Origin of the sequence: Desulfosporosinus acidiphilus SJ4 (genome assembly GCF_000255115.2) — a bacterium.
GTDB classification, from domain to species: domain Bacteria; phylum Bacillota; class Desulfitobacteriia; order Desulfitobacteriales; family Desulfitobacteriaceae; genus Desulfosporosinus; species Desulfosporosinus acidiphilus.
In genome coordinates this window covers 4263121-4319447 of the sequence record NC_018068.1, presented here as the reverse complement: position 1 = coordinate 4319447, position 56327 = coordinate 4263121, and the positions used below count along the sequence as shown (strand labels likewise).

Here is a 56327-nt window from a genome sequence, read left to right as displayed (position 1 = left end):
CTGGAAGAATATTTGTCATTATTTTTACGACCCTGAAAAACAAGGGAGAGTACACTGGCCGGGAGCGGATGCCGAATGTCAATATTATTTCAACAAAGCTGCTGCTGCGTTTCAACGAAATATATCAAAAGGTATGTTCTATTTAGGTGCCGCTTTACACATCGTGCAAGATATGTGCGTGCCTCATCATGCGTTGGGTGTGATTTTTGACGGGCATCAAGAGTTCGAACGATGGACCATAAATAATCTGGATTGCTTTATTGTTAAGGGAAACGGGATTTATAAATCATTTACTCACCCAACTCAATGGATTAGATATAACGCTGAAATAGCTTCTCGCTTCTTTCAGCTTGTTTCACAAGAAAATGGCTGCAGCGAAGAGAGTTATAATGCAGCTGCCGGAAAACTCCTGCCGCTGACGGTATTGACTACAGCTGGTTTCTTAGATTTTGCTAAACCTTTTCTCCAGCGAGGGTAAAAGTATACGGTGAACTAAACTGAAGACGAGCACAAGGGGCTGTTCTGCGCAAAATGCATAAGCGACCCCCATTAAATAAAACCCTGCATCAATAGTGGTTTAAATCAGCCACTTATGCAGGGTTTTATTTATTAAAACGTATCTGCTTATTATGCAACGGCCCTGTATTTTTTGATTACATCAGGTTAGTTGCTGATTGGGAGCTGTATAGCACTGCTGGTTGTTGAGGTAGGAGGTGTCGTATTCGTATCTCCAGTACCCAAACGTAAATTGACTCGATCGATTACCCAGTCCGGCAGACCAACAGTTCCTCCAAGAACATTGACTTGCGGAGTGGCTCCGGTATTATGCAGGGTTATGAGATAATCCCGTATTGCCGCAGGGAGATGACCCGCTTTAGGATCAACTAATAAGATTGGTGCATTATTTTGAGCAGCTAAGGTACTGCCGGAAAGGGCATCGGCAAAATCGAAACCGTTAGCTAAATAGATCTGAGTCGGATTTGGGTAAAATTTATACAAGATCTGTGATAAAGTCTCAAAGCGATCCTGTCCGCCAAATCTTTGGATTTGGGCGTTAGGTGCGGTGCTCTGAAGTTCCGTTTGAATGGAATTGTGTAAGACAAATGTTCCGCCGACAATGTAAATGTTGGAGGGTTGATCTGAGGTAACGAAATCCTTCACACTCTGAGGTAACTGGTTCGGTCCGCTCAACAGGATAGGCCATCCCTTGCTGGCAGCAATTGAAGCAACACCTAAAGCATCAGGGAAATCATAACCGCTGGCAATGACGATCGGGGAGCCGGTTGTAACATTGAGACTTTTGACAATAAGAGCATCTGTGGCAAAGCGATCGGTTCCGCCCAATCGAGTGACAGTGTAACCAGCATTTAACAACCAGTCTTCGACTTTACGGGGAACAACGGCGGCGCCCCCAACAATAGTGACGGTTCCCCCGGATGTCATATGGCTTTTAATAAAGTTCAAACTGGCTAGTGAATCGTGCATTGTCGTACCCACAAGGATAATGGGGGCTTGCTGCTTTGCCGCCAAGGTACTGGCAGCCAAAGCATCCGGAAAACTATAAGCAGAAGCAAGTATAACATTTTGCACTTGCTGTCCCTGAAATTCTTGACGAGCGATGGCTATAGATGTTTGGAACCGGTCTTGTCCGGCAAAACGATTGTATTTTGGGGCTGCTTGGACACTTCCCGCGAACGAAAAGAGAAGCAGGGCACATGTTGTGATCGCTGTGGCTAACTTTATGTTCTTCTTCATTTTTATCCTCCTCAAATTCAGATTATAAGTAAGATGGCAGGTAAAATTAATAATTCTATAGGCTATCCCTCCTAGTTCGTTTATTAGATTGTTTTTAGAGTTTTAGGGTTTGAGTTGAAAGAAGTTAGGTAACTTAAATTACATGGATAGACTAACAGGCAAAGCTGAGAATTTCCTGAGAATGAACAAATTATTTTTATGCAGGGAATTGCATTGATGTATTTACCTAAATTTAACATTGAGTTTACAGAAAATGAATTGTAACGCCTGTCACATTCAATTATAATCCATGTAACTGGTATTACATTTGTGAAAAACGTAAAAAGAAGGAATGCCTATGTAACTTATAAATGTTTTTTGTGCTTAAAGAATTATTACATAAACTATTTATTTGACAATGACGAAAGATAGATAATATTAGCCACATTATAGTGTAATCATTTCATAATAACTGAAAGGAAGGTTACAACCATGAATCGATATAGTTACAAAAAACTGTCTGTTATACTTATGTCTATTGCGGTCTTAGGCAGCGCACTGACAGGCTGCGGTACTTCCTCCAAGGTATCGGCCGGCCCTTCGTCCACCAATACGGCCTCCGTTTCATCTAAACAACTGGTATTTTACTCAGCCCAAGGTTACGACGATGCTATGGCCAAGGCCTTTCAGGCTAAAACCGGCATTAAAGTTAATCTCGTTGATATGTCCACCGGACCTTTGGCGGCTAAGATTGAAGCGGAGAAGTCCAACTCTCACTGGGATGTGGCCTGGTTCGACGGTGACGCTACCATGCAAGCTTTAGATAACGAAGGTTTGCTTATGCAGGGCTGGGCACCGAAGGATGCCTCTAATTTGACGCAGCTGGGGCAATCATTGGTTCCTGCTGATAAAGCGTACTATCCGACAGGTGTCACAGCTGCGGCGGCCATCGGTGTAAATTCAAAGTTGCTGCCTCGTTCAGAGTATCCAAAAGATTGGAATGATCTCCTTAAGCCAACCTTTAAGAATGCCCTGGCTATGAATAATCCCAGTGTTTCAGGACCTACGTTTCCTTATGTCGCGGGTATACTTAATCTCATGGGCGATGCCCAGGGGAAACAGTTTTTTGCCTCATTAAAAGACAACGGTATGAAGGTGGGGGAAACTAATGATGTAGAAATTAAATCGTTATTGAACGGGCAGGTAAAGGCTGTCACGATTCAAGACTCAGCTTTGGTTGCAGCGAAAGCAGATGGCAATCCCATTGATATTATTTATCCCTCCTCGGGAGTGTTCACGTTACCTGGCGTCATTGCTGTAAACAAAAATGCTCCCAATGCGGAAGCTGCTAAACAATTTGTGGAATTTGTCCTTTCACCCGAAGGACAAAAAGTGATGCTTGATCCTAAGAATGGCGGCGGCGACTCTTATTTTAATCCCATCATAACCGGCGTTGAGGGCAGTTCTGTGCGTCAGAGCGACGGCATCAATTGGCTGAAGGTTGATCCTGTCAAATCCGCGCAGGATGAAAATGATATTAAGAAGTGGTTTAACGATGCAATTATTCACTAAATTTGAGTTAAAAAAGCTGGGAACGTCATTTTACGATATTTTAGGCGTGGCGTTCCTTGCCCTCCTCATTGGTTACCCCTTATCAGCCCTCTTATTACAAATTGTTTTTCCGAATTTATATAGTGTGCATATGAGCTTGGTGCCTTCCCTGGCTTCCTTGAAGGAAGTCTTTACTGACAAGGAAAATCTTAACGCGGTACTTAACTCTATTTTTATTGGGGCTGCGGGAACCCTTGTAGCTTCAATTTTAGGTACCCTTATCGCTTTTGCTGCGCAAGAACAGTCCGGTTTTAAGCGTACCTTAATAGACGCTCTGGTTTGGTTGATCTTCTTCCTCCCTTCCTATATTGTTGCCGAAGGTTGGGTAATGTTTATGCAGGATGGCGGCATTCTTGCCCAGATGCTGAAGCTGCCTAACGGCTGGTCCTTTTGGTTCTTCTCTCGTTGGGGCGTGATCTTGATCATGGGTTTTAGCTATTTTCCCTATGTCTACTTCAGCATGCAGCAGGGTATCAGAAACGTGAATAGTGATTTAATTAAGGCCGGACGTTTGGCAGGCGGAAGCCGTGTTCAAGTCTTTCAAAAAATTGTTTTGCCCCTGCTGACGCCGTCCTTGCTTGCTGGTGCTTCCATAGCCTTTGCCGAGGCTTTCGGTGATTTCGGGCTGCCTGCTGCCCTTATGGACCAGACCCAATTATCGTTGCTTCCTTACCAAATTTATGTTTCCCTTGGTCAGTCTCCGGTTAATTATCCGGCAGCATCCTGTTTGTCCTTTTTAGTTATCTTAATTTCGGCAGGAGCGATTCTGCTTCAGTTTTTTTGGATGCGCAAGAAAGACTACAGTTCGATTTTAGCTCGTAAGGATTCAGTTGTTTTTGTGAAAAGGAAGAGCACGCTGCTGACCATCGGTGCATTCTTTATCTTGGCTGTTAGCTTGCTCGTCCCCCTTGGAAGTACTATTATTGCTTCCCTTTGGAAAGTTTGGGCCAATGGACTAAGCTTAGGCAATTGGACCTTTGAAAATTACAGCAAAGCGCTTAAGATTGGCAGTGCAGGGATAAATGCTCTCGGAAGTTCTCTGGAATACGCCCTTGCAGTAGCCGTCTTGACAATGATTTTAGGTGTAATTTTGGCTTACCAGATGTCCTTTAAAAAGTCTGCTGCCAATTCCTTTCTCAATATTTTAACCATGTCTGTTATTGCAGTTCCCGGTATCGTCCTTGCGGCAGCTTTTGTCTTTGCTTGGAACGGTGTTTGGCTTATTCCTTTAAACCTTGTGCTTTATGGAACTCCTATTTGCCTCGGCTTAGCTTTTATGGCAACCTATTTGCCTTACTCTATCAGACTGCAGTTAGGGGCTATGGGTCAGCTGCCTCTCAATTTGATTAAGGCTGCACGAGTGCAAGGGGCCGGTGAAATCGTTGTCCTGCGCAAAATTATTCTTCCCTTGGTAGCTGGGACCGCCATTTCCACCTTTTTTATGACCTTTACTAAGATTATTTTCGAATTACCGGCATCGATGCTCCTCTATCCGCCGGGGAGTCCAACCTTTTCAGTAACCATTCAGCATTACTTTAGTGAATCTCACTGGTCAAAGGGAAGTGCCTTGTCTGTGATTGGTTTATTCATCTTGCTGGCTGCCTATAGCCTTGGCCGCTATTTGATGGAGCATTTCAGCAAAGGGAAAGGGTTGGAAGAAAACCCGGAATTGGAATTGGCCCAGGAGCCGGTCCTGCTTAGTAATGAGGAGGTAATCATATGAACCTAGTGCTTGAAGATGTAACAAAACATTACGGAAGCAAATTAGTCCTTGACAGGCTTTCGCTGTCAATTTCTGAAGGCAGCTGTGTGGCTTTACTGGGCCCTTCGGGCTGCGGTAAAACTACTCTCTTAAATGCTTTAGCCGGTTTAACAGATATTGACGGCGGCAAAATTCGCTATGATGAGCTGACTTGGTCTGCTAAGGGCTATACTATGGTTCCTGAAGAGCGAAATATCGGCATGGTCTTCCAGGACTTTGCGCTTTGGCCGCATATGAATGTTTTTGAAAATATTGCTTTTAGTCTGCGCTTAAAGAAGTATCCTGTTAAGAAGATCAAAGAGCAGGTGGCTGAAGTTCTTGAGGCCGTGCAGATGAATGGTTTTGAAAAACGATACCCAAATCAATTGTCAGGAGGACAGCGGCAGCGGGTGGCAATAGCCCGAGCCTTGGTTACTCATCCGTCGATCATGCTGATGGATGAGCCCTTGTCCAGTTTAGATGCTCAGTTAAGGGAAAAAATGCGTTGGGAAATCATGAGGATTGTACGAGGGGCTGGGATTACGACGGTTTATGTTACTCATGACCAAGCCGAGGCTTTAAGTCTGGCTGATCATGTGGTTCTCTTGAATCGGGGAAGAATCGAACAAGCCGATAGCCCCACCAGGCTCTATCGTGAACCGGCTACGGTTTTTGCTGCCAATTTCCTGGGATGTTCCAATATACTTCATGGCCGGGTCATTGAACGATGCGGTGACCATTCTTTAATCAACTGTCAGGGACTAGACATTTATACTATGGGAAAGCTATTACCGGGGCAGGAGGCTAAAGTTATGATTCGCTCGGGAGATATATTCATCAACAAGCAAAGTCAGGGCCCAGGGACCCTTCTCGAGGCTAAAGTTCTTCAGAGATCCTTTCAGGGAGTCACATGGCAATACAAAGTGGCATTAGAAAAAGTCCCTGACATACAGCTTGAGGTATGGAGCACTCAAGAAATTGAAGTAACTGATTCTATCCAAATATGGCTTCCGGCGGAAGGATGCCGGGTTCTAAGAGAAATGTCGGACGATAGTGAGCCGGCCGTCGATTATAAAGTTAGTTAACCAAGAAAATAATGTATTGTTACAGTTGATATGATATAGTAAGATGGCAATGTAACGAACGTTACATTGCCATCTTACTGAAAGGAGAATGAGAAATGTACTGGTCTTCAATTTTACCGTCTTTTCTAGCCTCAATGGTCGAATTTGTTGAAGCTCTTACGATTGTATTAGTTGTTGGAGTGACCATTAATTGGAGGAGCAGTCTCCTGGGCGCTGGGGCAGCAGCTTTGACCCTGGCAGTTTTGGTGGCTGTTTTTGGTTCAACCTTAGTAGTGTTTATTCCCATTGAGGTTTTGAGACAAGTCATTGGAATTATCCTGATTCTCTTTGGTATGCAATGGCTTAAAAAAGCTTTGCTTCGTTATAGCGGTTTGAAATCCATGCATGATGAAGCAGCAATTTATGAAGAGCGGATGCGAGAACTTCGGGCCCACGGGAAGGCTGAACCTCGGAAGTTTAATGGCTTTGGTTTTCTTACTTCCTATAAAAGTGTTCTCTTAGAGGGGTTGGAAGTGGCATTCATTGTTATTACCTTCGGTTCTACAGTTTCTGCGGATAAGCTCAGCGGGATTTGGACAGCGGCAGAGGGAGCTTTATTGGCGTTAATCATGGTTGTGATCCTGGGAATGTTAATTCGAGGGCCGTTGACGAAGATTCCGGAAAATACCTTGAAGTTTTCTGTAGGGATTATGCTGGTGACTTTTGGTACTTTCTGGACCGGTGAGGGGTTAGGAATTCGATGGCCATATGCTGATGGGTTCTTGTTCGTTTTGATTATTTTCTATTTGGCCTTAAGTTTCTTCATTATTAAGTGGTTAAAGCCTTATGGAATTGAGCAGAAGACAAAACTTATGGCAGGAGGAAAGAGCTGATGCTTTTTTTCAAGAAGATATTTGATTTTTTCTGTGGTGATTGGAGAATTTTCTGGGGTATTACCCTAACGATTATCATTGTCAAACTGATTGAAAGCTGGGAGGTACCTAACCCGGTTTCGCAGGCTGTTTTTTTACTGGGCATTTCACTTAGCTTGGCATTTTCTCTTAAACGGGAAACATCAGTATAATATTACCGACAGTCCAAAAACCATATTCAAGCGAACCATAATGTTCGAAAACTTACCTCGGCCGTTCTTTTTAAATAATGTTAAATAGGGGTAGGGTCCCCTGTCGAAGTTTCGCGATTCATCGTTAGCTGAACGAATTGACTAAAGAATCAGCCCCGGCGTTCATTCTGCTGGGCTGATTCTTTGATTGCGAGATGTGTGTGTTAAGTTTAGCTGAACTTATAAATACGCTTAATTAGTTTCAGGCCGTGTGCCAGGATGCGCGGATTGATTTTCTGGGTGATGTCGATAAATAGATTGATAAAACTGCCTCGCAGTTCAGTATACAGCTTTTCGTCTCTTTGTTTTATCGAATCCCAAAGCTGGTCTGCCTTGCGGCGGAGCGTCTTGTCCTCTGCAATATACAAATGCGTAACGGTGGTAGCCACCATCATCGAAAGATAGAAAAGCATGTATTGCTTAAGGCTTTTATATTCAATGTCCTCAAAAACATTGTAGGCCTCAATCATCATACGCGTTACTTTAATCTGCTGGTCGATCCGCTTAATCATAACCTGGGTGCTGACGGATTGTCCTGCCCGGCCGATTAAATAGTGATAGGGAGAAAGGTCCAGATAAACTAAGCTTTTAACATAGGGAAGAGGCAAATAAGCAATAAGGTTGTCGACGTAAAACGTGTGTTCCGGCAGTTTAATCCCGCACTGTCTTAATAATTCTGTGCGGTAAAACATGGAATGCATGAGCATCAATTGGTCGAAGCGGAAAGAACCCATATTATCCCAGGAGATAATCTTTCCTTCGGGAAAAACGTTACTGTAGCGCATCACTTTTTGTTTGCCGTTATAGGAATATTCATAAACATAGTTTGCAATCAGCAGATCCACGGAGGGATTGCTGCGCAGCCAGGAAAGCAGCGACAGGAAGTCCGAAGGATCTAACCAGTCGTCGCTGTCAACAACTTTAAAATATTCGCCTGTGGCAACCTCTAGGCCGCGGTTGACTGCCGAACCATGCCCGCCGTTTTCTTTCTGCTCAAGGCGGACGATTGCGGGAAAGCGATCACAGTACTCTTGGGCGACGGCCGCTGTGTTGTCTGTTGAACCATCATCAACGACGATAACTTCTATCTCCGGTCCGCCTTGAATGAGCGTATCCAGACAGTGACCAAGATAGTCCTGTGAATTATAGGACGGTACGACAATTGATAAAAGTTTAATTTTGTTCATCTCCATCTAAGTTTCATTTTTCAGTTGGCGTTTTACTCATTTAGGATCTTTTTGGAGAATTGCCCGTCTCATGTTGCGGAGTGCCCCGCCATATTGTCCGTGCAGGGCGGCAATGTAGAGGAAACCGCCTAAGGGCAGGAGGGCTGCGTACTGGATCAGATGCAATAACAAGCTCGCTGAGAGGGCTGTCGTCTGATCAATGCCCAGACCTCCAAGGCCCAGAATTGTTCCATATTCAAAAAGGCCGATTGCTCCCGGTGTGGCAGGTATGAAATTAATGATATTAGTTGCTGCAAAGACGGCCAAGGACATACGAACGGATGCTGACCAGGAAAAGCCAAAGGCCACAAGTCCGATCCAAGTTGACACGAGCAGCAGAATCCAGGAAAGGATAACCCACCCCATCATTTTTACCGTATCGAAATTCAAGTATTCGCTGAAATAACTGCGAAGCCGCGGAAGAAAAGCGATAAGGACCCCGAAGACTATAAAGGCGCCAATACAGAGAAAGGTCAGAATCCAGAGGGCTTTTAATAGATTTTGATCCGTAAAGCCGGCAAAGGGAACTGCGGGAATTGCCAGCATCATGATGGCCGCAAAATCTGCGAAGGCCGGTATAATTAACAGCTTTGTCCGCCTTAAGGCACTGTAGCTTGCCGGGAAAAAGGCAGCCCGCAGCCCCTCGCCGATATGGAAAGGCAGAACCATATTAGCGGCATGGCCTAACCCCACGATTTGTAACGCCGTCATTCGGTCCATATCCCTGTCAATGCCTCGTGTATAGGCAAGCCCGCGGATGTAGTTGGCATAGATATAAATTACAACTGAACAAATAGTCAAGCCCCAACTGATATTCGAACGAAAAACCTGTTCTGCATGCAGATCCTTGATGGCCCCGATAGAGTAATAAATGACAATAGCTGTGATAAGCAGACCAGAAAAGAGCTTTAGTTTTGTAACATTGGGCATTCATTTGCTCCCTTGATTAAAGATTCTCCAGTTTGACTAAATAGTTAGTTAAACTTATAGACTTTACGTGCTATGTTATATAAACCAATGGTAATTTTATTGCCGGAATTTCCAGGCAGAGTTGTCACCATTCTTAGAAACCTGATCAGCGCATGCCGGTAGAGGCCGTTGTCACAACTGATAAGGAAAGACCAAAGCTCCCTTTCTTTAGTATTCGCTTCCTGTGTACCGGAAATTCTCAGAAACACAGTGCAAATGGTCATCATAATAGCTAAATAGCCGAGCATATAGCTGGACAACCTTTTACTGGAGATGTTTCCAGGAAATTGATGACAGCCTATCATGATGCGGGTTACCAAGAGCTGCTGGTCAATCCTTTTTAACATGACACTTTCATTAACTGACTGATCTTCCCGTCCGATAAAGTAGTGATAGAGATCGACGTCGAGATAATAAATAGTTTTGACAAAAGGCAGTGGTTGATAAGCATAAATATTGTCTACATAGAACGTATGCTTTGGTAAGTTCAAACCGCATTCGTGCAAGAGTTGGGTTTTGTAAATCAGGGAATGCATGAGAAGATACTTCCAGGGCGGGAACTTTCTCATGTCATCCCAAGTAAAGAGCTGATGACGCGGAAAGACATTATTATAGTTAATGACGTGCCTGGTCCCTTCCGCCAACTTTTCATAGATATAGTTGCAGACCATCATATCGGGAGCAGAGTTGTCAGCAATTAACGTTTTGAGGGTTTGCAGAACTTCAGCCAACCCCGGTTCGTCGAGCCAGTCGTCAGAGTCTACGACTTTAAAATAGAGGCCGGCAGCGTTTTTTATACCGGTATTAACAGCTTCACCATGGCCGCCGTTTTCTTGATGAATGACTCGGACAACGTCAGGGTGCTGGGCGGCATACCGATCGGCAATTTTTCCGGTGTCATCGGTAGAACCGTCATCTACAATGATGATCTCCACGTCATTTCCGAAGGGAAGAAGAGCATCAACACAGCGGTTCATGTAGGAAGCTGAATTATAGCATGGAATGGCAAATGAAATTATTCTCAATCTAAAGCTCCGTTCTGCAGTTATTAATCATCAAATAGTTTCGGGATTTTTGCAACAACCTGGAATCTTTAACCTATTAATGTATCTGCTAGGTCTAAGGCTTTCTCAGCGATTGCGTCCATGTTGTAGTATTTGTACTCGGCAAGTCTGCCTAAAACACGAAAGTTAGGAAACTCATCAGTAAGCTTTCGATAGCACTCGTAGAGAGCCGAATTTTCCGGGTTTTGGATCGGGTAATAGGGAGTCTCATCATCGGCACCTGTATAGGCCCGGGGATATTCTTTGACGATCGTTGTTCGTCCGCTCAGTAACTGCCTCGTCAGGTGCTTGAATTCGGTAATACGGGTATAATCTTGATCAACGGGATAATTTACAGTCCCTTTGGGCTGGTACCAAGTGGTATTGTGGGATTCGAAGACAAAATCCAGAGTTCGGTAGGGAAGACGTCCGTAGCGACAGTCGAACAATTCGTCCAGCGGGCCGGTGTAAATGACAGTCCCGTTAAATGGGCGATCGTCGAAGAATACTCTTCCGGACTCCAGCCTAAGTCGCTTGCGCGCATCGGTATTGAGAGTAAGCTCAATTTTAGGATGTTTGAGCATCCCTTCAAAGAGTGACGTGTAGCTCTCGGCAGGGATGCCCTGATAACTATCTTGAAAGTAGCGATTGTCATAGGAGATAAAAACCGGGACACGTGCCGTAACGAAAGAATCGATTTCGTCAGGAGCGAGACCCCATTGTTTTTGGGTGTAGTATAAGAATATGTTGTTGTAGATGAACTCTGCAATTTCAGCAATTTCCGGATCAAGTTGCTGCCGCAGCTCTAATATAGGTACTTTGCTGTTGATTCCATAGGTAGTGATCAGCTTCTGCTCAATTCTCGCTGCTTTGCTTGGTTCATAGGCTGAATGGAGGGAATTAAGATTAAAAGGAATAGGCATTAATTTTCCGTGGATATCGCCAACAACTTCATGGGAATAATTCAGCCAAGATGTGAACCGAGAGAGATAATCAAAGACTCTCTTACTGTTTGTATGAAAGATATGAGGGCCATAACGATGGATAAGGATACCTTTTTCGTCCTTAAAATCGTACATATTTCCGCCAATATTATTGCGCATTTCAAGAATTTGTACGTTTTTACCGGCACGTTCTGCCAGCTCGCGGGCTATAACAGATCCTGCCATACCGCAGCCTATTACAAGGCAATCACTTAGTTCTTTTTTCATAGTAAATTTTTACCTGCATTTCAAAACTTTTTAGTTTAAACATTACATCTTACGTCATTATTTTCTCATTAACATAGTCTAAAATCCGAAATAATTACAAGTCAGAGAATAATTGTTTAGTATTGGCATCTTTAATTTGGTTCTTGTTTATCAATTGACAATAGGAAAGTATAGAGGTTGAAACTTAAATTTACCTTAAAAAATGAGATCTGCCAGCGACAAAGGTTATCTGAAGATCAGCTATTCAATGTAATACTTAATCTATATTTTATTTTCAAAGCGTAATTTAAGCAAGCCTTATGCATATCTAATCTTGGTCTATCAAGTCCATAAAGTTTTGACCGATGTTGATTTGAGCTGTCGCGTCATCAGACCGATCATCTTTTCCCTGTCTTTTTTGATATCTGCTAAACGGATCTAAATCGCTCCGGCGATTGATAAATCGTTCGGCAAAAGAGTAGGGAAAGGTGGTAATTTTATGATTGCTGCTCGTTAGGCCTTCACAGTAAAACTCAGCCGTGACGAGACCTTGCTTGCTTAATAAATCAATTGAAGCAAAAAAACTATGCTTGCTGCCCGAAGGCTGAAGATTTGATATTAAGTAATAGCAATAATCATCGTCAAGCAATATAAATTCTTCAGGGTCCAGTTTTCTATAGTTATTGACTTGAGCAGCTCGACTTAGAGTATTTCTTAAATCCTGTGAATTTTCCTCTTTTTCCCGGGAATTTTGTACTGTTGCTTTCATCCTTAGGTTCTTAAAGGGAATCGGGAAACCAAGATAAAGGTTGGTATCAAGAATTTTTAAGCGTGAAGAAACTGCTGCAAGCGTAACTACATTTAAATTGCTGGCGAGGTCATTGGCATCCAGTAATTCTTCAACGGTAGGCAGTTGCCCCACCTTGCTAACGTTTTTCAGATCGCCTAAGATTTTAATGATGAAATAGAGAAAAAAACAAAGCGTTAAACTGAGGCCCGCAAACAAGATGATTTTGTTTGTCTGAGAAGGATTTCTGCTGACTAGGGTGAGCACTATTGTGGTCCAAATTATACCGGAAAAGGTTAAGACCATTTGCGAAAAGGTTATAATCTTAAATAAGAAGGAGTTTCTCTCTTTAATAATCTGTTCGTACAAAATTAATTTGCGAAAGACTTCTTGGCCAATTGCCCCTTTTTCGAGAAGAAGGTTTTTTTTGTAGGGCAAGGTAAATATGTCCCAGAGAATTTCCCGGCTGCGCTGTACACTATGCTGGCTGTTCATCGATATAAAGATCGTAATAAGCCCAACGACAGACAGTATCCCTGAATTGATTGCCAATAACAGACCTATGGTTTCCCCTGACATAATAACCTCCGATATTGTTGATGTGATTTGTCCATAAGATGATTTATCCATGTCATAGCTAGTTTGCACATGTTTGCCCGCGTTTAGCTATTGATTTTAGAGCTTTGTGAGCTTTACCGCCTCTCCTTGCAATGAGTTCACTCTTGTGGGCAAAGCTACCTTCCTTTGTGGTCTATAGTGTTCGGGGCAGTCTTTTCAGGTTAGTAGACCGCCATGCTGCTGTGCAGCGCCAGCAGATGGTATAATTAAAACATATTGAAATTAACGGAGGTTTTTGTGAAACGTTTGATGAGAGGTTTTGTTAAATTCTTAATCTTGGTGGTTATAGCGATGAGTGCCCTTTGGTTTGGAATGGGATATTATTTTACTCATATCTATAAAATTGCTGATTTGGTGCGTAATGACGTTGCCACACAATTACAAGCTCACCATGTCAGCTTTCTTAAGTACGATGAGATCCCGGTGATGTATCGCAATGCCGTGATAGCCACTGAGGATCGCAGTTTCTTTACCAATCAAGGGATAGACGTTATGGGAACTTTGCGGGCAGTATTTGTGGACATAAGCGGCGGACAACCCCGTCAAGGCGGATCAACCATTACCCAACAATTGATTCATAATACGATCCTGAGCGACGAGGCAAAATCCCTTTCATGGAAGGCAAGAGAGACTTTTTATGCCATTGGACTTTACGATACGATGAGTAAGCCGGAAACCTTTGAGCTCTACGCTAACGTCATTTACTTTGGGCATGGGGCTACTGGCCTGTACCAAGCGTCTCAGACTTATTTCGGAAAAAGCCCTTCCGGCTTAAATGATGGAGAGCTTACAATGCTTGCCGGTCTTCCCAATGCCCCCAGTGTTTATGACCCTTATAAAAATTTGACCCTTGCTCGTGAACGGCAAAGTTTAGTTATTCAAAGTATGGTTGATGACGGAGTTGTTGATAAAGCTCAAGCAGAGAAAATTATGAACCAACCCATCAGGTTAAAATAGCCGGACAGACGCGGTGCGATGACGTTTTGCTGCACAATGGCCCTCCAACGTAAGTTTTGCGTTGAAGGGCCATTGTATTTTGTTCAAAGCCTTAACCATTGCTGGGCAACGGAGAAGTATTTTCTTTGAGACAAAGCTTCTTATAGACTTTAAAATACACCCATAAAGCATTCATCAGCAACAGTGCGCTGGTTACCCAAAAAACATATTGAATGCCGAAATAGGCTGCTACCTGCCCGCCTAAAACAGAGCCGCCAAATACGCCCAGATATCCAGCGGACATGGTAAAACCGAAAACTCTGCCGGTTAGAGCATCCGGTGTAATTTTCTTAATAAGGGTATTAACAGAAGGGTTTAGCCCAGCTATCGCTAATCCTAATAAAAAGCGCAGTCCTATTAGCTGCCATGGATTTTTAACAAATGCTTGGGGTATATAAATGATACCGGCAGCAATGAGTGCAACTAAAACAACTTTATGCGCGCCTATTTTATCGGATAGTCTCCCCAGTCTTGGCGCTGAAATTATATTAGCCAGTCCCGAAGCCGAAAACGCCAATCCGGCTAAAAGGGCGACATGAGCAGCAGCAGTACCTTTGGTTAATTGGGTAACGTAAACGGTTACAATGGGTTCTATGGAATACAACCCTAATGATAAAATAAAAAAGGTTACAAGGAGAACAATTGTTAAACTCTTTTCCGGAACACCTTCCCAGATTTTCTTGATACTGTGGGTCTTTTGATCCTGACGGACAAAGGATTCTTTTACAAATAGAGCAGTCAGAACAAAGGCAATTAGCAGCAATCCCCCTGTGATGAAAAAGACAGGCTGAAAGCCAAGATACTCTTCAATCAAGCCACCGATAATTGGGCCTAACAAGGAACCGGCAATACTGCCGGTGGAGAGAGTCCCCAGCGCATATCCGGCATGTTCTTTATCTGTCTGTGTTGCAATCAAGGCTGTACAAGCTGTGCTATAGCCTGTGATCGCGCCCTGTAATAATCTTAAACCGATCAAAACATACACATTCGGCGCAAACCCCATGCAGCCAATGATTAGAGCCATACCAAGGCTTGCCCGCAGAATCATCGGTTTTCGCCCAATTTTGTCGGCAACATGCCCCCAAATGGGTGAGAATACAGCTGAAATAATATAGGTGATCCCAAAAGCAATGCCGGAAAGTTGAGCGATGGAAGAAGTACTGTGAATCCCCAAATGCTTTATATAAAGCGGCAATACCGGGGCAATTTGACTCATTCCTATACCTGCTACAAACATGCCAAACCAGCAAACAAATAAATTTCTTTTCCAAATTGGCATAATAATAAGCCTCCTTTGAATTGATGAAGTACACCAATCTGAAATATCTTTTGATTCTTTTCAAGGTGAGTCTGCCTCTTGCGTAAATGTGATTGTATTCCGTTCTCTGCTTCGGTGAGGGTAAGGTCCATCCTTCAGCGCGATAGCATTTGTTATAAGCTAGGTGCTTGTGGCAAACGTGTCCACAGGACACGTTTGTCACCAAAGCCCCTGTGTTCAGCGAGTTCACTCAGAAATTTCCCTGTGGAAGATCGTAGTTTCGGAATAGTCTTCCATACAAAATCGTGGAAAGCAGCTGCAGGCTTCCGGCTCTAAAAAGGGAGCGCAAAGCGCCTCTTTGGGGCGAAATCCAAAAAGGCGCTCACTTGTAATTTTTCCAAATAAGTTCCCGGTTTTAATCTAAGGAATGGATCCAATTGTCCACCGTAAGCACATCGGCCTGGCGAGGGAACACTTTTTCTGTAAGAATGCGGTGAACTTCAGGATCTGGATCCAGGCAGGCGTCGGAAAGTACCTGAAGGGCATAGTCTTTATCCGCCGCTTCGCGCAAGGTTGAAAGAACCACTCCGCTTGTTGAAATTCCACTAAGGATTAATGTATCTATTTGGCGGGACCGGAGAATAACTTCAAGATTGCTGCCGGCGAAGGCGCTAACCCGAAATTTTGTAACCACTGGTTCGCTTGGTTCCGGATGAAGGGATTCGTGAATCTGCGTACCTATATCCGAGATGGTCATCCCTTGGGCTTGTGACAATGCAGAAAATGCTTTGTTGTGAGGATTGATTTCGGGATAGCCTTCACTGAAAGCGACCCGTACAAAAATAATAGGGATCGTGTGTATGCGCGCGGCTTCGACAGCTTTTTGGAAGGGAAGGAGGCTTTTCTCGTCTTCTGCAATACGTGATACAATACCATTTTGTACATCCATGACCAACAGGGCGGACTTATGATAATTATTAGGCAATGTGTTTTACAACTCCTTTGCTTTATGTTAACATAAATGGAGAACTCTCCATATAGTATAACAGGAGAATTCTCCGCATGTCAACGGGGTATATTAAAACAGGGAATATTAAATTATCAGGATGGGATGATTAAGTGAGTGGTTTGGATACAACCCCAATTCGTTCGGAACGGCGTGATGCGGCTGAGAATCGTCAGCGCATATTAAATGCAGCGATTAAACTGTTTGAGCAAAATGGTGTCAAACAAGTTAGCATGAATCAGATCGCCAATGAAGCCCAGGTCGGTCCGGGGACGCTTTATCGCCGGTACAGAAACAAAGGTGAATTATGTCTTGATTTAATAAAAGATAACGTTGACCAACTTTTTGCTGATATTGAAACTTACTTGAAACAATGCCAATCTGATTCGCCAAGCCAACGATTAAAAGGACTTCTAGACCGGTTTATCCGTTTTAGAGAAGTAAAAGCACAATTGCTTACGGGGGTGGAGGAATCTTCCTCAACAAATCCGCTTAAATCAAGAATGCAAGGTCCGCTGTTTAACGAATTGCATCAACTTTTTGTGGAACTGTTTGACGAGATGAACGCCACTGAGCAGACCCATTTCAATAGTGTCTTTCGCGCGGATATGCTGCTCACGGCTTTAAGCAGAGATTTCTATTCATTTCAAAGAGATACGCGTGATCATTCGCCAGAAGTAATTTTAGAACAACTCTGTGAATTATTTATTCCGCATAAAATCGAACGGCCGAGAGGATTTTCAATATAAGCTTCTGCTTACAATATTCCTTAATGGTTGGAAATTCGATAAGAATAAGTGGTCTTCCCGCTCTACTGGCTATAACTTAAATGCAGGATATCTTTGATCAAATAATCTATACCTCTCATGGGATTAGGAAGCTTCACCCCAATCGTTTGTAAAAGCGCCACGATAAAAGAAAATGAAAGGAAAGTGGAGAAAACAATAAGTTCGCGCCAATATTTCTTTCTAATCAGGCCTGGAACTTCAACAAGAGCTATGCCAATAAAAACAAGGATTAATATAAATATCATTATTTCCCCCCCCCTCCCTGATGTAATCTGCGGATTTTAATCAAAATTAAGGAAGCCAGAGGAAACAAAAAGTTAAACGGAATAGAAACAATGGGCCAGTCATTGGCGGCACTTAAAGCGTTTTCCATCGTGGAATCAAAAGCCAGCAAAGCAAAGCTAATCATTAAAATGCAAACGGGAAGTACTAGCGGCCGGTAGGTTCGTAATCTAAATAGTTGGGCTAGAGCAAGAACCGTGACATAAAGTAAAAGGCTCGTCTTTATAAATAATGTAATTAATAGGACACTTGCAACAAGTACTTCCATCCTGGTAATAACCCCAGCGATATCAATTAAACGGACCGCTTCAAAGGAGGGAGAAAACATTATAGTTGCAGTGATTCCGAGTACAGCTGTATTTCTCAACGTACTGAAAAGTACGGTAAACCCGCCAATACATAATCCGGATAATGTAGCACTTTTGACTTGGTTAAGCTTGTTTACAGATGGAATAATCATCAGAAAAATCATGATTTCTCCAAAAGGAATGGATGTCATGGTATGTGTACCGTGTATAAAATCCTGAAGAGAAAGATCAAACAAAGGTAAAAAGTTGGTTAACTTCATTTGTTTTATTAAGAGTAAGGAAGTTGTGATGACTTCTATTAAGGTAATTATTACGAAAATCCCACTGAGACGGCCGATTACTTCAATTCCGCTCCGGACAGCCCAGATGCAAATGAAAGCGAACATAACCAGAATTACAATTATTGGCGTTTCCGGAACCAGATAGGTTAAGGAAAAATCGCCGACAAAGCGCAGATTAAAGGAACCTATTGAAAAGAAGAACCAGATATACAGCCCGGAAATCAAATTCCCCAGATATTTACCATAGACGATTTCATTGATTTCAATTAGGTTTTTTTCGGGAAAGTTTTGAGCGAGGGTGACATAGATCAAAGCTAATCCCAGGCTTATCGCGAATCCTAATAAGACCACCAGCCAAGTGTTCTGTTTGGTAATTTTTGTGGCAAACGCCACTAATAGGGAAGATCCCTGGATCAAACCGGCTATTAAAAACATGAGTTGTGAACTGGATATTTTTCCTTGTTCCGGCTTCATTAATCTTTTACTCCTTTGGCGGTGAAACAGGGGGACCAATCCGGCCTGACCGGCGCAGTTTTGCCTGAACGGATACCTCTACCTCAATGTTTGGAAAAATATCATCCCATTTATTCTCTAAGTCTTTCCACAGGGCGGGGGATCTCTGGTGGATTATCTCCCCAAAGCCGAAAATATCGGTGTCAAGTTTTTGGGCTTTAGTTACAGCGGCCATTACTTCACTTTGAATCACTGCTGCTTCCGCCTTCTCCAATGCTTCAATCGCCGGCAGTAAAACCAGATTGTCCGAACCTGATTCGGTGCCGATATTTCCTTCTTCTTTGATACTTACCCGGAAACGGATATTGTCGCCATCGATTTCAGGCGTGATCTTACTCTGAGCCCTGATAATTTCTAATTCTGCGGTACTTTTTTCATCCGGACATTTCACAGTAATAATCCCGCTCTTTATTTCATCGATTACCCATAATAGGCCTCGGGTCTCGGTTCCGTCTAATTGACCTGCCAACTTATCTTTTTTGAAGACCGCCGTCCCGGCAACCCTGACTCTTTTCTTTTCTCCTTCCCCTGTAAGCTCAACCAAAGGGGCTATGGGAGATGTTGTTTTGCTCATTAGGCGGGTAATAAATTGTTCTAAGTTAACGGTGCAAGTTTTGGATGTTGCCTCTTGGGCTTTTATAATTTTCTCAATATCTTCCGCCGGTATTGTTCCCAGGAACGGGGTTTCCTTAAAAATGTCACCAGCCTTGTTTTGGGCAATCAAAACTTTTACCCCCAGACGGGTCTCGGGATCCCGTACAAAAAAATCAATATATTTCTGTAGTCCTTCTTCAGCGAGGGCACGCCCAAAAATTAAAACTTCAATGTGTGGAAAATAGGGCTTGCTGCTTAATTTATGCGTAAATCCTCTCAGGGTGTCAAACAGGGTGCTCCCCGTATTCTGAATATTCTCATAATCCTGAACTCCTCCGCTGCCTCCGCTGCCCTGAGCACCGGGAGATTGAATACTAGCCGGGCGGAAAATTTGCGCTGTCACCAGGATATTTTTGGCAGACTGTCGGGGCTTATCCAATCCCACGCCTAAAACTATGGCTAAGTCTTTTAATTCACGGCTATTCCAACATCCGGTTGTCATGAGAAGCAGCAATAGAGAAGCGGTAAGTTTAATTATTTTCAATTCTTTTTGCATACCTTGTATCACCAAACAGTTTCTTTATTTTTGATGTTCTTCAATTTCTTCCGGTGATTTCTCAGATTCAATCCTTAAGTCCTGGCGCTGGGTATTATGCCAGCCTATAGTTCTTGGACGGGTCAACATAGCCCAAATCGATACTTTAATCAGAGAATCTTTCAAATCGGCGACACTGAGGGGGGCTAGAGGGGACAAATAAGGAGTACCAAAAGATCTCAGTGATGCGAGATGGATTAATGTTCCCACTACCCCGATCATGATGCCAAAACCGCCTATGAATCCAGCCAGGATTGTAAAAATTAAACGCAGTATACTTCCGGAATCAACGTGGACAGGAACCACAAAACTGGAAACAGCCGTTATGCCGACTACAATAACCATCGGGGCTCCAACCAGACCGGCGGAGACGGCCGACTGGCCGATGACTAAAGCTCCCACAATACTGATTGCCTGACCGACAGGACGGGGCAACCGGATACCGGCTTCTCGCAGAATTTCAAAAGTAATTCCCATAATCAGGGCTTCCCCTACAGCCGGGAAAGGGACACCCGATTGGGCCGATACCATTGTCAACAAAAGAGTTGTAGGGATTAGTTCCTGATGAAAGGTTGTTAAGGCGACATAGGTGGCCGGCCCCAGAATGCTGAGAAAGAAAGCTAAAAATCTTAGGAAGCGGATCAGGTTGACTAAATAGGGCCGGGAATAGTAATCTTCGGCACTTTGAAAACCTTCCAGGAAAAGCATAGGAACAGTGAGGACAACCGGAGTACCGTCCACTAGGATTGCTGCCCGTCCCTCCAGAAGTTTCGCCGCTACTGCATCGGGTTTTTCGCTGTTGCCGACCTGAGTGAAAATGGAGAAAGGGTTGTCTTCGATATATTGTTCAATATAACCTGATTCCAGGATGGAATCGGTGGAAATCTTGCTTAAACGGTACCGGATTTCTTCAATTAAGCAAGGATTGGCAATCTCTTTGATATAGGCGGTACAAACTTTGGTCCGGGTTTGCCGGCCGATGCTCATGGTCTCTAGGATCAATCCGGGATTTTTTAGTTTGCGGCGCAACAAAGTAGTGTTTGTCAATAAACTTTCCGTAAAGCCTTCCCGAGGTCCGCGGACAACAGATTCGGTTGTTGGTTCTTCCACGGAACGGGTTTGCCAGCCTGGCGTGCTTAGTACCAAAGCTTTCGCGGCACCATCGATCAATAAAACAGTACTGCCGGACAAACACCCATCAACCACCTCATCAATTGCTATAACTTCATCGACTTCCCCTACGGACAGCATGGACATTTTGACCATTTCCATATTGGCAAATTCTGAATTTTCATTCTTTATGTTAAATCGTCTTTCATGCATTAAGGGCTTTAATATACTTTCGTTTATCATATTTTTGTCAGTCATGCCCGATAGAAATATTAGAGCGCCTCTATTTTGTTCTGAGGAACCAAGTTCAAACTCGCGTATTACAAAATCGAAGTTTTGGCCAAGAATTTTCTTAATCATAGTTATGTTCTCAGCTAGACTATCCGAAAGATTAGTTGGTAAAAGTATCTTTCGACCATTTTCCTCGGACGAACTTCGATTTAACAGCTGTAGAAAACGTAATTTTCGGGAAATAAGACGATACACTCTATTCATTCCTATCTAAAGTATTACAATAAACTTCTACATCTTAAAAAAGATAAAAATAACGAAATTGCTTTGGCTAAAGCTCGATAGTAGTCATGTTAATAATGTGCACCAAAATTGGGCTTATTATTAAATAGCTCATAAAATAGCTCATTATTAAAACCATTTTGAGAAATCTCAACAGGCTAAGGTAGTGTGTATATTAAATGTAGTTCCAAATATAGTTCCTAGTATGCCGAGGGAAAGGAAATCCCTTAAGTCCTGACTCGTTTTTGGTTCCGCTTCCGCCATAAGATACATGTAGAATGTCTATCAGATTGATTTGTTTTGAGGTTTGGTTAGGGACCCTTCAATGCAACCAACGGTTTGACTCTCGCTGAAGCTCGGTGAAACCGGGTTTTCTTTAATTTACAGCAAATCCCTTACATAAATTACCAGGATAAAAACACGGATTATTTGAAATTTTATGCTTGAAAATGATTAATGCACGGCTTATAATATCCGTAAACGATCATAAATGATCATAAACGGGCATATGTGAGCAAAAAAATAAGCACAAACAAGAATCTAGTTCTCGAGGAAGGATCAAAATATGTTTGCTGAAGAGCGTAAAACGGAAATTTTGCAACTTTTGGAATGTGGCAAACCGGTTAAGGTTGGGGAATTGAGCCAGAGATTTGATATCTCCGAATCAACGATACGCAGGGATTTACAGGAACTGGAGAATGCCGGACTGATTCAAAGGACGCACGGAGGGGCAATCTCCGTCCAATCAAGTTTTGAGTTAAGTTACCAGGAAAAAGAGATTCGTTTTTTTAATGAAAAACAAAGGATTGCTCAGGTAGCGGCTGAACTTGTTAAGGATGGAGAAACTGTTTTTTTAGATACCGGAACAACGACTCTGCAAATAGCTTATGCACTGCGGGGAAGGTCAATTACCATTGCTACGAATAGTATGGATATTGCTCAAGTTTTTTCGGAAGATCTCCAAGTTGAAGTGATCGTTTTGGGAGGAAGTTTAAGAAAACCAATTCGTTCTTTGGTTGGTTTCTTAACCAATGAAATGTTATCACGGTTGCATTTTGACAAAGTATTCCTTGCGGCCAATGCTGTAGATCCCGAGTTAGGTGTTACTACTCCCAATCTTACCGAAGCAGAAACGAAAAGACATATGGTGAGAGCAGGCAAAGAAGTAATTTTAGTGGTAGACCACTCTAAACTCTGGGAAAAATCAATGTGTAAAATTTGCAGTCTGAGTGAGATCAATCTATTGCTAACCGATGATGGGTTAGATGACGAGGATGCAAAAAGATTAAGCAAGTATATTAAAGTGCATGTTGTAGATAGGTTGAAATGAACCAGGCATAAAATTTGGCGGCTTAAGAAATAATTCTCTATAGATGAAGGGATGTACTCATGAATAATCAACAATCGGCTCGGATTGTTTCAGTTACTTTAAATCCAGCTGTGGATCAAACCCTCCATTTTACCCAATTTAATGTTGGACAAGTTAACCGGGTTAGCAAAATACGCCTTGACCCTGCCGGAAAGGGCGTGAATGTTGCTAAAGTTTTGAATAGCCTTGGTTGTGAGGTAACGGTTACCGGGTTTTTAGGACGGAAAAACTCTCGTGTTTTTGAAGAATATTTTCAAATTCATAAAATAAATAATCATTTTGTTAAGCTTGATGGAACTACAAGGGTAAATATAAAAATTGTGGATGAGACCAATGAGCAGGTAAGTGAAATAAACTATCCAGGCATTAAATGTTCTGCTTCGAATTTACTGGAATTAAAAAGCACCATAAAAAAATTGGCCGATGAGTCTAAGATCTTTGTTTTATCCGGTAGTTTGCCGGAAGGGGCACCAAAAGATATTTATCAGGAGTTCATCAGAATTATCAAGAGTCATGACTGTAAAGTATTTCTGGATAGCAGCGGAGATGCCTTAAAAAACGGAATCATGGGCAAACCGGATGTAATTAAACCGAATGTCGATGAACTGAGTCAGTTGATGGGACGACCCCTTGAGCAGGAGGCCGATGTGCTGAAAGCGATTGATGAGTTGATTGCCAGCGGGATATCAGAAGTCGTTGTGTCTTTAGGAGAGAAAGGGTCATTAGCAGCAGACAGTGCGCAACGATTATTGGTCCGATCTCCGGATGTTCAGGTAAGGAGTACAGTTGGCGCAGGAGACGCCCTAGTGGCAGGTTTGGTTTTAGCAGAGGCTAAAGGAATGACTTTGGAAGAACAGGTTCGCTGGGGAACAGCTGTTGCTGCTGCATCAGTAGCTCAACCGGGGACTCAAGCGGGGCCACTAGAAGATGTTTTAACACTTTTACCGAAGGTAATAATTAAAGAATTGAAGGTGTAAAGAATGAAGATCACAGAACTATTGGCAGATGAATCAATTTTATTAGATCTGAAGGCAGAAAAAAAAGAAGATGTTTGGGAAGCTCTTGCTAACAGCTTAAAGGAAATCGGTGCGGTTCATGATGTATCGAAATATCTGGAAGATGTCCAAGCTAGAGAAATGAAAGGGACTACCGGAGTCGGGTTTGGTGTAGCAATACCTCATGCCAAATCAGAAGGCGTAACCAGGCCCGCCTTAGCGATGGCACGTCTTGAAAATAAAGTTGATGTACACTCTCTTGATGGCACTCAAGCGGATCTCTTCTTCCTTATCGCGGCGCCAATCCAAGGAGAGGATATTCATCTACGCGCACTCTCGAAATTGGCCCGTTTACTGATACATGCTTCATTCCTTGAGTCTCTCAGAACAGCTAAAACACCAGAAGAAGTAAAGGCGGTGATTGAAGCTCAAGAGAGCTGAGTCTTGATCGAGTGACTATAACCGCAAGGTGAATGTCGAACCTTGCAAAAAAGAGGAGGGGAATAACAATGAAATTCGTAGCCGTTACATCTTGCCCTACAGGTATTGCCCATACCTATATGGCTGCTGAAGCACTTCAATTGGCAGCTAAAGAAATGGGTCATGAGATAAAAGTTGAGACCCAAGGGTCAGTTGGTGCAGAAGATGTTCTGACAAAAGAGGATCTTGCTCAAGCTAAGGCTGTAATTATTGCTGCGGACACTTCTGTTGATAAGAGCAGATTTGCCGGTATGGCTGTCGTTGAAGTTTCTGTAAAAGAGGCTATCAATGATGCCAAAGGCTTGCTTACGAAGGCGGCGAATGCTAAAGCAAGTTCAAGTGAACGTGTCGTAACTGACAATGCTATTAAATCTGAAGGGAAAGAATCAAAGAAAGGTGTTTATAAGCACCTGATGACAGGCGTATCGTTTATGATTCCCTTCGTGGTTGCTGGGGGTCTGCTAATTGCCTTAGGATTTGCTATCGGCGGAATTTATGTCTTCAAAGTTCCCGGAAGTTTAGGCGAAACGTTATTCTCAACGGGTAAAGCCGCTTTTGCTTTAATGATTCCTGTTTTAGGAGCTTATATTTCTTATTCGATTGCTGACAGACCTGGTATTGTACCCGGTATGGTTGGCGGATTCATTGCATCGAATAATGGGTCGGGATTCTTGGGTGCTATGGTTGCGGGTTTTGCCGCCGGTTATATCGTGCTGGCCATTAAAAAATATATTAAACTTCCCAAATCTCTGCAAGGATTGATGCCGATTCTAATCATTCCATTTCTGTCAACCGCTATCATGGGATTGCTAATGGTTTATGTTATCGGTAAACCTATGACGTTCTTTAACACGACGTTAGCAGCGTGGTTATCGTCCTTAAGCGGGGCCAATGCCGTTGTCTTGGGAATTATTTTAGGCTGCATGATGGCCTTTGACATGGGTGGTCCGGTCAATAAAGCCGCTTATGCGTTTGCTACTGCAACAGTAGCGAGTGGTAAACCTTCAGCTATCATGGCTGCCGTTATGGCTGCTGGAATGGTCCCGCCGCTTGGCATAGCTCTTTCAACAGTTATTGCTAAGAAAAAGTATACGCTTGAAGAAAGAGAAGCCGGTAAGGCCAATTGGGCCTTGGGTCTATCCTTTATAACAGAAGGCGCTATCCCTTTTGCAGCCGCTGACCCGCTTAGAGTCATTCCTTCCATCATGGCGGGTTCAGCAGTTACTGGAGCTATTTCCATGGCGTTTGGCAGCACTATCATCGTTCCTCATGGTGGAATATGGGTGTTAGCGATTCCTCATGTTGTAACAAACTTAGGGCCCTATATTTTAGCCCTTGTCGCAGGGACAGTTGTTACCGCCTTGATTCTATCCGTTGTTAAAAGAACTATCGAAAAATAGCGGTCTGCCTCATGGCTTTCAATGTTAAGATTCTTGATTTCGCTACAAAACAGGAAACGCGGCTGCAAATTATCCGCGTTTCCTTTCTTAACTTAAACAGAGCTTGATAGATATGGAGGAACAAAATGATCACCAAAGAAATGACTATTACTAACAAATCTGGACTTCATGCCAGGCCGGCTTCATTATGGGTTCAAATGGCCAGTCAATACAAAAGCAGTATTAAAATTAAAGCAAATAACTCAGAGGTTGATGGTAAAAGCATTCTGGGAATTCTTTCGTTGGGTTTAAGCTCCGGAAGCCAATTTCAATTGACTGTTGATGGTGAAGATGAACAGCAAGCTGCTGAGAGCTTAGAAACTCTGATCAATAATTTAGAAAACCAAGGTGAGTAAGATGGATATGCAGGAAAGAAATTGGCGTGGTATAGGGGTATCCTCAGGCCGGGCTGCGGGTAGAGTATGGATTCTTCGGGCTCCTTCTTCAGACCTGCCCCATGAACATGCCGGTGAGGTCGATACGGAACAGGAATTAGGACGTTTGCAAAAGGCGATCGACCTCACTGACCACAACTTAACGAAATTGGAGCAACAAGTCCGAGCTGAAAAAGGGGAAGAATTTGCTCAGATATTTACAGCTCACAAGCTCTTGCTCAAGGATCCTTCGTTTATTGGCGAGGCCCAGAAACGAATCGAAGCACAGAAGATTGCAGCTGAGCAAGCCTTGAAAGAAGTAGCTGCCGAAGCTATTCAAATGCTCAAAGCGATTCCAGATCCTTACTTTCAAGAACGCGCTGTCGATGTGAAAGATGTGTTCGAACAACTCCTGCAAAATCTCACTGGCCGCGTTGGGAACAGTGATGCTTCGTTTCCGGAGCAAAGAAATTGGATCGTCCTAGCTGATGAACTTACTCCTGCCCAAACAATTTCTTTGCCCAAGGAACGAGTGCTTGGCTTTATCGTGCGCAAAGGCGGAAAGACTTCCCATGCTGCTATTCTGGCCCGGACTTACGGGATTCCAGCAGTGACTGGGATAGAAAGTTCTTGGGAGGAATTAACGAACTTACAGTGGGCTGAACTGGACGGCGACGAAGGTTGGATTAAGCCATCGCCGGAGGGGGTTAGCAGTTCAAAGTCTAGCCAAGATCTCCGCGAAGAGCAGGAGGGCCAGACCGGAGGTATGCTCAGTGCGATGGTCTTGGCCGCTAATGTTGGGAGCCCGGCGGATTTGCCGTTGGTCCGGAAATTTAAAGCTCAGGGAGTCGGTCTTTATAGGACTGAATTTTTATTTATGAGTGATGATCTGCCATCCGAGGAAGAACAGGTTTTAGCTTACAGCAGAGTGATTGAGGCCTGTGCTCCTCATTTAACAGTGATACGAACTTTAGATATTGGCGGAGATAAAAAGGCTCCAGCCTTAAAGCTGCCCAAAGAACAAAACCCCTTTTTAGGGGTACGCGCTTTGCGGCTTTGCTTGCAAAGACCAAAACTTTTTCTTGCCCAGCTTCGGGCCATTTGGCGTGCTTCGGCTGTGGGTCCGACGGCAGTGATGTTCCCCATGATTGCAACTCTTGAAGAATTGTTAAAGGCTAAAGAAATGCTCTCTTCAGCTCGTGAGGAAGTTTTACGGGATGGCTTTGCTGTGGGGGAACTTAAAGTGGGAATGATGATTGAAATTCCTTCTGCCGCCTGGAATGCCGAGAGGTTAGCGGCTGAAGTCGATTTTTTTAGTATTGGTACGAATGACCTGACCCAGTATATGTTGGCAGTTGACCGAGAAAATAACACATTGGCTGACTTATATCAGCCCTATCATCCAGCCGTCTTGGGGATGATTGCCCGTGTTTGCCAAGCGGCTGAAAAAGCCGGCATTTGGGTAGGTATCTGCGGTGAAGCTGGAGGGGACCCAGTTTTGTCACCGTTCTTTGCGGCTTTAGGGGTCAAAGAACTAAGTATGGCGCCAGGGTCGCTGCCTAAAGTCCGTCGATCCTTGGTCAAACTGAACTTTGGGGCCGAAGAAAAACAAACCTTAGTGGAAGCCGTCCTCGCTTGTTCCACAGCTTCTGAGGTCATCGATCAATTAAGTAAACTCGTTTAGAAATTTATATTAAATATAATTTTGAAAAGGGTTGAACGTTTGGTGTCAACCCTTTCATAATGCGTTAGAAAGAAGGCTTTCGATATGCTAACAGTCAGCCGGTTCCAAAGGAGTTTATTGAATTAGCCGATGACGGAAAATTCCTCTCTTAACAACACTCTGTTCCACTACCATAAATCTTTTATTTAGGGAAGGTAGGAGACCAATGAGTTTACAGAAAAGAGGTTAATTCGCGTTATTCCGTAACTGTATATTAGTTCTATTTAAACTATCGATGTAAATGACCTCAATTTGCTAAAGGCGAAGTGAGGTCATTTGTGTTTACCCTTTTTTAGTGGGTCACTGGCTTCACTAGCGCAGGGGTAAAGCATATCTATATGATACGTGACTAAATATGCATACAAATTAATGATTACAAGAAACGATAGGTTTGACGACTTGGCGCTTTTTGTTTTATCTTGAATATATATGTTGATCTTAGGAGGAAATGGAGGGAGAATGTATTTCGATTTCATGCCGGAAGATGTAAATTATTTCCAAGTGAGTGTCCAGCATTTAATAAGGATACAGCTACCTAAGGAAGAAGATGAAAATTTGACATTACGGGGTTTTTAATGATGTCACTTCGCCCTCACCAAGAATTACGAGTAACGGTGAGTAATAACTCTCGGCAATACGCATGAATTTTTGTTTTGGAAAAGAAGTACTTCCTTAAAACTCTCAGAAAAGATCCCCAAGGATACCGGCATGTGGGGATTCCTTTGTTTAAACATAGTACCACCGATTCTTGATTAGATATTCCGTGGCTGTAACTCAGAAGCCCATAGGAAGGTGCTAAAATTAATGAGTTGTCAGAACTCTTAATGCTTCAAAAACTAAAATAGTCATTTCAAGCACTAGCAAGTTTTCGATTATTAAGATTTTGAGGTAAAATAACGATGTTATTATTCAATCCATGAAAGTTATATCTATGGAAAACTTAAAAAGAAAAGGGACCTAGGATCTATCACTAAAGTTTCTTTAACTGAACAAATAATGTATAATTATAAAGTATAGAGGTAATTATGGATAAAATTGGAATTATGGGCGGACCCATAATATACATCAGATACATTAAGAAAAGGGCCTTAAATAGGCCCTTCTAATCTCTTATACAGTAATTAATTCTAAGAATATTATTATGTCTTGAAAACTCAATACTCTTTATATACTTTCTTATTGCTTGCTTCTTTTCATTCATAGATACTGTTGGATCATTCAAAAGTGTATGGACATTTTTTAATTGCATGCGAAAATCAGTTGAGTCGCAAGTAGGTTTTATAGTTTTTAACTGCTTAATTCGATTTTCTATTTCTTCCTCCTCGTGTTTGAGACGTAACTTATTTTCCTTGTATTCTTCAAGAGTATCTACGCCACTCTCGAAGGCATGTTTAATTCGAAGATAGCGTTCTTTATAAGACTCTAAGGATCGTTCAAGCAAGGTTAACTCTGCAACTTCATTACTATTGTCTTTAAGAACCTCAACAGAGATGTTTTCGATCGTTTCCGAAGTTTTTTTGATGTGAGCAAGTATTGCAGATTCAATTCTTCTTACGCTAACAAATTGGGATCGGCAACCAGATCCATTTTTATATTTGTCACAATTATAATACGGGAAAAAGAACTCAGTATCTTGTCTAATCTCACGCTTGCGGTTAGCCGACAACGAACTACCACAATCAGCACACCTTAACAAACCACTAAGTAGATAATTTGAAGATTCTCCAGGTGAGACTTTTTTACGTTTTGTTTTCATTTGGGCTTTTTCCCATACATCAATGTTGATAATAGGTTCGTGCTGTCCATCGGATATAATCCAATCTTCTTCCGGTTTCTTTTCATATCCTGATGTACTATCGTGTACATTCCAACGTGTTTTTCCAATGTACAGTGGATTATTCAAGATGTATTTGATCCGAGTATCGTTCCATGGGTTACCGCCTATTCTTTGTCCTTTCTTTTTACCCTTTTTGGCGACTCGTTCCGGTTGGCGGATTTTTATATTTTCATTCAGGTATTTTGCAATCTTACGTCTACCCCAATTATCTTCCGTATATAATTTATAAATTAGTTGAACAATCTCGGCTTGTTCCGGAACGATCTCAAAACGTTCTCCAGCTTCAGGGAGTACATATCCAAATGCAGGCCTGGTTAAATTTCCACCTTTCATAGCCTTTTCCGTCATACCCTTTCTAACTTCTTGGGCCAGATTAAGGCTATACCACTCAGCAATACATTCGAGAATTCCTTCTATAAGTCGACCCACGGGTCCATCATCTAAATCTTCCTTAGCCGATAGTACTTGTATTCCATATTCGCGTCTAAGCATAGCTTTATAAACAACACTGTCTTCTCTGTTTCTCGCAAATCGGTCTATCTTATGCACATAGATAGCATCAACTGAACCTTTTTCAAGTCGCTTGGCCTCATTGATCATGCGCTGGAACTCCGGTCGGTCAGCCATTTTTGCGCTTTCGCCAATGTCCTGAAAGACTTGTACAATAGAATGTCCCTGTCCCTTTGCTTTTTGTTTAATTTCTCTTAACTGTGCATCGGGCGAAAATTCACCCTGCTCTTGAGTTGAAACACGTATATATGCCCATGCAGACTTCATTGTAATCTCTCCATTATTCAAATAAGAACTTTAATAAAGATCTAAGGGTCTTTAGATAATATCAAGTTGCATTCCTATTTCTTGGTGCGTCAGCTGTCTTATTTTGATTGTTGTTGAATTGATTTTCCAAGTAAGGTATAATCGAATTAAGATATGGCATAAATATTAGAAGCTAGGATGTTACAGCACCCTAGCTTGCACAACAAGCCGCAAAGTGAGCGGTTATAGGAATACGGAAAAAGTAGCTTCCGGTCAGGGATGGGCTACTTTTTCTTTTGCGTTATATCAAACGCAAATCGAAGTATCAAAACAACCAAAGTTGCAAATGCAATCATTAAAGATATTGTTTGATACATCTGATTCATGGCATCACCCCCTTTCTAGGGGATTAGCCGCCCACCCTGCTATCCTGTTTTGTTGTACAGACACATTATACCATATATCTGTGACTATTTGTCCCTTACCCGTGGCAGATCATTACTATGAAATTATATGACACGGCTGCATAGCGATATCAAATAAATCCCGTCCCTTTACTTTTAAACCTGTCCGTCGAAAGCACATTTTTAAAAAACCGAGCTTTCGATACATAAACCATTCGGTAACGTCGAAATATTCCGCTAATTCAAAGCAACTGCGACAACCTGATTCCAACGCTTTTATTAGCTCACTATCGGGAATAAGTAAGTCTGTGGCATACTGGGCAGCTTTCCTTTCATCTTGATTCTCTATAGTTTGAAGGTTCGCGGAGGTATGTACTGTGAGAATGTTCGTTCGCGCAGCTGTATAAAAGTGGCCAATTTCCTCAGCTAATACACATCGGTGTAAACGATGTGAGTGATGCAGGTTTTTATCGAGGACAATCAAGGGTCCTATTCTCTGTTCATAAAAGTATAGCCCATGAATATTCTCCGGTAGATGAGAAAAGTCCTTATACAGAACTTTAATATTTTCTTTATTAATAATATCCCAAAGTTTCTTCAAGATGTCACCTTCAGTCAAAATAGAGTGATTTATGTCGAATGTATTGTAAACAAATGAAACTACCTTCCCGAATGGGTGGTAGTTTCATTCTTTTTTAACCTTATCTAATTCTTCTTGAATGATTTCTTTAATAAACCGCTTTAGCTCAGGGGATGGCTCTTTTCCATATCCATCCTCGTTATTTGCGGCAATTCTAAAATCCAATTCAAATTCTTCGTCGTCTTTGGAGGGAAATTGCTTTGCCTGATCTGAAAGGCCAAGGAGATAGTCGGCTGTGCAGTTAAAATACTTTGATAAAGCTCGTAGCGCATCGTGATCTGGTTCTCCTCGTCCAATTTCCCAGTTAGCATATGTAGCTCTTGAATAACCTATAGCTAGCGCAACATCTTCCTGCCGAGGTTTATCTTCTCTTTCTAGTCTTAACTTTCTTAAACGGTCTCCTAATGTGCCCATGGTTCACACTCCTCAATTAAGAATAGCTTTATTTGTGCTGATTTTCAACATATTCGCAAAAAAAGCGAATAAAGACCTAAAAACCTATTGACGTGAGCACCGTATGCACATATACTTTGTGTAAGAAATGCACACGGAGGATTGAGGTGATAAATTTTGCGAACGGAGCTTTATAGTGCCAGAAAAAGAGCTGGGTTAACACAAGAACAGGTTGCCGAAAGGATTGGAGTTGATCGTACTATCTATAACAAAATTGAACGTGGCAAAATAAAGAATGTAGCTGTAGAATTGGCTCTTCAAATCGCGGAAGTTGTAAACGGCTCGATAGATGAAATTTTTTTAATTGACAATTCGCATTAGGTGCACATGACATAACGAAATTAACACTGAAAGGATGTATCGCTATGTCACTCACTCGGTTAAAGATCTTTGCTGCTGAATCAGTAGAAGTATTGGAGAAGCATGTAAATAGCTTTTTGTCTAAAGAAGATATAGAGCTAAAACAATTGGACTATGAAACCGATGGTTACGAAAAACCGTATAGTGTTGCGATTCTGTATCACGAAAAAAGCGAGTCTAGTAACAAACGTCAATTCTGGCGCGACAAGATATTTAAATGAAAAGTGCCTTAACGTAAAAATTCGTTTTGTTAAGAGAGAAAAGAGGAGGGAAATGTAATGGCAAAACGATCATCCCCACTAAGTGTCACCGAAGCCACCGTTACATTACCGGATGGTACGGTCAAAGATCTCCAACACCTTTCTAATAATGAGAGAGAATTACTTTCACACCATATCATTAAAAGTACTTTTGAAGCGATGGGGCTGAAGGTGACCTTTGATAAAACTGCAGAAATGCCGAAAGACTTTATGATATACGGGAAATAACCAAAACTCTGTAGCGATGAAAATTGTGGAAAAGGAAGGTGATAGTTGTGTTTTACTTAGATAAGTTTTATACCTCACTAAAAGGCTCCATGGATTTGCTGGAAAAAGCTTGTACTGAAGTTTATGAGGCTTATAAGCGAGAGACAGATGTATTAAAAAGGTCTGAGCTCAGGTACCTACTCCGGATGCTCGAAAATGCAGACGGATATAACTACGCTACTTTATATGGGCATTTAGCCTATGTGATGTCCCAAGATAGACAAGAAGGGACACTGCACCTGAATTCAAACGGCAGGTTCACGCTTGGCAAGAGCAAAATTAATGAATTTACATCGGGGGAGCCAATTGAATTGTACATAGATAAACATGAAGATTACGATGAGCCAGGCTGGTACTTTGGTCGAGTTGAGTATCGTGGAAACGGTTATTACTTCTTTAGTTACCAGGGAGAGCCCATCGACTTAAAGCCGGGTATGAAAGCAGCAAGACGTACAACGAGATCTTGGGCCTAAGGAGATCATCAATGCCCGTATTCTTCCATTCAGTCACTTAGAAATCATTTAAATACTCCACCTAATGACTATATGAACCGAAGTATAATAAACCCATTTTTCAAACTCATCACAACAAATTCATATTAGGGAGAAGAACGCTATGTGCGATGGATGTGACACTTTCCCACTTGGTTGTGGTTCACCAGAATGTCTTACGGGTGAAGAAAATCTGGCAAAAAAATTCATGAGCTATAAAGGCGACCGTTTAACCAATCCTGAATCGGTGAAGGGATTTGAAAAACTCACCAATGATCAGCAACAGCTATTTGAGTCATTCCTGAGTAACTTTTATAAACGTTGGGAATATCCTGAAAGGCATATTCCAGTTAACGTAGCTGCTACATGGGACAAAAGTAGCGGAAAATATCTGAGAGTCGATTTTAAAGATGGTCAATGGTTCCACGTCAAAGGCCCGAATACTTGGTATTAAGATGTTAAGTGCCGAATTATTACTACAATATGCCTCGGTATGTTGGGTTCTTGGGGAAAGTTTGCTTATCTTTGAATTAAAGAAGATTTAACGAGTTATAATTTGTTGCTGAAGTCTATCTGTAAACCCAGGGAGAAAGTCGCAATGAGTAAACTTAGTTCTTACTGAAAAACCTTTTGAAAAGATTAAGTGTAGCTGTTCATGAATTTCTGTTTTAACAAAAGAGAGAATTGTTATTTCAACTAATAACGTTGGAGGAAGGATCTTTATGACATTGGATGAAAATGCTCTAAATCTTTTAACAATTGCTGGATTATCGTTAGTTGCCGCAGGATTAGGAATGTTGCTTAAACCCTTAGAAGTATTATGGTTCTTTTTAGGGTACTTTCTTAAACCATTGGGCATAACGGATACATCTGTTTTACAACCGACGGTTCTTACTTTAGGGAAAATTTTCGTTCTTGTGGGCGCGATAGTCTTATTACTAAACCTTCTCCCTAATCTCATGAATGATAAAACGGATAATGACCTTTAAAAATCCAATAAAGGAAGAATGAGTAGGGAAAGGTATATACTCACGCCTGCCTTCGTATTGAACCCATACTGGTCTTGGCATAGTGTGATAGATTATGATCTCTGTCTTTTTTCGGAACATCAGAAGATTTTTTGAATGCCAACCATCAGTACCAGGTAAAAAAGGTAAAAGATTTAACAGCATTATTAAGTTGATGAACGCAAGAAGGAATACAAAGATGAATAGGCTCTGCCAAAACAGGGATAGGTTTATTAAACTTAAGTGCGTAAAAAGAAAGCCAAAACATACGAAGGCTGCTAATAAGTTATTGGCGCTCCCCCCCAAGACGTAAAAAAATAAATGTTTGACCGGTAGAGGTGTATCCGCTAGCTCAGTAGTACCAGGACTCCCTTTTATCGGTATAACTAATGAAACTGATATTTTTATACCGCAAATTATAAAAGTCCTTTTTAAATGAGGGCCAGAAGATCCAATTCTGACGGATTTAGCAGGTTGACCGATCAACAGGCTTCCAATTACGTGTCCTAACTCGTGAATTAACGTGGATAGCCAAATTGATAGATAAAATGAAAAAAGCAAATAGATACCAATACATAAGATGATGATAAATACTTTTTGCTGTAATAAAACTCGACTCACGCCTCCCATCTCTACATATTAATTATCTTATATCCCCTAGCAAGATATTAACCCTAGGAGGTGATATTACAATTGACTAATTGGTTCCAAATGCAATATAAGAAATTTTATTTCAAAATGCCACAAATTCTTTATGATGGGTGAATGCTATGTGCGATGGATGTGATTCTTTTCCGGGCGGTTGTTGTTCACCAGCGTGTCTGACGGGAGAAGAAAATCGGGCTGAAAAATGGAGGAGCAATAAAGGCGACAGTTTATCAAATCTCAGGTCGGTGAATGGTTTTTCGGGAAACTACCCAAAGTGCAACAGCAACTATTGGAATCGTTTCTGGATAATTTTTATAAGCGCTGGTCATATTCCGAAAGGCATATTCCAGTTAAAGTAGCTGCCACATGGGACAAAGGTAGCGGAAATTATGTAAAAGTCGACTTTGAAGATGGGATGTGGTTACACGTCAAAGATTCGAATACTTGGTATTAAGTTTAATCGCGTACTCATTGTAAATACATGAAGGGGTGCTAAGGCGCCTTGGTAATGTACCAAAGCCTTACGGACTCTACCTATAGCATAAATCCAATGATGGAGTCGACCAAAAGGCAAAGGTTATAAGTCCATCGAAAAATGAGAGAATAATCCAGCGATTTTGTTGAACAAGTTTCATAACGACCAATACTCCTTCTGTGCCACATATTACCATGTGTTGGCTGTATTTTCTATACTCTTTTTTAAGGAACCAATCTTAGACAGCGTGAAGATACATAACGGATCATCTTTTAGAAGATCAAAAAACTCAAATATCGAAAGGAGTTGGGTCTCTTTGAACCGTCTTCCAATTCTCGCCGTTGATGTAGGGTACAAAAAAGTAAAGTATGTATCCCATCAGCACGAAGGCATTTTCAACGCAGTCATCGCCCCTGAAAAAACCGTTATGAGTGACACTTATTCTGCAGTTACAAAGTCAACTCCAATAATTGTTGATGGAACAGCTTATTGGTTTGGGAAAGATGCTCTTTATCAACCAACAGCTGTCACGTCGGCCAAGAATCAACGCATGACCACTGAGTTAGCTAAAGTTTTAGTGGCTGCAGCTGCGTGGGAGTCCAGTCTAGAAGGAGACATTTTTCTTTCCACGGGGTTACCTTTAGATTTATTCAAAGATGAGCAAGCGATCACAGAAAAAGCTTGGTTAGGGCAACAATTGACGATAGAAAAAGGTGGAACCCGACGAAAAATCCATATTAAAGCGGTAGAACTTTTACCCCAGGGAATCGCTGCTTTGTTATATGCACTATCCTTAAAAACTATAGCAGAAAAGTGGCCAACTTCAGGATTAGTTACCCTTATTGATTTAGGAGAAAGGACGACAGACGTGGCTACGGTCCGGGCTGACACATTAGAGCCAATTAGAGGCCTATGCTTTTCGATTGAAGTGGGAGTTCGAGACCTCAAGCAACAGATACTTAGAATAGCTAAGCAAGAGCTTCCCCTAATTCCTGAATTCATGGCTGACGATCTCCTTAAAACAGGTACCGGAATATACCGCCGACAACGTTATGATTTTACACAAGTCAGAAGGGATAGCATTGAACAATTCGCTCATCAAATCGTTGGAGAATTGCAGACGCGGTTTGCGGCCAGCGATTCCCTTATAGCGTTGGCCTTATTAGCGGGAGGCGGAGCTGAGGTTCTCGGAGAGACTATTTCACGTATCTATGATGCTGAAGTTATAGAGGAGCCGACTATGGCAAATGTCTTGGCATATTATCAAAAAGCCGCCGCCCAAAAGTTTTTCAGTTAAGTATCGTAGCTTGGTATTTTGAACCAAGGAGTGGTTATTATGCAGAAGGAGGACAGGCCTGGCAGTTTTCCTCTGACAATTCGTTTTACAAGAGAGAAAGACACATATTATGATCAGCTTCTTGCCGCACCCGATCCAAGAAAGTTCATTAAATCTCGCCTTCAAGACGCAGCCACTCCTAGTGTTAATTCTAACTATAAACCGAGAGATCCGTTGGAACGAATCGCGGATAGCTTAGAACAAATCGTAAACCTCTTAAAAAATGGATGTGTTCCATCAAACCATGGGCCTATCGAAGCCGCGATTGACAATGACGCTGATAATATCAGGGAAGAACCGGTTTATAAAACAGAATTATCAAAACGATTTTCCAACATTTTAGGAGATGCTCTCAAATCGAAAGATTGGTCCGGTTTTTAAAGGGGGTGGAATGTTGAGTATTCAAGAACTTCAGAGATTTCAAAACTATAAGTTTCGAGTAGAACATTTACTTTCTGCAATCGATAAGCTTGAAAAGAAGCTAATGAATTTACGAATTGGGTATCAGATCTTACTAAGAGTCGTAAAATTCCAGGTGTCTCGGAGAACTGTCAAAATAACAGCCTATCGAACGTCCCATCAATTGTACCAAGAAATCATACACCTGCGGAGTCTTCTGAATTCTGAGCGTTATCAATTATATTACAGCTATTACAATACGGCGAAAACAATTGAAGGCAAGCTGAAACTTATCGAAAAGCAGAATGAGCGTCAGAATTTTGGGCGGGAGGCTCTAAGAACTATTAAGTATATCAAAACGACGTTTCGTCGGAAGGTAAAGGTTACTTCGAAACGTAAAGGAGTTCGCAGTCTAGAGGATCGTACCAGATTGAGAGTCATCTATGCTGATATACAGGACATTCTAACATATTTGGAAACTGGAAGCCCTCCGCCATTAAGGAGAGACCTTTCAAGAAGAAGCAGAAAGCAGCGGGAAGTTTTCTTTAGCTCAATGACAGATTGGAAGCTGGAACGAATCCTTGTTTCAAGAGAGTCGGTCATTCGACCCAATCGTAATCTACCAGAGAATCGAATACTGGCATATTACTTAGGTCATTTAAGTGAGCGTGAACGTGAGGCCTTTACTCTTCATCACGGCCAAGGATTAGCGGTTGGAGAAGTGGCTAGAATTATGAGATGTACTGTTGGCACGATCGATCAGCTACTCTTTAGAGCCCATCGAACGCTTGAACTGGTTAAGCAACGTGGAGAACCTCCACCAACATTGTTTTGACCCATAATCCATACCAAAAGGAGGTATAAACATGGGGAATTCACTCACGAGTTTTCCTTTCAAAATGACAACTGATGAACTGTCATCATGGGCAAAGGGAGCTTTTCATAGTGGAACAATGTATAAACGGGTCGTTAACCGTAAGAGCATTGAAGATATTTATGTTCTTGGAGTTTATCGTAACTGGATTAGCATACAGGGGATAGGTAACGATCATTGCGTACAACTTGGAAATTTGCTGGCCAGAGAGGAAGAATTATACGTACAAAATGAAAAGGGTCAGTGGAAACTTGTTCACCCATTTTTTCGGTATGATCTCAAGGTTGAAAGTATAGAGAGACAACATGAAACTACAGAACAATTAGAACTCTTTGCAATGTAATAAGTAACCGGTTGCCTGAGCGAACGTTAGGCGTAACGATTTTTAGGAGGTGAAAAAATGCTTTTGCTTTTTGATGCCAACAACGTGGTTGCAAGATATTTTTACGGAAGGCCACCAGTTTTTGATGCCAGAGGACATAATATTCATGCAGTTTCGGGCATCGTTAATTTAGTCCTACGATATTATGCAGCTTATAGGCCTAGTAGACTTATCGTCTGCTGGGATTCTGAAGGGGTAACATTTCGCCACAAACTTTATCCCGACTATAAGGCAACCAGAAAACCTGCTCCAGCAGAATTAATAGAGCAAATTCCACGTGCTAAGAAGGCACTGGAGAACCTTAATATTCCCCAAATTGCAGTCAATGGCTATGAAGCAGATGATATTATCGGGACACTCGCTTCAAAATCTGAAGATGTTGTTAGGATTGTATCCGGAGACAGAGATCTGTTTCAACTTATTAGTCGAAACATAACGGTCGATTACCTTAGAGCCAGAAAAGGCCCACAGCCGTTGACCCTGCTCAGACACGAAGAAATCTATGGAATTGACCCAGGACAATGGGTGGATTTTAAAGCTCTGGTTGGCGATCCGACCGATAACATTCCCGGAGTTTTGGGCATCGGTGAAAAAACAGTTTGGCCATTATTAAAACAAGGACTTACTCTAAAAAATCTTCTTGAATATCCGGATATTCTACCGGTTAAGGCGGCAAGGAAATTATTGGACTGCAAAGAGAAAGCGTTACTAAGTTGGGAACTTACTAAAATTAATTGTTATGTACCGTTGGAAATGCCATTAAACTTTGTGGTCGATGTTCAGTCACCGTTATCACAAACAACATTACGAATTCTTGGCGTAAAGAATAAAATCGCATAATCAGAAAAAGGTGTTAAGAAATGAAATCGAAACGAGAGGACCTTATACATTCTATTTCGATGATTAGAGATTCAAAAGACTTGCCGAGTTTGAATAATATCGATGATTTAAGGGTCGTGATGAAAATGAATCAAGAATGTAGGGAATGCAGCAGGAGCGTTTATCATTATGGCCAATGTACGGGCCGAGCCAGTGCGACGCCCTGCTTGATATTCAAGCAAAAAGCATTTATTAACCCTGTAATGTAAGGCTTACAGTTTAATCTAAACTCTTAAATTTGGGAGTGAGACTATGCTAAATTTCCAGAAGGAAATCGAACGGATACTTAAACAAGCTGGTGATTATCCTTCTTTCAGGCTGGATGAAGAGTTTTCAAAAATCTTCCGGATCTCGGACGTCCTTTTAGAGGTAAGTAAAACAAAGGATGCAATAGCCATAATCATTGGGAGTGCACGTTTTGAGTTTCTGAGTCTTCCTTACAACTTAGCTTGGTACCCAATACAAGTTATTGAAGGTGATGAGGTGATATCCATTGTTATAAATTACGAGAACGGACGCGCTTATAGTGCCCGAAACTGGCTTGATTTCTGGGATAAAGCTGAAGAAGTGGCGAAGAATATCACGGATACGGATCCAGAGACTTTGGTATTAGAACATAAGCAGATAGCTGAAGGAATTGCATTTGAGCAAATGTCTTTATGGTTATAACTAATGAATTTAGAAGAATAAGGAGTTTAAAACTATGTCTGAAGAAAAAAGTGCGTCGACTCTTTGCCAAAATATTAGAACGTATCAGGATGCTCGAGGGTGGGAATATTTCGTCCGGCCTGGAATTGGTGGTGATGTCTTTAAGACGTTTTATCGGAGACTTGGCAGTAAGAAGGAACGGGGTTACACGCATCTACCTTGGAGGCACAGCTTCGGCGAAGCCTTAAGGGACCTCGAGCAATTAGCAGCTCTAAAAAAGTGGAAAGCAGTGTCAAGCTTACTAATCAATATACGTTTTGAAATTCGTGAGGGGGACAAGTTGTGAATACTTATGCGATTACACTTTACGATACACTTGAGATTGTGAGTAATGTTCTCCGGCGAAGAGAAGGTTGATTAAGAACGGAGGTTAAAGAACTACATATGAAAGAGCAAGAAAAAAATGTCGCTTATAGCGAAGCGGCTGAAAAAGCAGAATTTAAATGTAAGCATTGCGGAAACGAGCGAATTCAAAGCAGAGATAATTATTGTTGTATCTGCGGAAATTTGGTTAAAGATAATCCAGTAATCATTGATTATTTTTCTCAAAAACAATAGGGCATATTAATTCCTTTTTAAAGTATGTGGTTTCGGTCCTACACTCAGGACAATAACAAGCATTTTCGGCGCAAGATATTCTATCTTCGTAATTGTTGCAGTTGAAAGGGTGATTAATGCTATGGAAAAGGTGATTTCTTTAAGTGAATATGCCATTGAAAAGTCACTAGAAGAATTGAAAAATAGAGATTTACTACGTTTGGAACCCACAGCAGAAGATAATGAATCAATGAAAATTCAGTTGAATCCAATGCCTATATGTTCTGAGTTAAACTATATCAAGCGTATTCAATACCCAAATTATCTGTTGAGTATCGCCCAAGATAAGGACATAGAGGGTGGGGCTATTCTAATGTATGCCATGCATACATTGGCCGTTAAAGATTTGGAACGTTTAGCACTATTGAATAGGGCAAAGAAAATCAGAGTAATAAGTTTTTCGGAGGTAAAGGAGGAAGCAAGTTCTTATGCAATCACGAAAATTCAATACAAAGCTAAGGTAAATAATAAAATTTCAATATTTACCGCTAGCATCCAAATTGCTCAACTCCAGTTTATGTGTGGTATCTTAGATGCCAACATTGATTTGGAAAAGTCCATCATGGAAAAAAATGGTCATTACCTAACTATAAGCGATGATGCAAGGGATCGTTTACTGTCTTTAGCAAAAAACTATGGGCTAAATGTTATCTGTGGCGACAATCAATTGTTCTATGAAAAATAAGGTGAGAAGAAAAAATGAAGGTCATGCAATTAAGACAAGAAAATGAGAATTTATATTTATGAGGAAGATGAGTCATGAACGAGTGTTATTTCTGCCTTCTTCGTAACGACCACGGTGGAAAATGCGAGGGTAAAATAAGCACTATTCCATGCCTACTATTCAAGCGAGATCCACGTGGTTGCAAAAAATATCTCGAAAACATAAAATTTGACGTTCCCTTTGGAATAAACATCCCGGAAATAGGCAAGGAAACTACCGACTGGACAATGCGAGGGGTAGCTAAAACATTGACTATCACAAACATTCGCAAGGTGGAATGGCATACCAATGCCAAGGGGTTACATGGAGTTCATTTTTGGGTGGATATTTGGTACTGGTCAGACGAAAATGGAGAATTACCACCAGAAAGGCCGAAGCTGAGGCTTGTTAAGAACGAGGGAGAGCAAGGAGTTGAAAAACTAAGTTCCCGTAATAGACACCAGTTTACTCACTAGTAGTTAAGATCTTTTTATCTCAACAAAACTGTTTTTTAACAAAGCGGCAACATAGGACTACAAAAAAGGCATAACGGGAGGAAGTGGAAATAATGGCGTGGATACCAAGTAACCAAGAAATTGCTAGACATCCAAAGACTAAACGGTTAGCCAGACTACTAGGAGTATCTCTCCCAACAACGGTCGGGCACTTACATTTTTTATGGTGGTGGGCGCTCGATTTTGCTCAAGACGGTAATTTAACTGAGTTTGATGCTTTCGATCTTGCCGCAGCCTCTGAATGGGATGGGGATGAGAAAATGTTTGCAGTGGCTCTAATAAGCTCCGGCTGGATTGATGGCAATCCTGAGGATCCTGATGGACCGAAGCATATTCATGATTGGAAGGAATATACTGGAAAACTCATAGAGAAGCGCGAAGAAGATGCGGCAAGAAAGAGAGAGGATCGAGAAAAGAAACGATTGCAAAAAACGAAGCATTTCAAAATACCATCAGATACTTCATCGTCATCCACAGAAAAAATTCCACTTCCAAATACCTCGATGTCCCAGGAAAATCCCTTGCCTTTGGACGAATCATCCTGCATTGGTCCAAAGGATGACAAGGGGTCGTCGGTTGGAGTTCCGTTGGATGGGGAGCCTGTAATTTTAGTACGTCCAACGGACGTCCAACGGACGTCCGTGAATAATCCTGAGCCGTCCAACGTAACACTAACACTAACAGTACCAGAATATAAACCAATTATTATTGATGATGATGATGATGCACGCGCGCGAACTGAGAAAATGGAAACAGACGCGGGAATCGGAAATCTTGCTATAGAGTTCGCCATGGAAAATTGGGGTCGTGACCTTGTTCCATTCGAAAAGGCCAAAATTATTCAACATTGTCTTGATTTGGCGAGAGATGGTAGTTGCGATCCGGATGGAATGTTAATTAAAGCAATCGAGCGAAGTCTTGATGCAGACAAGAAGCTGCCCTATGTCCAATCGATCATAGAAGATTGGCGACTTAACGGAATTATCGATCATGCAGGATTAGCCAAACTTGATGGGGATCGTAAAAAGGCACGTGTTGAAGATATCAAGCGCCGAGGTAATAAAGAAAGAGGGCGTACCAGAGATACAGGGCATGCGTCGCCTTCCGGAGTCGCTCTCAAGGGTGAAAAGTACGCAAATTTTTATCTCTGAAGGTGTATTTCTGGGCAAACGACAAAATAATCCATAAACGGTACACTCATAAATAATTTAGGATGCACTTGCCTGATGACTTATACTTGCTTGATAAAAACGGCGCGAGTGAGAAAAATGGGCAAATCGTATCCGAATTGGGGAAATTCGTATTCCAAATGATGAGAACTATGCACAGGGGAATATAGGGTCTCCCTAAAACTACAAGTAATTGTCTAAGCTTAGAAGTATAATGATTAGGGGATATGAGGGGGAAAGTGAAGCTTGGAAACTTTGGTTTTAAACTCTTAATAGTTTATGAGCTAAGTTCGACAGATACCTTTTTGATAATCCCTCTAACGCATTGATAACATGCCAATAGGTGCCTGCAAAAGAATATACCGGCACTAAAGATAGAGAGGGGTCGAAATAATGAGTAAAACTACCAAGTCCGAAAGTACGAAGACTACGCTTCTAGCAAAGCAAATAAAATGTGTTCAGTGTCAAAGCCGTGGAGTAAGAAAAATCGGAACAAGTCATTATTTCTGCGCGGAATGCTGCACGGAGTTTACAATTTTCGGAGACAGCGTGACTATGTACTCAATTAGTACCGATGGAGGCTTGCTAAAAATAAGTTAAGGGTTATTGAAAGAGGGAAAGGCGAATGATCCACGTTCTAATCGTAATTGGTCTTATGGTGGCCCTGGCCGGCACAATGACATGGGCTCAAGAAGAGAGGGATTAGAGTGAAAACGTTAGGTTCCGTGGGTACCCGCAGCCTATTGTTTGGAGTGCACCAGTTCTTGTGGCATCCTTTCACTGTCTGGTTAGCGTGGAGAGAGCTTTATGGCCCGCCAAGCTGGAAAGAAACCATTTGCATAGTCCTTCATGATATAGGTTACTGGCACAAGAAAAGTATGAATGGCAGCGATGGAGTGAATCATCCGGAAGCTGGTGCGGAATTGGCTGGTCGACTTTTCGGAGAAGAGTGTCGGCAGCTCGTACTTGGTCACAGCCGCAGCTATGCCCAGAGCTATAACATGAAACCCAATAAACTTTGTTGGGCGGACAAGCTTTCGATTAAATATGAACCTTGGTGGCTCTATCTGCCTCGTGCTTGGATGAGTGGAGAGCTCATGGAGTACCGGGGCATGGCCGATCAAACAGGATTTATTAATAAGAGGCAGCCCCATCGAGAATGGCTCAGCCGGTTGAAAGAGCAGATGATTGAGCAAGCCTATGAAGAAGTAGAATTGGCAGGGCTAATGTCCGGCCCAGAATGTCGATACCCATATTCGATAAATCGGTCCAGTGAATATATGTAATACGAAACAAGGAAGGGGTAATATGGAAAACCTATTACCTTGCCCTGAGTGTGGAGGTCAACCAAAATTAAGTTCACTAGAGCCTGAATATCAAAATATGAAGTATTTTTGCGGTGTTCACGTTGCTTGTGGTGACTGGAAAAAGACAGAAGCATTGGCGGCAGTAGATTGGAATAAACGCGTTCAAGAGTACAAAGACGCTTTACAAAGAATTAAGACTCCCGGCACACCTGAGTTTTTAGAAATACAAGGGAATTTAAAGGCATATGTTTGTTGCGAAGATTGTGGGTATATGACAGATACTATGACAATGAAAGATTTGATATTTAAGCTTAGCATGGATGGCGGTTATATTGTAAGTGATAAAAATGGTGGATATTTTAGTCAATGCCCAAAATGCGGAAGTGAAAAGTTATCACTCGAAACTACTTAATTACACACTATTGACTGGAAATCTTACCAGTAATTTCTACCATATAATCTGAGGAGTTCCTCATTATGAATTTGAGAGACAAAGCAGGTAGAAAACCTCTTGCAATTTTCTCGAAACAGAGCGTTAATGGACACACAATCATAGGGGACTCGAACATAGGGGGTAAAAATGGGAGATAAAAAGCCAATCGAAGAGACGCTAAAAGGGCTCCTGGACACGGCGATCGCTCGGATGGAGAAAATTGGGGGACAAGGCCCTAAAGCAGAAATAGCCAACATCCGAGAAATTAATAAAATCAGAGAAATGTACATGGAGTTGGTTCGGTTTTGGGGAATGGAAGAGGGTTGGATTGCATCCTTCAATGAGATTGACGAAGCATTTGGGCTGAAATAGAACCAAGGGAGCGAATAAGATGGCACAGCATCCCGTAACATCTATGACACCAAACTATAGAAAAGTCCAGACGATCGACGGTACGATCTTTGAATTACTTGCTGAAAATGAATTAATAATTTATGCAAGAAAAGCACCACAATTTTTGAGGTGCTTTTCTTGCATGTGGGAGACGAAGTTGATAAAATAACTATAGAACATACGTTTTGAATATATTAAACAAACGTTCTATAATTAGCATTACGAGGAGTGAGGATAATGAATAGTCCGATAAAATGGATGGGTGGAAAATTTCGCTTAAGAAATAGGATCCTAGAGATGTTGCCCCAAGATCATCTTTGTTTTGTTGAAGTATTCGGCGGAGCAGGATGGGTACTCTTCGCAAAATCCCTCTCTAAAATAGAAGTTCTGAATGATGTCAACGGAGAACTTATTAACTTTTTCAAAGTCGTTCGTGACAAAACGCAGGATTTTATTCGAGCATTTGAATATCTTCTGGTCTCCAGGCAGATTTTCGAAGAGTATAAAAGAGCAAATCCGCAAGAATTAGATGATATAGAACGGGCCGTCCGATTCTATTATTTAGTGCATTTCAGCTTTGGGGCAAGGATGCAAAGTTTTATCATTAGTCCTACCGGCGTTAGACTTGTCCTTAAGACCTTGGAACAAGAAATAAAGCAGACTAGAGAAAGGCTCTTAAATACCATCATTGAAAATCGGGATTTTGAGAAGTTAATTTTAAGTTACGATCGACCCTCTACATTATTTTACTGTGATCCTCCCTATTATGGCTTGACGGGGTATAGTAGCCAAGGGAGTAGGGTATTCACAGTAGAGGATCATATCAGGCTCAGAGACGTTTTATCTCGCCTCCAAGGCCGATACTTACTAAGCATTAATGACCATCCAGATATTAGAGAGTTATATAACGGATTCAATATCGAAGAAGTAAGCCTTCGCTATTCCGTTTCTCGGAAAGATAAGAGTACTTTAAAAAAGGAACTGCTTATATCGAATTACTATAATAGCAATATAGCTAATAGCCAAATAGCTGCTTAGAGGTAAGAACATGAACATAGTTATGAAGCCAGTAGATATGATCGCCTATTTTTCGACGGATGGATCCCCCAGGCCCATGAGATTTCGAGTCAAGGACAAAAACGGAGAATATGTGGCCATCAATATTGATCGAGTATTGACAAAATCAGAGGAAAAAGTTGGACGGAAAAAGTGGCTCCTGTTCCGATGTGAGTGCATTGTTAATGAGCAAAAAAGACAAGCTGAGTTTAAGTACGAAAATGGAACCTGTCGATGGTTACTGTATAAATTCTAAAAAATTTTCATGACCTTAAAAAAGCGTAAATGAAATGGAATACAGTTGGAGAGCTCAGGATACTCTTACGTACGTTAATGCTTCACATCTTTCAGACATAGCGGGACTAATTTAACAAGACTATGTAAAATATGTAAGGAACTTCATAAGAGGTTCCTTTTTTATCTAAAGTTTATAAAGAGTGAAAAATTATTCGGTAAAAGCCCCATGACTCTCTTCATTTCCGGTTAAGAGGAATTTCATTAGAATAGATCGAACCAAATAGAAATGTGTGCGGAATTTGAAATTTATAAAATGACATAGACTAAATAATTTATTATCGAAAGCTAATTATTTCATTTATGAACATTATGATTAATAATGGTAAAATCTGATAGACTGTAAAAAGAAAGCTGGTGTTAACTAATGTTAGAAATGGAAAAACCTCGAATAGAGTGTGTTGAACGTTATGAGAACGGTTCTTATGCCAAATTTGTCGTTGAACCTCTCGAAAGAGGATATGGTATAACAATAGGTAATTCTTTGAAACGTGTTTTACTATCCTCTTTACCAGGATCAGCAGTTACAACCATCAAAATAGACGGAGCACTCAAAGCATCTTCAAAAATTCCAGGGGTTATGGAAGACATTACTGACATAGTTCTTAATATAAAATCTCTTGCTTTAAAGGGGTATACGAATGAACCCAGGGTTATTCGTCTGGAATCCCAAGGAGCAGGTGTCGTTACAGCAGGAGATATTATTTGTGATTCAGACATCGTGGTCCTAAACAAAGACTTGAAAATAGCAACGTTGGACAATGCTGGACGGCTGAGTATAGAAATGACGGTAGAACGCGGTTACGGCTATGTTTCTGCTGAACAAAACAAAATTCCAGACGACGGAGTTATTCCGATTGACTCCATATTTACACCGATATATAAGGTTGACTATATGGTGGAAGCTACGCGAGTTGGTCAAATTACAGACTATGATCGGTTAACCTTGGAAACATGGTCAAATGGCAGCATATCGCCAGAGGAAGCTACTAGTAGGGCGGCAAGAATACTAAACGATCAGCTACTTCTTTTCACGAAGCTCAATACTGCATTTGCTACTGGTGAGTCAACAGAAGAAATAAAGAAAGAATCAAAGCAGGATAGAAACCTTAAAATGTCAATTGAAGATCTTGATTTGTCCATGCGTGCATACAATGGCTTGAAACGAGCGGGAATCAACTCAGTTAAAGATCTAACCAGAAGGGCAAAAGCAGATATGTTTAAAGTTCGCAACCTCGGTCTTAAGTCATTAGAAGAGATTGATTTCAAGCTTAAAGAGTTGGGATTATCGTTTCAGCATGAAGAGGACTAAAAAATCAAAAACAAACGCTCGTTTAAAGGGTCGTTCAAGCCCTTAAAAACACTTTGGTAATATTATAGGGGGGCGGCCCCTTTAACCCAATACGGGCGATTCTAACGTTTATATTTATAAGCCAGAGCATTATTATAGCTGGAGGCGCAAAAATGATAATTAAAAGTAAACTGCAAGACGCGTACCTAGATCAACTACAAACCACAAAAACACCAGTCATTGTTCATTTACTAAGTGGCGTCCAAATCAAGGGTAAAATTATTGGGAATGACATATTTACCATAGTGTTAGAATTTGAAGGAAAGCAACAAATGCTTTTCAAGCAAATGATTTCGACTATATCACCACTTCGCCCCGTCAACCTAATGGAAATACAATCTAGTCAAAAACAAGGAAAATAGAACAAAGATAACAATCAGCGAGGACAATATCCATGCTGAGAATGAGCTAAATTAGCTTAGAGGAGGAAAAGGAGAGGACGTTTACAACATTTATAGCAAAAACAATAGGACCGATAAATTACGTCAAAGACGCAATATGTTACCGGCCTGCTCTTGGACAGGATCGGTATACGCTTCGGGTTAATTATTTGAAACCGGCTAAGATCGTCCTTAAAATCTGGCCGTCCATCTTCACTTGATCTTACGATTTCACCGTCTAATATCGTACCCGGCGGAACTTGTTGATCCATAAGCTCTGGGAAGCGATCTGTGACCTCATTATTATGCCTTGAGAAGAATCTTACATCTCCTATAGTTGAATAGAGAAGGCGAATCCCATCGAGCCCAGGCAATTATCGTCGCCAAAGGGACCATCCGATTACCAATGCCTATACAGAGTGCTTAAATGGGCTTATAAGAGTCATGAATCGCATGGGCAGAGGTTACTCCTTTGATGCTTAAAAAAGGCTTAGCATGGTAGATGTTTGATGTCAGGTGGAATTGTACACTTTGGCCCAGTACCAGCGTAGCTGTCACTTCGCTGGTACTGGGCCAAATTATTAAAATTTAAAAGTGATTTAATTAATAATTTCATTTATAAAACTAGCTCTTTCATTTTCGTCTGCTGTATAAGGAACGGAGATGAAACGCACACCATTTGCTTTTTTTAAAATATCTTCATACTCGTCGAAAGTATTGCATAAGGGAACAGAAGACTTTCCAGAGTTAAATAAAGCAGATATTTCACTTCCTATATCAATATTATGTTTACTAAATTTTAAATACTCGTCTACTGTAATATTAGTGGGTTTTAAAGGTTGCTTTAGTTCGGATTCATCATAAAAATACAAAAGATATTTAATTTCTGTCAATTCATCATCTTCTTTTTTAATATAACCTTGATAACCTAACAGTTTACCATCTTCAATAACCAATCTTACCATATCATTAGCTATGTACTCGCCATTAATAATTGAATTTCTCTGTACCAATCCTTTACCGTGCCCAGTCACTAAGACACCTTTACCATTTATCATGTCTAAATCTGCATAAAATACATTTTCTGACATTAATGCGGCCTCCTATAAATAATAATTTATTGTATTGTATTCTAATTCTTACTAATTATCAATATACTCCAAATAAGCCTTATTAACCTCCGTTTCTTTCTATAATTGGGGTAGGGCCAAAATAACGTAAAACCCACGCTAAGGCAGATATTGGAAGCAAAAAGCCATTTTCCCTTACTCTAAGGAAAAATGGCTTTTTGGTGCTTGCATCTTTCTAATAGACATCACCACGATTGTCGATAGTCAATATATAGACAAATTGTTCGGTATGGTTAACGTCGAAAATTACTCTGTAGGTACCAACTCGTAATCGCATTAATTTTCCTCGGCCTTTTAGAGGCTTAATATCACCAATCGGTGGACGAATGGCTAAGCCTGTTAATGCTTTACGAATACGTTCCTGAATAGCCCTTTCCTGCTTAGCAAGAAATTTAACAGAATCACGGCTTAATGTCAGTTGGTAAATTGAGTTCATGCATTGCATCCTCCCATGACACGAATTCCGTGTTGTTCATTTGTCGTTCTTCTTCTTCACTCAAGGGTATATCGTCCGGCTCCATTAGGTCAATTTCGTCCCAATCTGTCCGCTTAGGACTATTTGTTAAAAACTTCAAAAAATCATAAGCAGATTGCTTAGCCTCTTCCGGGAGTATCTTTACCAGCTTAAATAAATCATCATTACTGATAGCCATGAAAACGCCCCCTATCTAATGTCCGCTAATATACATTAGCGGTTATGTAATATATCCAAAACTATATCTTGATGTCCGCTAAGGTTTCGATTAAGATAAAATTATCATGTCCGCTAAGGTAAGTCAAGGCTTAGGAGGAATTGCTGTAATGAATTTATCTGTCCAAGGGGAGTTGCTTATTTCTAAATTTATTAATACGTTAAGCATCCAGGAAGATTTAAAACCAAAGACGTTAAAAGAATATGCTAGTGACCTGAAACAGTTTGTCGGTTGGTTTGAGTCTCCTGAGTATAAGGAAGAAACTATTATTTTCAACATTGAAGATGTCTCCACTCCAACATTAACACGGTATCGGGAGGTAATGCAAAAGATCACTGTACTTAAACCGGCAACGATTAACCGGCGGCTTATAACCCTTAAGAGATTTTTTGATTGGGCTATTACAGAGGGTATTATTCGGCGGGATCCATCCAAGCCAGTTAAGCTTGTTCCGGAAGAAAAGGTTAGTCCACGGCAAATGACTGATAAAGAAGAAGCTGCATTAGTCGCGGCAGCCGAGCAGAACGGATCGACCAGAGACCATGCAATTATCATTCTCATGTTACATACTGGATTACGCTCAATGGAAGTATGCAATTTAAGTCCTAGCGATATAACTATTGGGAAGCGTAGCGGGCAACTTATCGTTCGTTCCGGAAAGCGTAATAAACAGAGAGAAGTTCCATTAAACTCAACATGTCGAGCTATTCTGGAAAGATACATAAATGAACTCTCACAGAATAGTATATACTTGTTTCCTTCGGAAAAAACGGGTAATAGACTAAGTGAGCGAGCTTTAAGACACGTGATACAAAAATACATGAAAATCGCTCGAATCGAAGGGCTAAGTGCTCATGATCTAAGGCATCGTTTTGGTTATGTTATGGCAGGAAACACGCCTTTACATAGGTTAGCGCAGATTATGGGTCATGACAGTCTTGATACGACGATGATCTACGTGAAAGCGACCCGTGCTGATTTGCAAGCCGAAGTGGAGAAAATATCATGGGAGTAGTGGGTGATTTGCCTTCTAGCAGACTTCAATTAAGTATTATAAGGTGAGTGTCCAGTATGGTGTTCTACTACATAATGAGTAGTTTTTATTATGTATTCGCCTTTACCTCCAATAGCTTCGAGGTCGTATTGAATAAGGAATGTATATTTTTTCCAGTATGTTCTGCTATAAATATCCATATAGCTAAATGCGAATTCAACTTGTAACTTGACCTACTCAAAAGTATTACATATAATAAAGGTAATACTTTTGAACGGAGGGGTATTTATAATGGCAAAACAACTTCTCTCTGGTAAGTTAACTAGCAAAGGACAGTTAACTATTCCAGTTGAACTAAGAACTCTTTTAAACATTAAAGAGGGAGATAGATTAGCTTTTGTCTTAGATGAGAACGAAAGAATTATTGAAGTTCAGCCTAAAACTAAAAAGTCAATTCGTGGGGTAATGGGAGCATTGAAGTCCACCTCCTCTATAGATGTAGATGTTGCAATTGAATTAGCTATAACAGAACGGGCAAAAGCACTTGCCAGTGGTTTAAAGGAGTCGGAAGATGAATAAGCCGATGATAGCTGACACCAACATCCTGATTCGTTTATTTGTAAAAGATGATGACGCTCAAATCGAACAATTGGTACGACTTATTGAGCAAGGTGACACCACGTTTTGCATTCTGTCACTTGTTCTAATCGAAGCCTATTGGGTCTTACGTAAAGTATATGGATTTGATAAAGAATCAATTTTGCAAGTATTTGAGGATTTTGTTGAATCTGACGGAGTTGAACTCGAAGAAGAGATTCTGATGCAACGAATCTTAGTTCGGTTTCGTGAGGTAAACGTAGATTTTGTAGACGTTTACTTAGCCGAGAAATCAAGGAGTTTGGAGCTGCCAATATTGACTTGGAACTCTAAGGATTTTAGAAAGCTAGACTGTGAATTTTACAAACCACAAGATATTTCAATATGAGGTTTCGCCGATTTTGAGGGTATTTTCCTTAGTATTCGGTAGAAAGGTTTGGTTTATGAACCATGAAACTGAAAAAACTAAGTTGGTTAGTAATAGCCTTAATCGTATAGATACTGTTTGTTACGACGATGTACAAATCTGAGAATAGCGCATTCTAGGTGGAAATATTAAGGCAAGAAAAATGTTGTTCAAAAGTTAGCTAAAATTTAGACGATTGCACGAAGGAGAACGTTAAATGGACAAAAAACGTGTGATCAGACTGATCCAACATATAGATTTCTGGGGGATCCGTGAATGGGCAAAAGAGAATGACCTTGATTGGATTGTTGTTTATGGTTCTCAAGTTTATGGGGATCCAAAAGATGATAGCGACTTAGATATTGGCTTTGCAGGACCTATTAAAGGAATCACGGTACCAGGTCATTTAATTTCTGAGATGGAGGCTGACGAGCACCATATGGATGAAGTTAATGCTGGAGTGAGATACGGCATGTCGAAAGGACTTTTAATTTATCAGCGACAAGAAGGATTATTTAAAGAATTTATAGAAATGGCAAAAAAAGAATTTAGTGTATATAAAAAGAAAATAAAACAAGAACTTGAGGAGGATTTAGAAGAGGGATATATCATCATACAAGATGTTTAGTTCCGAGGAAGGTTCAGAAGAAATTCAGCAACTAGAAAAAAGGGATTTTGATCAAATCTGGAGATCTATAAGAGCTTTAGCTCAGGATCCATATGCGAATGCTACGCATTATATTTCTCAACATTGGCTTAAAATTAGGTTCGGAGATTTTCGAGTAGCGTTTGATATCGATGAACAAGGGAAAACCATAACTATAAGAAAAGTTGGACACAGACGGGAATTTTATGCGTAACGGGGGTTATGGCAACGATTCGTTCTTTTCATGTCATAGGCAAGGAGGAACTACCTAATATTAGGAGAAATTTGATATTATGGATTTAAAAGGAGTGAAACGAAATGTCAATTTGGTCGAATCTATCTTCGAAAGTAAATATTGACGAAGAAGTCCTGCAGCTTCGGGCTTTATCTTGCTGGATATTGACCGAGTTAGCAAAAACGGATCAAGAGATAGCTGGATATATTCAAAAATATGGAGTATCTTCACCAGAAATATTAGAGCAACAGATCAAGGACAAACGAGTTGATGGGCACCCAGCGTGGGAAGACACAATAGATTGGAGTAACCTTCAAGATTATAGAAAGGAATTGCTAGAAAGTTTAGCAAGTTCTAGAGGAAATAAACAAAATGATGATTGAAGAAATTGCCAATTTGTGTAAACTCGAATTTCCGTCTTTAATCGAAAAGGTTGAAATTGTCGATCCAAGACGTAAGCGTATTCGACTCACTTTATTTGATGGAAGTTATATTGATATTCACCAGAATGCTAACGGGCGCTATTCGTACCATTGGGAATGTGATAAAGGATTTTATAGATTTAATAATGCACCCCATTTTGATGATATAGAGACAGCCCCTCATCATTTACATATTTGCAAGCTAAAAGTTCTTCCCAGCGAAGTTAGGGGCGTTACAGAAGAAGACGTTCGAAAGGTATTGAAATTTGTTCATAAAAGGGTATCTAATTAACATCATTTTTTGACCATAGATAGAACTTGATATAATGAAATCTAGTTCGAGGGAGAAGGTAAATATTGGCAAACAATGTATTTCAATTTAATGACGTTTATACAATTTCAGATCCAATAAAAATAGTTTTTAATAATAGAGAATTTAGTTTTTTGTCAATTTATAATTTTTATAAATATGACGCTGAATCTTCCGATGATAGTGTGTATAAAGAAGTTTTTCCTGGAATTTATTTTCGTCAACAATCCGTTACTCCAAAAGGATTTTTTAACAAGATCCTTTATTTTATAAAAGAAAAAGAATTTGATTCTGATAGAGTAGTAAGTTTCCAGTTGCTTATTGAAAACAAAAGAGATTTTATTCAAGTGTATCGAAATTTAGATGTAGGCAAATATCCTAAATGGGATAATTCAGTCCCAGATGAATATGAATTAATTTATGAATCGGGGACTGAAAATGGTTGTGCGGGTTATTATTACATTGACCGATTTACTAGATTAAATTTACCCCGAAACTGGGAATTTCCTTACGATAAAGAAAAACGGTATATAGATACATCAAGAATTCCTCTTTATCCAGGACTTATAGGATCAGGGACAGGATGTATTCTCAAAAGTGTTTTTCATGCGCTTAATCTTGTTGATGCCTATAGTCAAAGCGAATATTCGCTCTTTACATTAGAAGAAGTTCTAACGGTAACTTCTAAAGAGAAACGATTTTTGGATATATGCAAACATTTTGAGCATTGCAATAAACTTATTAAAAAGCTGACTAACAATACCTACGATATCAACTATCATGATTATGAGCAAATTCATGTAGCAGATTATGACGGTGTCTATATTACGAGTGAAGGAAAACATAGGACCTGTATTGCAAAAAGATTTAATGTGCCCCAAATTTATGCAGTAGTTGTAAAAGGGGTTCCAAGACATCAGCAACAGGAAGAGAACGTGATCACTATTCAAAAGGTAAGACATAATAATTCGATTCAGAGAATTCTACATGATTGTTATAATTCATTTAAGAATATTGGGTTTAGTCAAGAGGAAACTAGGGAATTGTTAAGGGAAGGTGTGAGTGGTCTCCAACTTATTGAAAGAATCGAAACTAAACATGGTATGAACATATATGAATTAGCTATGAATTCACTATAAATTCACTATAAATTCACTATAAATTCACATAGGACTTAACTATTTTGAATAAGTCTATGAGCCAGCTGTACCAGCGACAGCTATACTGGAGGTTCCGGAAACACTCGGTATTAAGCATTAGGGGTACAAATAATTATTCAAAACAATTAGGACAATTGCCGTTTTTGTACTTTGGGCGAAGCGAAAGGAATTTTCTAATGTGGATTAAAAAAATGATGAGAATTAGGGCTTTTAGTCTAACTCTAATGGTCATGATTATTCTATCAGGGGCAGTAGTACCCGTGTCTGCTCAAACTATCAGTGAACCATACGTATCATCCCGCCTAGCGGGCCAAGACCAATACCAAACATCCGTTGTTGTTGCGGAGGCTTATAATAACTCTACATGCGACAATGTAATCCTTGCATCAGGTAATGATTTTCCTGATGCGTTGTCGGCCAGCATACTATCAAAGAAATTGCAGGCTCCTATTTTACTGGTTGGCACAACGGCAACTGCTTCTAATGAAGACTTTAATTATATCTCTGCACATGTGGCCAATACTGGAACTGTCTATATCATTGGTGGAACATCAATAATTGGAACAGACTTTGAAACAAAGCTTACTTCCATGGGTTACAGTAATATCAAACGTTTCGGTGGTACTGATCGCTATGACACGAATATGCTTATTGTCAATGATGTTAATGTTCCTCAAGGGACGCCGGTCTTCATTGCATCTGGTGAAAACTTTCCAGATGCTTTGAGTGTGTCTAGCTTTTCAGGGTCAAAACAATATCCAACTCTTTTGGTTGGAGCTAATTATTTTCCAGATAAAACAAAAAGCTATATTACAAAAGATAATCCATCTGAGGTTTATATTACTGGAGGAACGAGTGTCGTTTCACAAGACATGGAAAACCAAATTAAATCTTTGGTTCCTGGTGCGACGGTTACACGTCTGGCTGGAGATGATTGTTTTGGGACAAATGCTACAGTGTTAAACCAGTTCTCAGTAACTCCGCAGACTGTTTATCTTGCGAACGGAAATAACTTCCCAGACGCTCTGGCGGGGAGTGCCTTGGCCGCTAAGACTGGAGACCCAATCCTTCTTGTTAACAATCAAGTTTTGACGATTCCCTATGCTATTCAATCTTATCTACAAAAACTTCACGATTCAGGTATTCATCCTAATGTACAATCATTAGGTGGAAGGACTGTTGTTCCCGATATACTTATCCGCGAGGTAGAAAATACTTTAGATGGAAAATCGCCTACTGACTTTACCAATATCGCAGGGGGAGATAAAAACGGATATTATCTAGATTCTAGTGGACACGTCTGGGTATGGGGAAAGGCTGGTTGGGTTACGACTAAATCGACAGAGGGAACAGTTTATACTTGGGGCTCACAGAACACTCCTGTTCAAAAATCTAGCCTAACCCATATTATCGCAATTGCTGCTGGACAGGAGGGCGGTGCTTGCGCCCTTGACACATCCGGTCATGTTTGGGCCTGGGGAAATCTTAACGACCCACTCGACGGTCATGTGAATTTAGATGCCACCATCCAAGTATCTAACCTGAGTAATATTGTGGCAGTCGCTGGGGGAGGAAAGACTGGTTACGCATTGGACAGTTCCGGCCATGTTTGGGCCTGGGGATGGGGAGTT

General features: G+C 41.0%; 69 protein-coding genes and 1 pseudogene (2 of these 70 only partly in view). 50 read left to right on the top strand and 20 right to left on the bottom strand.

The window, feature by feature from the left end; genetic code table 11:
• Window positions 1-478, top strand: the 3' portion of a protein-coding gene (locus tag DESACI_RS19890; RefSeq protein WP_014829020.1) for a zinc dependent phospholipase C family protein. The gene continues 221 nt to the left of window position 1, outside the view; 478 of the gene's 699 nt are visible here — the last part of the coding sequence; the start codon falls outside the window, past its left edge; the stop codon is at window positions 476-478.
• Window positions 479-663: 185 nt separating this feature from the next.
• Here DESACI_RS19890 and DESACI_RS19885 read toward each other — a convergent pair whose 3' ends face one another.
• Entirely contained in the window at window positions 664-1755 is a 1092-nt protein-coding gene (locus tag DESACI_RS19885) for a cell wall-binding repeat-containing protein (protein WP_014829019.1), read from the bottom strand.
• Between the two features lie 471 nt (window positions 1756-2226).
• On the opposite strand from DESACI_RS19885, the gene DESACI_RS19880 reads away from it, so the two are divergent.
• From DESACI_RS19880 to DESACI_RS19860, 5 genes are all read left to right on the top strand, one after another.
• Complete coding sequence (locus DESACI_RS19880) at window positions 2227-3306, top strand: ABC transporter substrate-binding protein (protein WP_014829018.1); 1080 nt, start codon at window positions 2227-2229, stop codon at window positions 3304-3306.
• The gene (locus tag DESACI_RS19875; protein WP_148271344.1) at window positions 3260-5068 is read left to right on the top strand and encodes an ABC transporter permease; all 1809 of its coding nucleotides are present in this window, start codon (window positions 3260-3262) and stop codon (window positions 5066-5068) included. Before DESACI_RS19880 ends, DESACI_RS19875 begins: the two co-directional genes overlap by 47 nt.
• A complete protein-coding gene (locus tag DESACI_RS19870; protein WP_014829016.1) occupies window positions 5065-6171 on the top strand; it encodes an ABC transporter ATP-binding protein in 1107 nt (368 codons plus the stop codon). The genes DESACI_RS19875 and DESACI_RS19870 overlap by 4 nt, the downstream gene beginning before the upstream one ends.
• 95 nt (window positions 6172-6266) lie before the next feature.
• Window positions 6267-7043, top strand: a complete 777-nt coding sequence (locus DESACI_RS19865) for a COG4280 domain-containing protein (RefSeq protein WP_014829015.1) — start codon at window positions 6267-6269, stop codon at window positions 7041-7043.
• Window positions 7043-7234 carry a hypothetical protein gene (locus DESACI_RS19860; RefSeq protein ID WP_014829014.1) on the top strand — a complete coding sequence of 64 codons (192 nt, stop codon included), beginning with the start codon at window positions 7043-7045 and terminating at the stop codon, window positions 7232-7234. The genes DESACI_RS19865 and DESACI_RS19860 overlap by 1 nt, the downstream gene beginning before the upstream one ends.
• A 209-nt stretch (window positions 7235-7443) precedes the next feature.
• Here DESACI_RS19860 and DESACI_RS19855 read toward each other — a convergent pair whose 3' ends face one another.
• From DESACI_RS19855 to DESACI_RS19835, 5 genes are all read right to left on the bottom strand, one after another.
• Entirely contained in the window at window positions 7444-8466 is a 1023-nt protein-coding gene (locus DESACI_RS19855) for a glycosyltransferase family 2 protein (RefSeq protein WP_014829013.1), read from the bottom strand.
• A 30-nt stretch (window positions 8467-8496) separates the two neighbouring features.
• Window positions 8497-9429 carry a lysylphosphatidylglycerol synthase domain-containing protein gene (locus DESACI_RS19850; RefSeq protein WP_014829012.1) on the bottom strand — a complete coding sequence of 311 codons (933 nt, stop codon included), beginning with the start codon at window positions 9427-9429 and terminating at the stop codon, window positions 8497-8499.
• Between the two features lie 44 nt (window positions 9430-9473).
• Window positions 9474-10493 carry a glycosyltransferase family 2 protein gene (locus DESACI_RS19845; protein WP_014829011.1) on the bottom strand — a complete coding sequence of 340 codons (1020 nt, stop codon included), beginning with the start codon at window positions 10491-10493 and terminating at the stop codon, window positions 9474-9476.
• A 68-nt stretch (window positions 10494-10561) separates the two neighbouring features.
• Window positions 10562-11722, bottom strand: coding sequence for a UDP-galactopyranose mutase (glf, locus tag DESACI_RS19840; RefSeq protein ID WP_014829010.1), 1161 nt, complete (start codon window positions 11720-11722; stop codon window positions 10562-10564).
• Between the two features lie 307 nt (window positions 11723-12029).
• Window positions 12030-13118, bottom strand: a complete 1089-nt coding sequence (locus tag DESACI_RS19835) for a hypothetical protein (protein WP_207643905.1) — start codon at window positions 13116-13118, stop codon at window positions 12030-12032.
• A gap of 225 nt (window positions 13119-13343) precedes the next feature.
• Between DESACI_RS19835 and DESACI_RS19830 the strand changes: the two genes are divergently transcribed.
• Complete coding sequence (locus DESACI_RS19830; protein ID WP_014829008.1) at window positions 13344-14063, top strand: biosynthetic peptidoglycan transglycosylase; 720 nt, start codon at window positions 13344-13346, stop codon at window positions 14061-14063.
• Between the two features lie 91 nt (window positions 14064-14154).
• Here DESACI_RS19830 and DESACI_RS19825 read toward each other — a convergent pair whose 3' ends face one another.
• Together DESACI_RS19825 and DESACI_RS19820 are read right to left on the bottom strand one after the other, a co-directional pair.
• On the bottom strand, window positions 14155-15381 hold the full coding sequence (locus DESACI_RS19825; RefSeq protein ID WP_014829007.1) for a multidrug efflux MFS transporter: 1227 nt from the start codon (window positions 15379-15381) through the stop codon (window positions 14155-14157).
• Between the two features lie 394 nt (window positions 15382-15775).
• Window positions 15776-16345, bottom strand: coding sequence for a cysteine hydrolase family protein (locus DESACI_RS19820; RefSeq protein WP_014829006.1), 570 nt, complete (start codon window positions 16343-16345; stop codon window positions 15776-15778).
• A 134-nt stretch (window positions 16346-16479) separates the two neighbouring features.
• On the opposite strand from DESACI_RS19820, the gene DESACI_RS19815 reads away from it, so the two are divergent.
• Entirely contained in the window at window positions 16480-17115 is a 636-nt protein-coding gene (locus DESACI_RS19815; RefSeq protein ID WP_014829005.1) for a TetR/AcrR family transcriptional regulator, read from the top strand.
• 62 nt (window positions 17116-17177) lie between these two features.
• Here DESACI_RS19815 and DESACI_RS19810 read toward each other — a convergent pair whose 3' ends face one another.
• From DESACI_RS19810 to DESACI_RS19795, 4 genes are read right to left on the bottom strand one after another with little or no spacing between them, the layout of a single operon-like run.
• Window positions 17178-17399: a hypothetical protein gene (locus DESACI_RS19810; protein ID WP_014829004.1), complete on the bottom strand. Its 222-nt coding sequence runs from the start codon at window positions 17397-17399 to the stop codon at window positions 17178-17180.
• Entirely contained in the window at window positions 17399-18499 is a 1101-nt protein-coding gene (locus DESACI_RS19805; protein ID WP_014829003.1) for a GerAB/ArcD/ProY family transporter, read from the bottom strand. The genes DESACI_RS19810 and DESACI_RS19805 overlap by 1 nt, the downstream gene beginning before the upstream one ends.
• 7 nt (window positions 18500-18506) lie before the next feature.
• Window positions 18507-19688, bottom strand: coding sequence for a Ger(x)C family spore germination protein (locus DESACI_RS19800; RefSeq protein WP_014829002.1), 1182 nt, complete (start codon window positions 19686-19688; stop codon window positions 18507-18509).
• Window positions 19689-19712: 24 nt separating this feature from the next.
• Complete coding sequence (locus DESACI_RS19795) at window positions 19713-21323, bottom strand: spore germination protein (protein WP_014829001.1); 1611 nt, start codon at window positions 21321-21323, stop codon at window positions 19713-19715.
• A 592-nt stretch (window positions 21324-21915) separates the two neighbouring features.
• On the opposite strand from DESACI_RS19795, the gene DESACI_RS19790 reads away from it, so the two are divergent.
• From DESACI_RS19790 to ptsP, 6 genes are all read left to right on the top strand, one after another.
• The gene (locus DESACI_RS19790; protein WP_014829000.1) at window positions 21916-22680 is read left to right on the top strand and encodes a DeoR/GlpR family DNA-binding transcription regulator; all 765 of its coding nucleotides are present in this window, start codon (window positions 21916-21918) and stop codon (window positions 22678-22680) included.
• A gap of 59 nt (window positions 22681-22739) precedes the next feature.
• On the top strand, window positions 22740-23696 hold the full coding sequence (gene pfkB / locus DESACI_RS19785; RefSeq protein ID WP_014828999.1) for a 1-phosphofructokinase: 957 nt from the start codon (window positions 22740-22742) through the stop codon (window positions 23694-23696).
• 3 nt (window positions 23697-23699) lie between these two features.
• Window positions 23700-24155: a PTS sugar transporter subunit IIA gene (locus DESACI_RS19780; RefSeq protein ID WP_014828998.1), complete on the top strand. Its 456-nt coding sequence runs from the start codon at window positions 23700-23702 to the stop codon at window positions 24153-24155.
• A gap of 68 nt (window positions 24156-24223) precedes the next feature.
• Window positions 24224-25594, top strand: coding sequence for a PTS fructose transporter subunit IIC (locus DESACI_RS19775; protein WP_014828997.1), 1371 nt, complete (start codon window positions 24224-24226; stop codon window positions 25592-25594).
• A gap of 125 nt (window positions 25595-25719) precedes the next feature.
• Window positions 25720-25989, top strand: a complete 270-nt coding sequence (locus tag DESACI_RS19770) for an HPr family phosphocarrier protein (protein ID WP_014828996.1) — start codon at window positions 25720-25722, stop codon at window positions 25987-25989.
• A gap of 1 nt (window position 25990) precedes the next feature.
• Window positions 25991-27691, top strand: coding sequence for a phosphoenolpyruvate--protein phosphotransferase (gene ptsP, locus DESACI_RS19765; protein WP_014828995.1), 1701 nt, complete (start codon window positions 25991-25993; stop codon window positions 27689-27691).
• A gap of 1141 nt (window positions 27692-28832) precedes the next feature.
• On the opposite strand, the gene DESACI_RS19760 is transcribed toward ptsP, so the two are convergent.
• The 4 genes from DESACI_RS19760 to DESACI_RS19750 form a co-directional block, all read right to left on the bottom strand.
• Window positions 28833-30344 carry a recombinase family protein gene (locus tag DESACI_RS19760; RefSeq protein ID WP_014828993.1) on the bottom strand — a complete coding sequence of 504 codons (1512 nt, stop codon included), beginning with the start codon at window positions 30342-30344 and terminating at the stop codon, window positions 28833-28835.
• Window positions 30345-30607: 263 nt separating this feature from the next.
• Window positions 30608-30700, bottom strand: coding sequence for a putative holin-like toxin (locus tag DESACI_RS25845; RefSeq protein WP_427846756.1), 93 nt, complete (start codon window positions 30698-30700; stop codon window positions 30608-30610).
• Window positions 30701-30824: 124 nt separating this feature from the next.
• Entirely contained in the window at window positions 30825-31328 is a 504-nt protein-coding gene (locus tag DESACI_RS23240) for an ImmA/IrrE family metallo-endopeptidase (protein ID WP_014828992.1), read from the bottom strand.
• A gap of 84 nt (window positions 31329-31412) precedes the next feature.
• Window positions 31413-31781 (bottom strand): helix-turn-helix domain-containing protein, encoded by a 369-nt coding sequence (locus DESACI_RS19750; protein ID WP_014828991.1) that lies wholly within the window; start codon window positions 31779-31781, stop codon window positions 31413-31415.
• A gap of 156 nt (window positions 31782-31937) precedes the next feature.
• Here DESACI_RS19750 and DESACI_RS19745 point away from each other — a divergent pair, with 156 nt between their 5' ends.
• From DESACI_RS19745 to hfq, 26 genes are all read left to right on the top strand, one after another.
• Window positions 31938-32141 (top strand): helix-turn-helix transcriptional regulator, encoded by a 204-nt coding sequence (locus DESACI_RS19745; RefSeq protein ID WP_014828990.1) that lies wholly within the window; start codon window positions 31938-31940, stop codon window positions 32139-32141.
• A gap of 44 nt (window positions 32142-32185) precedes the next feature.
• Window positions 32186-32401, top strand: a complete 216-nt coding sequence (locus DESACI_RS19740; protein ID WP_014828989.1) for a hypothetical protein — start codon at window positions 32186-32188, stop codon at window positions 32399-32401.
• Between the two features lie 57 nt (window positions 32402-32458).
• A complete protein-coding gene (locus DESACI_RS19735; RefSeq protein ID WP_014828988.1) occupies window positions 32459-32668 on the top strand; it encodes a hypothetical protein in 210 nt (69 codons plus the stop codon).
• 47 nt (window positions 32669-32715) lie between these two features.
• Window positions 32716-33180 (top strand): DUF5348 domain-containing protein, encoded by a 465-nt coding sequence (locus tag DESACI_RS23235; protein ID WP_014828987.1) that lies wholly within the window; start codon window positions 32716-32718, stop codon window positions 33178-33180.
• Between the two features lie 142 nt (window positions 33181-33322).
• On the top strand, window positions 33323-33652 hold the full coding sequence (locus DESACI_RS19725; RefSeq protein WP_014828986.1) for a hypothetical protein: 330 nt from the start codon (window positions 33323-33325) through the stop codon (window positions 33650-33652).
• A 268-nt stretch (window positions 33653-33920) separates the two neighbouring features.
• A complete protein-coding gene (locus DESACI_RS19720; RefSeq protein ID WP_014828985.1) occupies window positions 33921-34187 on the top strand; it encodes a hypothetical protein in 267 nt (88 codons plus the stop codon).
• A gap of 940 nt (window positions 34188-35127) precedes the next feature.
• Complete coding sequence (locus tag DESACI_RS25300; RefSeq protein WP_242833094.1) at window positions 35128-35307, top strand: hypothetical protein; 180 nt, start codon at window positions 35128-35130, stop codon at window positions 35305-35307.
• Window positions 35308-35644: 337 nt separating this feature from the next.
• On the top strand, window positions 35645-36625 hold the full coding sequence (locus DESACI_RS19715; protein WP_014828983.1) for a ParM/StbA family protein: 981 nt from the start codon (window positions 35645-35647) through the stop codon (window positions 36623-36625).
• Between the two features lie 39 nt (window positions 36626-36664).
• Window positions 36665-37045 carry a hypothetical protein gene (locus DESACI_RS19710; RefSeq protein WP_014828982.1) on the top strand — a complete coding sequence of 127 codons (381 nt, stop codon included), beginning with the start codon at window positions 36665-36667 and terminating at the stop codon, window positions 37043-37045.
• A gap of 10 nt (window positions 37046-37055) precedes the next feature.
• Entirely contained in the window at window positions 37056-37898 is an 843-nt protein-coding gene (locus DESACI_RS19705; protein ID WP_158310202.1) for a sigma factor-like helix-turn-helix DNA-binding protein, read from the top strand.
• A gap of 31 nt (window positions 37899-37929) precedes the next feature.
• Window positions 37930-38280, top strand: coding sequence for a hypothetical protein (locus tag DESACI_RS19700; RefSeq protein ID WP_014828980.1), 351 nt, complete (start codon window positions 37930-37932; stop codon window positions 38278-38280).
• 57 nt (window positions 38281-38337) lie between these two features.
• Window positions 38338-39159 carry a 5'-3' exonuclease gene (locus DESACI_RS19695; RefSeq protein WP_014828979.1) on the top strand — a complete coding sequence of 274 codons (822 nt, stop codon included), beginning with the start codon at window positions 38338-38340 and terminating at the stop codon, window positions 39157-39159.
• A 291-nt stretch (window positions 39160-39450) separates the two neighbouring features.
• Window positions 39451-39867: a hypothetical protein gene (locus DESACI_RS19690; protein ID WP_014828978.1), complete on the top strand. Its 417-nt coding sequence runs from the start codon at window positions 39451-39453 to the stop codon at window positions 39865-39867.
• A gap of 34 nt (window positions 39868-39901) precedes the next feature.
• Window positions 39902-40192, top strand: a complete 291-nt coding sequence (locus DESACI_RS19685) for a hypothetical protein (RefSeq protein ID WP_014828977.1) — start codon at window positions 39902-39904, stop codon at window positions 40190-40192.
• Between the two features lie 98 nt (window positions 40193-40290).
• Window positions 40291-40464 carry a hypothetical protein gene (locus DESACI_RS24640; RefSeq protein ID WP_014828976.1) on the top strand — a complete coding sequence of 58 codons (174 nt, stop codon included), beginning with the start codon at window positions 40291-40293 and terminating at the stop codon, window positions 40462-40464.
• A gap of 121 nt (window positions 40465-40585) precedes the next feature.
• Window positions 40586-41188: a hypothetical protein gene (locus tag DESACI_RS19680; protein WP_014828975.1), complete on the top strand. Its 603-nt coding sequence runs from the start codon at window positions 40586-40588 to the stop codon at window positions 41186-41188.
• A gap of 74 nt (window positions 41189-41262) precedes the next feature.
• The gene (locus DESACI_RS19675; protein WP_014828974.1) at window positions 41263-41682 is read left to right on the top strand and encodes a hypothetical protein; all 420 of its coding nucleotides are present in this window, start codon (window positions 41263-41265) and stop codon (window positions 41680-41682) included.
• Between the two features lie 92 nt (window positions 41683-41774).
• A complete protein-coding gene (locus DESACI_RS23230) occupies window positions 41775-42872 on the top strand; it encodes a DnaD domain-containing protein (RefSeq protein ID WP_014828973.1) in 1098 nt (365 codons plus the stop codon).
• A 411-nt stretch (window positions 42873-43283) separates the two neighbouring features.
• On the top strand, window positions 43284-43490 hold the full coding sequence (locus tag DESACI_RS23855) for a hypothetical protein (RefSeq protein ID WP_014828972.1): 207 nt from the start codon (window positions 43284-43286) through the stop codon (window positions 43488-43490).
• 107 nt (window positions 43491-43597) lie between these two features.
• Window positions 43598-44176, top strand: coding sequence for an HD domain-containing protein (locus DESACI_RS19665; RefSeq protein WP_014828971.1), 579 nt, complete (start codon window positions 43598-43600; stop codon window positions 44174-44176).
• Window positions 44177-44198: 22 nt separating this feature from the next.
• On the top strand, window positions 44199-44609 hold the full coding sequence (locus tag DESACI_RS24030) for a Lar family restriction alleviation protein (RefSeq protein WP_014828970.1): 411 nt from the start codon (window positions 44199-44201) through the stop codon (window positions 44607-44609).
• 168 nt (window positions 44610-44777) lie between these two features.
• Window positions 44778-45002 (top strand): hypothetical protein, encoded by a 225-nt coding sequence (locus DESACI_RS19655; RefSeq protein WP_014828969.1) that lies wholly within the window; start codon window positions 44778-44780, stop codon window positions 45000-45002.
• A 258-nt stretch (window positions 45003-45260) separates the two neighbouring features.
• Entirely contained in the window at window positions 45261-46061 is an 801-nt protein-coding gene (locus DESACI_RS19650; RefSeq protein ID WP_014828967.1) for a DNA adenine methylase, read from the top strand.
• 10 nt (window positions 46062-46071) lie between these two features.
• Complete coding sequence (locus tag DESACI_RS19645; RefSeq protein WP_014828966.1) at window positions 46072-46335, top strand: hypothetical protein; 264 nt, start codon at window positions 46072-46074, stop codon at window positions 46333-46335.
• A 405-nt stretch (window positions 46336-46740) separates the two neighbouring features.
• Complete coding sequence (locus DESACI_RS19640; RefSeq protein ID WP_014828965.1) at window positions 46741-47685, top strand: DNA-directed RNA polymerase subunit alpha; 945 nt, start codon at window positions 46741-46743, stop codon at window positions 47683-47685.
• A gap of 152 nt (window positions 47686-47837) precedes the next feature.
• A complete protein-coding gene (gene hfq, locus DESACI_RS19635) occupies window positions 47838-48086 on the top strand; it encodes an RNA chaperone Hfq (protein WP_014828964.1) in 249 nt (82 codons plus the stop codon).
• A 56-nt stretch (window positions 48087-48142) separates the two neighbouring features.
• On the opposite strand, the gene DESACI_RS25840 is transcribed toward hfq, so the two are convergent.
• Window positions 48143-48478, bottom strand: a complete 336-nt coding sequence (locus DESACI_RS25840; protein ID WP_083845620.1) for an ATP-dependent DNA ligase — start codon at window positions 48476-48478, stop codon at window positions 48143-48145.
• A 25-nt stretch (window positions 48479-48503) separates the two neighbouring features.
• Here DESACI_RS25840 and DESACI_RS24340 point away from each other — a divergent pair.
• Window positions 48504-48581: pseudogene (locus DESACI_RS24340) on the top strand (hypothetical protein); the annotation flags it as partial.
• A 122-nt stretch (window positions 48582-48703) separates the two neighbouring features.
• Here the strand turns inward: DESACI_RS24340 and DESACI_RS19630 are convergent.
• From DESACI_RS19630 to DESACI_RS19620, 3 genes are all read right to left on the bottom strand, one after another.
• The gene (locus tag DESACI_RS19630; protein ID WP_014828963.1) at window positions 48704-49195 is read right to left on the bottom strand and encodes a hypothetical protein; all 492 of its coding nucleotides are present in this window, start codon (window positions 49193-49195) and stop codon (window positions 48704-48706) included.
• Window positions 49196-49409: 214 nt separating this feature from the next.
• Window positions 49410-49670 (bottom strand): type II toxin-antitoxin system RelE family toxin, encoded by a 261-nt coding sequence (locus tag DESACI_RS19625; RefSeq protein WP_014828962.1) that lies wholly within the window; start codon window positions 49668-49670, stop codon window positions 49410-49412.
• Window positions 49636-49887, bottom strand: coding sequence for a hypothetical protein (locus DESACI_RS19620; protein WP_014828961.1), 252 nt, complete (start codon window positions 49885-49887; stop codon window positions 49636-49638). The genes DESACI_RS19625 and DESACI_RS19620 overlap by 35 nt, the downstream gene beginning before the upstream one ends.
• Before the next feature lie 148 nt (window positions 49888-50035).
• Here DESACI_RS19620 and DESACI_RS19615 point away from each other — a divergent pair, with 148 nt between their 5' ends.
• From DESACI_RS19615 to DESACI_RS23215, 9 genes are all read left to right on the top strand, one after another.
• The gene (locus DESACI_RS19615) at window positions 50036-50941 is read left to right on the top strand and encodes a tyrosine-type recombinase/integrase (protein WP_014828960.1); all 906 of its coding nucleotides are present in this window, start codon (window positions 50036-50038) and stop codon (window positions 50939-50941) included.
• 270 nt (window positions 50942-51211) lie between these two features.
• Window positions 51212-51499, top strand: coding sequence for an AbrB/MazE/SpoVT family DNA-binding domain-containing protein (locus DESACI_RS19610; protein WP_014828959.1), 288 nt, complete (start codon window positions 51212-51214; stop codon window positions 51497-51499).
• The gene (locus DESACI_RS19605; RefSeq protein ID WP_014828958.1) at window positions 51492-51905 is read left to right on the top strand and encodes a type II toxin-antitoxin system VapC family toxin; all 414 of its coding nucleotides are present in this window, start codon (window positions 51492-51494) and stop codon (window positions 51903-51905) included. Before DESACI_RS19610 ends, DESACI_RS19605 begins: the two co-directional genes overlap by 8 nt.
• Window positions 51906-52140: 235 nt before the next feature.
• Window positions 52141-52551: a hypothetical protein gene (locus DESACI_RS19600; protein ID WP_014828957.1), complete on the top strand. Its 411-nt coding sequence runs from the start codon at window positions 52141-52143 to the stop codon at window positions 52549-52551.
• Window positions 52544-52783 (top strand): type II toxin-antitoxin system RelE family toxin, encoded by a 240-nt coding sequence (locus DESACI_RS19595; RefSeq protein WP_014828956.1) that lies wholly within the window; start codon window positions 52544-52546, stop codon window positions 52781-52783. The genes DESACI_RS19600 and DESACI_RS19595 overlap by 8 nt, the downstream gene beginning before the upstream one ends.
• A 104-nt stretch (window positions 52784-52887) precedes the next feature.
• A complete protein-coding gene (locus DESACI_RS19590) occupies window positions 52888-53187 on the top strand; it encodes a hypothetical protein (protein ID WP_014828955.1) in 300 nt (99 codons plus the stop codon).
• Window positions 53177-53518, top strand: a complete 342-nt coding sequence (locus tag DESACI_RS23220) for a toxin-antitoxin system TumE family protein (RefSeq protein ID WP_014828954.1) — start codon at window positions 53177-53179, stop codon at window positions 53516-53518. The genes DESACI_RS19590 and DESACI_RS23220 overlap by 11 nt, the downstream gene beginning before the upstream one ends.
• Window positions 53519-53583: 65 nt before the next feature.
• Window positions 53584-54675, top strand: a complete 1092-nt coding sequence (locus DESACI_RS19580; protein WP_014828953.1) for a hypothetical protein — start codon at window positions 53584-53586, stop codon at window positions 54673-54675.
• A 212-nt stretch (window positions 54676-54887) separates the two neighbouring features.
• Window positions 54888-56327: the 5' portion of an RCC1 domain-containing protein gene (locus DESACI_RS23215; protein WP_158310201.1), read on the top strand. The gene runs 783 nt beyond the window's last position; the window shows 1440 of its 2223 coding nt (coding positions 1-1440); it begins with the start codon at window positions 54888-54890; the stop codon falls past the right edge of the window.

Excerpts from the sequence above, each read along its gene's own strand:
- DESACI_RS19710 (WP_014828982.1), top strand. The coding sequence starts at position 36,665 with ATGCAGAAGGAGGACAGGCCTGGCAGTTTTCCTCTGACAATTCGTTTT.
- DESACI_RS19700 (WP_014828980.1), top strand. The coding sequence starts at position 37,930 with ATGGGGAATTCACTCACGAGTTTTCCTTTCAAAATGACAACTGATGAA.
- DESACI_RS19590 (WP_014828955.1), top strand. The coding sequence starts at position 52,888 with ATGTCAATTTGGTCGAATCTATCTTCGAAAGTAAATATTGACGAAGAA.
- DESACI_RS19720 (WP_014828985.1), top strand. The coding sequence starts at position 33,921 with ATGACATTGGATGAAAATGCTCTAAATCTTTTAACAATTGCTGGATTA.
- hfq (WP_014828964.1), top strand. The coding sequence starts at position 47,838 with ATGATAATTAAAAGTAAACTGCAAGACGCGTACCTAGATCAACTACAA.
- DESACI_RS19855 (WP_014829013.1), bottom strand. The coding sequence starts at position 8,466 with ATGGAGATGAACAAAATTAAACTTTTATCAATTGTCGTACCGTCCTAT.
- DESACI_RS19805 (WP_014829003.1), bottom strand. The coding sequence starts at position 18,499 with ATGAAGCCGGAACAAGGAAAAATATCCAGTTCACAACTCATGTTTTTA.
- DESACI_RS19810 (WP_014829004.1), bottom strand. The coding sequence starts at position 17,399 with ATGATATTTATATTAATCCTTGTTTTTATTGGCATAGCTCTTGTTGAA.
- ptsP (WP_014828995.1), top strand. The coding sequence starts at position 25,991 with ATGGATATGCAGGAAAGAAATTGGCGTGGTATAGGGGTATCCTCAGGC.
- DESACI_RS19875 (WP_148271344.1), top strand. The coding sequence starts at position 3,260 with ATGAAAATGATATTAAGAAGTGGTTTAACGATGCAATTATTCACTAAA.
- DESACI_RS19790 (WP_014829000.1), top strand. The coding sequence starts at position 21,916 with ATGTTTGCTGAAGAGCGTAAAACGGAAATTTTGCAACTTTTGGAATGT.
- DESACI_RS25845 (WP_427846756.1), bottom strand. The coding sequence starts at position 30,700 with ATGTATCAAACAATATCTTTAATGATTGCATTTGCAACTTTGGTTGTT.
- DESACI_RS19725 (WP_014828986.1), top strand. The coding sequence starts at position 33,323 with ATGTGCGATGGATGTGACACTTTCCCACTTGGTTGTGGTTCACCAGAA.
- DESACI_RS19620 (WP_014828961.1), bottom strand. The coding sequence starts at position 49,887 with ATGGCTATCAGTAATGATGATTTATTTAAGCTGGTAAAGATACTCCCG.
- DESACI_RS19770 (WP_014828996.1), top strand. The coding sequence starts at position 25,720 with ATGATCACCAAAGAAATGACTATTACTAACAAATCTGGACTTCATGCC.
- DESACI_RS19645 (WP_014828966.1), top strand. The coding sequence starts at position 46,072 with ATGAACATAGTTATGAAGCCAGTAGATATGATCGCCTATTTTTCGACG.
- DESACI_RS19640 (WP_014828965.1), top strand. The coding sequence starts at position 46,741 with ATGTTAGAAATGGAAAAACCTCGAATAGAGTGTGTTGAACGTTATGAG.
- DESACI_RS19605 (WP_014828958.1), top strand. The coding sequence starts at position 51,492 with ATGAATAAGCCGATGATAGCTGACACCAACATCCTGATTCGTTTATTT.
- DESACI_RS19750 (WP_014828991.1), bottom strand. The coding sequence starts at position 31,781 with ATGGGCACATTAGGAGACCGTTTAAGAAAGTTAAGACTAGAAAGAGAA.
- DESACI_RS19800 (WP_014829002.1), bottom strand. The coding sequence starts at position 19,688 with ATGCAAAAAGAATTGAAAATAATTAAACTTACCGCTTCTCTATTGCTG.
- DESACI_RS23230 (WP_014828973.1), top strand. The coding sequence starts at position 41,775 with ATGGCGTGGATACCAAGTAACCAAGAAATTGCTAGACATCCAAAGACT.
- DESACI_RS23855 (WP_014828972.1), top strand. The coding sequence starts at position 43,284 with ATGAGTAAAACTACCAAGTCCGAAAGTACGAAGACTACGCTTCTAGCA.
- pfkB (WP_014828999.1), top strand. The coding sequence starts at position 22,740 with ATGAATAATCAACAATCGGCTCGGATTGTTTCAGTTACTTTAAATCCA.
- DESACI_RS24640 (WP_014828976.1), top strand. The coding sequence starts at position 40,291 with ATGAAAGAGCAAGAAAAAAATGTCGCTTATAGCGAAGCGGCTGAAAAA.
- DESACI_RS19675 (WP_014828974.1), top strand. The coding sequence starts at position 41,263 with ATGAACGAGTGTTATTTCTGCCTTCTTCGTAACGACCACGGTGGAAAA.
- DESACI_RS19865 (WP_014829015.1), top strand. The coding sequence starts at position 6,267 with ATGTACTGGTCTTCAATTTTACCGTCTTTTCTAGCCTCAATGGTCGAA.
- DESACI_RS19630 (WP_014828963.1), bottom strand. The coding sequence starts at position 49,195 with ATGTCAGAAAATGTATTTTATGCAGATTTAGACATGATAAATGGTAAA.
- DESACI_RS19695 (WP_014828979.1), top strand. The coding sequence starts at position 38,338 with ATGCTTTTGCTTTTTGATGCCAACAACGTGGTTGCAAGATATTTTTAC.
- DESACI_RS19680 (WP_014828975.1), top strand. The coding sequence starts at position 40,586 with ATGGAAAAGGTGATTTCTTTAAGTGAATATGCCATTGAAAAGTCACTA.
- DESACI_RS19775 (WP_014828997.1), top strand. The coding sequence starts at position 24,224 with ATGAAATTCGTAGCCGTTACATCTTGCCCTACAGGTATTGCCCATACC.
- DESACI_RS19780 (WP_014828998.1), top strand. The coding sequence starts at position 23,700 with ATGAAGATCACAGAACTATTGGCAGATGAATCAATTTTATTAGATCTG.
- DESACI_RS19825 (WP_014829007.1), bottom strand. The coding sequence starts at position 15,381 with ATGCCAATTTGGAAAAGAAATTTATTTGTTTGCTGGTTTGGCATGTTT.
- DESACI_RS19850 (WP_014829012.1), bottom strand. The coding sequence starts at position 9,429 with ATGCCCAATGTTACAAAACTAAAGCTCTTTTCTGGTCTGCTTATCACA.
- glf (WP_014829010.1), bottom strand. The coding sequence starts at position 11,722 with ATGAAAAAAGAACTAAGTGATTGCCTTGTAATAGGCTGCGGTATGGCA.
- DESACI_RS19705 (WP_158310202.1), top strand. The coding sequence starts at position 37,056 with ATGTTGAGTATTCAAGAACTTCAGAGATTTCAAAACTATAAGTTTCGA.
- DESACI_RS19610 (WP_014828959.1), top strand. The coding sequence starts at position 51,212 with ATGGCAAAACAACTTCTCTCTGGTAAGTTAACTAGCAAAGGACAGTTA.
- DESACI_RS19885 (WP_014829019.1), bottom strand. The coding sequence starts at position 1,755 with ATGAAGAAGAACATAAAGTTAGCCACAGCGATCACAACATGTGCCCTG.
- DESACI_RS19655 (WP_014828969.1), top strand. The coding sequence starts at position 44,778 with ATGGGAGATAAAAAGCCAATCGAAGAGACGCTAAAAGGGCTCCTGGAC.
- DESACI_RS23220 (WP_014828954.1), top strand. The coding sequence starts at position 53,177 with ATGATGATTGAAGAAATTGCCAATTTGTGTAAACTCGAATTTCCGTCT.
- DESACI_RS19860 (WP_014829014.1), top strand. The coding sequence starts at position 7,043 with ATGCTTTTTTTCAAGAAGATATTTGATTTTTTCTGTGGTGATTGGAGA.
- DESACI_RS19625 (WP_014828962.1), bottom strand. The coding sequence starts at position 49,670 with ATGAACTCAATTTACCAACTGACATTAAGCCGTGATTCTGTTAAATTT.
- DESACI_RS19880 (WP_014829018.1), top strand. The coding sequence starts at position 2,227 with ATGAATCGATATAGTTACAAAAAACTGTCTGTTATACTTATGTCTATT.
- DESACI_RS19690 (WP_014828978.1), top strand. The coding sequence starts at position 39,451 with ATGCTAAATTTCCAGAAGGAAATCGAACGGATACTTAAACAAGCTGGT.
- DESACI_RS19595 (WP_014828956.1), top strand. The coding sequence starts at position 52,544 with ATGTTTAGTTCCGAGGAAGGTTCAGAAGAAATTCAGCAACTAGAAAAA.
- DESACI_RS19870 (WP_014829016.1), top strand. The coding sequence starts at position 5,065 with ATGAACCTAGTGCTTGAAGATGTAACAAAACATTACGGAAGCAAATTA.
- DESACI_RS19685 (WP_014828977.1), top strand. The coding sequence starts at position 39,902 with ATGTCTGAAGAAAAAAGTGCGTCGACTCTTTGCCAAAATATTAGAACG.
- DESACI_RS24030 (WP_014828970.1), top strand. The coding sequence starts at position 44,199 with ATGGAAAACCTATTACCTTGCCCTGAGTGTGGAGGTCAACCAAAATTA.
- DESACI_RS19650 (WP_014828967.1), top strand. The coding sequence starts at position 45,261 with ATGAATAGTCCGATAAAATGGATGGGTGGAAAATTTCGCTTAAGAAAT.
- DESACI_RS19835 (WP_207643905.1), bottom strand. The coding sequence starts at position 13,118 with ATGGATAAATCATCTTATGGACAAATCACATCAACAATATCGGAGGTT.
- DESACI_RS19735 (WP_014828988.1), top strand. The coding sequence starts at position 32,459 with ATGGCAAAACGATCATCCCCACTAAGTGTCACCGAAGCCACCGTTACA.
- DESACI_RS19600 (WP_014828957.1), top strand. The coding sequence starts at position 52,141 with ATGGACAAAAAACGTGTGATCAGACTGATCCAACATATAGATTTCTGG.
- DESACI_RS19615 (WP_014828960.1), top strand. The coding sequence starts at position 50,036 with ATGAATTTATCTGTCCAAGGGGAGTTGCTTATTTCTAAATTTATTAAT.
- DESACI_RS19740 (WP_014828989.1), top strand. The coding sequence starts at position 32,186 with ATGTCACTCACTCGGTTAAAGATCTTTGCTGCTGAATCAGTAGAAGTA.
- DESACI_RS19760 (WP_014828993.1), bottom strand. The coding sequence starts at position 30,344 with ATGAAGTCTGCATGGGCATATATACGTGTTTCAACTCAAGAGCAGGGT.